64 protein-coding genes (1 of these 64 running past the window's edge) are annotated in these 57671 nt (G+C 33.3%); 54 read left to right on the forward strand and 10 right to left on the reverse strand.

What is annotated here, in order from left to right:
• On the reverse strand, nt 1-142 hold a 142-nt coding region (locus tag LS72_RS10665; protein ID WP_194145513.1), incomplete at its 3' end, for a hypothetical protein.
• A 126-nt stretch (nt 143-268) separates the two neighbouring features.
• Here LS72_RS10665 and LS72_RS00785 point away from each other — a divergent pair.
• The 8 genes from LS72_RS00785 to LS72_RS00810 all read left to right on the forward strand — a co-directional run bounded on the left by LS72_RS00785 (nt 269) and on the right by LS72_RS00810 (nt 4668).
• On the forward strand, nt 269-847 hold the full coding sequence (locus LS72_RS00785) for a hypothetical protein (RefSeq protein ID WP_034555638.1): 579 nt from the start codon (nt 269-271) through the stop codon (nt 845-847).
• Between the two features lie 18 nt (nt 848-865).
• On the forward strand, nt 866-1993 hold the full coding sequence (locus LS72_RS00790) for a Cj0814 family flagellar-dependent secreted protein (protein ID WP_138154875.1): 1128 nt from the start codon (nt 866-868) through the stop codon (nt 1991-1993).
• A 145-nt stretch (nt 1994-2138) separates the two neighbouring features.
• The gene (locus tag LS72_RS00795; RefSeq protein ID WP_034555295.1) at nt 2139-3173 is read left to right on the forward strand and encodes a hypothetical protein; all 1035 of its coding nucleotides are present in this window, start codon (nt 2139-2141) and stop codon (nt 3171-3173) included.
• A 104-nt stretch (nt 3174-3277) separates the two neighbouring features.
• Nucleotides 3278-3427 carry a hypothetical protein gene (locus LS72_RS10670; protein WP_194145514.1) on the forward strand — a complete coding sequence of 50 codons (150 nt, stop codon included), beginning with the start codon at nt 3278-3280 and terminating at the stop codon, nt 3425-3427.
• A 130-nt stretch (nt 3428-3557) separates the two neighbouring features.
• A complete protein-coding gene (locus LS72_RS00800; RefSeq protein ID WP_194145515.1) occupies nt 3558-3821 on the forward strand; it encodes a hypothetical protein in 264 nt (87 codons plus the stop codon).
• 33 nt (nt 3822-3854) lie between these two features.
• The gene (locus tag LS72_RS10675) at nt 3855-4010 is read left to right on the forward strand and encodes a hypothetical protein (protein WP_194145516.1); all 156 of its coding nucleotides are present in this window, start codon (nt 3855-3857) and stop codon (nt 4008-4010) included.
• A 19-nt stretch (nt 4011-4029) separates the two neighbouring features.
• Nucleotides 4030-4437: a hypothetical protein gene (locus LS72_RS00805; protein ID WP_034554134.1), complete on the forward strand. Its 408-nt coding sequence runs from the start codon at nt 4030-4032 to the stop codon at nt 4435-4437.
• 9 nt (nt 4438-4446) lie between these two features.
• Nucleotides 4447-4668 (forward strand): hypothetical protein, encoded by a 222-nt coding sequence (locus tag LS72_RS00810; protein ID WP_034554132.1) that lies wholly within the window; start codon nt 4447-4449, stop codon nt 4666-4668.
• A 29-nt stretch (nt 4669-4697) separates the two neighbouring features.
• Here LS72_RS00810 and LS72_RS00815 read toward each other — a convergent pair whose 3' ends face one another.
• On the reverse strand, nt 4698-5630 hold the full coding sequence (locus LS72_RS00815) for a glycosyltransferase family 2 protein (RefSeq protein WP_034554130.1): 933 nt from the start codon (nt 5628-5630) through the stop codon (nt 4698-4700).
• 333 nt (nt 5631-5963) lie between these two features.
• Here LS72_RS00815 and LS72_RS00820 point away from each other — a divergent pair, with 333 nt between their 5' ends.
• The 11 genes from LS72_RS00820 to hemC all read left to right on the forward strand — a co-directional run bounded on the left by LS72_RS00820 (nt 5964) and on the right by hemC (nt 17838).
• Nucleotides 5964-7217: a nucleotide sugar dehydrogenase gene (locus LS72_RS00820; protein ID WP_034554128.1), complete on the forward strand. Its 1254-nt coding sequence runs from the start codon at nt 5964-5966 to the stop codon at nt 7215-7217.
• Between the two features lie 54 nt (nt 7218-7271).
• Nucleotides 7272-8699 carry an Asp-tRNA(Asn)/Glu-tRNA(Gln) amidotransferase subunit GatB gene (gene gatB, locus LS72_RS00825; protein ID WP_034554127.1) on the forward strand — a complete coding sequence of 476 codons (1428 nt, stop codon included), beginning with the start codon at nt 7272-7274 and terminating at the stop codon, nt 8697-8699.
• Between the two features lie 69 nt (nt 8700-8768).
• Nucleotides 8769-10172: an alanine/glycine:cation symporter family protein gene (locus LS72_RS00830; protein WP_414458055.1), complete on the forward strand. Its 1404-nt coding sequence runs from the start codon at nt 8769-8771 to the stop codon at nt 10170-10172.
• A gap of 345 nt (nt 10173-10517) precedes the next feature.
• Nucleotides 10518-11819 carry a histidinol dehydrogenase gene (gene hisD / locus LS72_RS00835; RefSeq protein ID WP_034554138.1) on the forward strand — a complete coding sequence of 434 codons (1302 nt, stop codon included), beginning with the start codon at nt 10518-10520 and terminating at the stop codon, nt 11817-11819.
• Nucleotides 11820-11821: 2 nt separating this feature from the next.
• On the forward strand, nt 11822-12085 hold the full coding sequence (locus LS72_RS00840; RefSeq protein ID WP_034554124.1) for a DUF2018 family protein: 264 nt from the start codon (nt 11822-11824) through the stop codon (nt 12083-12085).
• The gene (locus LS72_RS00845) at nt 12078-12515 is read left to right on the forward strand and encodes a hypothetical protein (protein ID WP_034554123.1); all 438 of its coding nucleotides are present in this window, start codon (nt 12078-12080) and stop codon (nt 12513-12515) included. Before LS72_RS00840 ends, LS72_RS00845 begins: the two co-directional genes overlap by 8 nt.
• Nucleotides 12493-13413, forward strand: coding sequence for a polyprenyl synthetase family protein (locus LS72_RS00850; protein WP_034554122.1), 921 nt, complete (start codon nt 12493-12495; stop codon nt 13411-13413). Before LS72_RS00845 ends, LS72_RS00850 begins: the two co-directional genes overlap by 23 nt.
• A gap of 8 nt (nt 13414-13421) precedes the next feature.
• Complete coding sequence (gene hemA, locus LS72_RS00855) at nt 13422-14771, forward strand: glutamyl-tRNA reductase (RefSeq protein WP_034554121.1); 1350 nt, start codon at nt 13422-13424, stop codon at nt 14769-14771.
• Nucleotides 14768-16507, forward strand: a complete 1740-nt coding sequence (locus LS72_RS00860) for a proline--tRNA ligase (protein ID WP_034554118.1) — start codon at nt 14768-14770, stop codon at nt 16505-16507. Before hemA ends, LS72_RS00860 begins: the two co-directional genes overlap by 4 nt.
• Nucleotides 16507-16896: an FxsA family protein gene (locus LS72_RS00865; protein WP_138154879.1), complete on the forward strand. Its 390-nt coding sequence runs from the start codon at nt 16507-16509 to the stop codon at nt 16894-16896. The genes LS72_RS00860 and LS72_RS00865 overlap by 1 nt, the downstream gene beginning before the upstream one ends.
• 9 nt (nt 16897-16905) lie before the next feature.
• Nucleotides 16906-17838, forward strand: a complete 933-nt coding sequence (gene hemC / locus LS72_RS00870; RefSeq protein WP_034552943.1) for a hydroxymethylbilane synthase — start codon at nt 16906-16908, stop codon at nt 17836-17838.
• Here hemC and LS72_RS00875 read toward each other — a convergent pair.
• Nucleotides 17835-19091 carry a glutamate-5-semialdehyde dehydrogenase gene (locus LS72_RS00875; RefSeq protein ID WP_034552946.1) on the reverse strand — a complete coding sequence of 419 codons (1257 nt, stop codon included), beginning with the start codon at nt 19089-19091 and terminating at the stop codon, nt 17835-17837. The genes hemC and LS72_RS00875 overlap by 4 nt on opposite strands.
• A 25-nt stretch (nt 19092-19116) precedes the next feature.
• Nucleotides 19117-21222, reverse strand: coding sequence for an RNA degradosome polyphosphate kinase (locus LS72_RS00880; protein WP_034552947.1), 2106 nt, complete (start codon nt 21220-21222; stop codon nt 19117-19119).
• A gap of 136 nt (nt 21223-21358) precedes the next feature.
• Between LS72_RS00880 and purM the strand changes: the two genes are divergently transcribed.
• The 19 genes from purM (at nt 21359) to ruvX (ending at nt 40497) form a co-directional block, all read left to right on the forward strand.
• Entirely contained in the window at nt 21359-22351 is a 993-nt protein-coding gene (gene purM, locus LS72_RS00885; protein WP_034552950.1) for a phosphoribosylformylglycinamidine cyclo-ligase, read from the forward strand.
• Between the two features lie 47 nt (nt 22352-22398).
• Nucleotides 22399-23145 carry an SH3 domain-containing protein gene (locus LS72_RS00890; protein WP_138154882.1) on the forward strand — a complete coding sequence of 249 codons (747 nt, stop codon included), beginning with the start codon at nt 22399-22401 and terminating at the stop codon, nt 23143-23145.
• The gene (locus tag LS72_RS00895) at nt 23145-23927 is read left to right on the forward strand and encodes a shikimate dehydrogenase (protein ID WP_034552956.1); all 783 of its coding nucleotides are present in this window, start codon (nt 23145-23147) and stop codon (nt 23925-23927) included. Before LS72_RS00890 ends, LS72_RS00895 begins: the two co-directional genes overlap by 1 nt.
• Before the next feature lie 84 nt (nt 23928-24011).
• Entirely contained in the window at nt 24012-24560 is a 549-nt protein-coding gene (gene hpf, locus LS72_RS00900; protein ID WP_034552958.1) for a ribosome hibernation-promoting factor, HPF/YfiA family, read from the forward strand.
• Nucleotides 24538-25767, forward strand: coding sequence for a CCA tRNA nucleotidyltransferase (locus LS72_RS00905; protein ID WP_034552959.1), 1230 nt, complete (start codon nt 24538-24540; stop codon nt 25765-25767). The genes hpf and LS72_RS00905 overlap by 23 nt, the downstream gene beginning before the upstream one ends.
• Nucleotides 25768-25792: 25 nt before the next feature.
• Entirely contained in the window at nt 25793-28432 is a 2640-nt protein-coding gene (locus tag LS72_RS00910) for a phosphoenolpyruvate carboxylase (protein ID WP_034552961.1), read from the forward strand.
• 126 nt (nt 28433-28558) lie between these two features.
• Entirely contained in the window at nt 28559-29854 is a 1296-nt protein-coding gene (gene tig, locus LS72_RS00915) for a trigger factor (protein WP_034552964.1), read from the forward strand.
• On the forward strand, nt 29855-30445 hold the full coding sequence (gene clpP / locus LS72_RS00920) for an ATP-dependent Clp endopeptidase proteolytic subunit ClpP (RefSeq protein WP_034552965.1): 591 nt from the start codon (nt 29855-29857) through the stop codon (nt 30443-30445). It begins immediately after the preceding gene.
• 14 nt (nt 30446-30459) lie between these two features.
• Entirely contained in the window at nt 30460-31512 is a 1053-nt protein-coding gene (locus LS72_RS00925; protein WP_052087232.1) for a GGDEF domain-containing protein, read from the forward strand.
• Nucleotides 31512-32030: a peptide deformylase gene (gene def / locus LS72_RS00930; protein ID WP_034552967.1), complete on the forward strand. Its 519-nt coding sequence runs from the start codon at nt 31512-31514 to the stop codon at nt 32028-32030. Before LS72_RS00925 ends, def begins: the two co-directional genes overlap by 1 nt.
• Nucleotides 32021-33526 carry a YifB family Mg chelatase-like AAA ATPase gene (locus LS72_RS00935; RefSeq protein ID WP_034552968.1) on the forward strand — a complete coding sequence of 502 codons (1506 nt, stop codon included), beginning with the start codon at nt 32021-32023 and terminating at the stop codon, nt 33524-33526. The genes def and LS72_RS00935 overlap by 10 nt, the downstream gene beginning before the upstream one ends.
• Nucleotides 33527-33636: 110 nt before the next feature.
• A complete protein-coding gene (locus LS72_RS00940; protein ID WP_034552971.1) occupies nt 33637-33882 on the forward strand; it encodes a ComEA family DNA-binding protein in 246 nt (81 codons plus the stop codon).
• A gap of 69 nt (nt 33883-33951) precedes the next feature.
• Complete coding sequence (gene ilvC, locus LS72_RS00945; protein WP_034552974.1) at nt 33952-34977, forward strand: ketol-acid reductoisomerase; 1026 nt, start codon at nt 33952-33954, stop codon at nt 34975-34977.
• An 81-nt stretch (nt 34978-35058) separates the two neighbouring features.
• On the forward strand, nt 35059-35859 hold the full coding sequence (gene minD, locus LS72_RS00950; protein WP_034552976.1) for a septum site-determining protein MinD: 801 nt from the start codon (nt 35059-35061) through the stop codon (nt 35857-35859).
• Nucleotides 35856-36089, forward strand: coding sequence for a cell division topological specificity factor MinE (gene minE / locus LS72_RS00955; RefSeq protein ID WP_034552979.1), 234 nt, complete (start codon nt 35856-35858; stop codon nt 36087-36089). The genes minD and minE overlap by 4 nt, the downstream gene beginning before the upstream one ends.
• A 40-nt stretch (nt 36090-36129) precedes the next feature.
• The gene (locus LS72_RS11250) at nt 36130-37146 is read left to right on the forward strand and encodes a divergent polysaccharide deacetylase family protein (RefSeq protein ID WP_238700651.1); all 1017 of its coding nucleotides are present in this window, start codon (nt 36130-36132) and stop codon (nt 37144-37146) included.
• A gap of 62 nt (nt 37147-37208) precedes the next feature.
• Nucleotides 37209-39344, forward strand: a complete 2136-nt coding sequence (locus tag LS72_RS00965) for a WD40 repeat domain-containing protein (protein ID WP_034552987.1) — start codon at nt 37209-37211, stop codon at nt 39342-39344.
• Nucleotides 39341-40105: a DNA-processing protein DprA gene (locus LS72_RS00970; RefSeq protein ID WP_034552989.1), complete on the forward strand. Its 765-nt coding sequence runs from the start codon at nt 39341-39343 to the stop codon at nt 40103-40105. Before LS72_RS00965 ends, LS72_RS00970 begins: the two co-directional genes overlap by 4 nt.
• The gene (ruvX, locus tag LS72_RS00975) at nt 40102-40497 is read left to right on the forward strand and encodes a Holliday junction resolvase RuvX (RefSeq protein WP_138154885.1); all 396 of its coding nucleotides are present in this window, start codon (nt 40102-40104) and stop codon (nt 40495-40497) included. Before LS72_RS00970 ends, ruvX begins: the two co-directional genes overlap by 4 nt.
• On the opposite strand, the gene LS72_RS00980 is transcribed toward ruvX, so the two are convergent.
• Complete coding sequence (locus LS72_RS00980) at nt 40480-41877, reverse strand: chemotaxis protein CheX (protein ID WP_034553455.1); 1398 nt, start codon at nt 41875-41877, stop codon at nt 40480-40482. The genes ruvX and LS72_RS00980 overlap by 18 nt on opposite strands.
• Before the next feature lie 26 nt (nt 41878-41903).
• Nucleotides 41904-42797, reverse strand: coding sequence for an OmpA family protein (locus LS72_RS00985; protein WP_238700652.1), 894 nt, complete (start codon nt 42795-42797; stop codon nt 41904-41906).
• A gap of 193 nt (nt 42798-42990) precedes the next feature.
• On the opposite strand from LS72_RS00985, the gene LS72_RS00990 reads away from it, so the two are divergent.
• From LS72_RS00990 to LS72_RS01010, 5 genes are all read left to right on the forward strand, one after another.
• A complete protein-coding gene (locus LS72_RS00990; protein WP_194145518.1) occupies nt 42991-43749 on the forward strand; it encodes an NAD+ synthase in 759 nt (252 codons plus the stop codon).
• A gap of 9 nt (nt 43750-43758) precedes the next feature.
• Complete coding sequence (locus tag LS72_RS00995; RefSeq protein ID WP_034553449.1) at nt 43759-44889, forward strand: DegT/DnrJ/EryC1/StrS family aminotransferase; 1131 nt, start codon at nt 43759-43761, stop codon at nt 44887-44889.
• The gene (locus LS72_RS01000; protein ID WP_034553448.1) at nt 44886-45791 is read left to right on the forward strand and encodes a tetraacyldisaccharide 4'-kinase; all 906 of its coding nucleotides are present in this window, start codon (nt 44886-44888) and stop codon (nt 45789-45791) included. Before LS72_RS00995 ends, LS72_RS01000 begins: the two co-directional genes overlap by 4 nt.
• A 110-nt stretch (nt 45792-45901) precedes the next feature.
• Complete coding sequence (locus LS72_RS01005; protein ID WP_034553463.1) at nt 45902-46294, forward strand: hypothetical protein; 393 nt, start codon at nt 45902-45904, stop codon at nt 46292-46294.
• Between the two features lie 56 nt (nt 46295-46350).
• Nucleotides 46351-47634, forward strand: a complete 1284-nt coding sequence (locus tag LS72_RS01010; RefSeq protein ID WP_034553447.1) for an adenosylmethionine--8-amino-7-oxononanoate transaminase — start codon at nt 46351-46353, stop codon at nt 47632-47634.
• Here the strand turns inward: LS72_RS01010 and leuB are convergent.
• The 3 genes from leuB to LS72_RS01025 are packed head-to-tail and all read right to left on the reverse strand — an operon-like array spanning nt 47631 to nt 49419.
• A complete protein-coding gene (gene leuB, locus LS72_RS01015) occupies nt 47631-48698 on the reverse strand; it encodes a 3-isopropylmalate dehydrogenase (RefSeq protein WP_034553446.1) in 1068 nt (355 codons plus the stop codon). The two genes, LS72_RS01010 and leuB, sit on opposite strands and share 4 nt — an antisense overlap.
• Nucleotides 48699-48701: 3 nt before the next feature.
• Nucleotides 48702-49187, reverse strand: a complete 486-nt coding sequence (locus LS72_RS01020; RefSeq protein ID WP_034553445.1) for a 3-isopropylmalate dehydratase small subunit — start codon at nt 49185-49187, stop codon at nt 48702-48704.
• A 58-nt stretch (nt 49188-49245) separates the two neighbouring features.
• Nucleotides 49246-49419 (reverse strand): hypothetical protein, encoded by a 174-nt coding sequence (locus tag LS72_RS01025; RefSeq protein WP_238700653.1) that lies wholly within the window; start codon nt 49417-49419, stop codon nt 49246-49248.
• Nucleotides 49420-49545: 126 nt separating this feature from the next.
• On the opposite strand from LS72_RS01025, the gene LS72_RS11255 reads away from it, so the two are divergent.
• The 9 genes from LS72_RS11255 (at nt 49546) to hisF (ending at nt 55597) form a co-directional block, all read left to right on the forward strand.
• Nucleotides 49546-49947: a winged helix-turn-helix domain-containing protein gene (locus tag LS72_RS11255; protein WP_052087258.1), complete on the forward strand. Its 402-nt coding sequence runs from the start codon at nt 49546-49548 to the stop codon at nt 49945-49947.
• Complete coding sequence (locus LS72_RS11260) at nt 49931-50077, forward strand: TOBE domain-containing protein (RefSeq protein ID WP_084590137.1); 147 nt, start codon at nt 49931-49933, stop codon at nt 50075-50077. Before LS72_RS11255 ends, LS72_RS11260 begins: the two co-directional genes overlap by 17 nt.
• A gap of 78 nt (nt 50078-50155) precedes the next feature.
• Entirely contained in the window at nt 50156-50347 is a 192-nt protein-coding gene (locus LS72_RS11265) for a TOBE domain-containing protein (RefSeq protein ID WP_194145517.1), read from the forward strand.
• Nucleotides 50348-50356: 9 nt separating this feature from the next.
• Nucleotides 50357-51112, forward strand: a complete 756-nt coding sequence (gene modA, locus LS72_RS01045; protein WP_034553444.1) for a molybdate ABC transporter substrate-binding protein — start codon at nt 50357-50359, stop codon at nt 51110-51112.
• Entirely contained in the window at nt 51105-51497 is a 393-nt protein-coding gene (locus LS72_RS01050) for a hypothetical protein (protein WP_052087256.1), read from the forward strand. The genes modA and LS72_RS01050 overlap by 8 nt, the downstream gene beginning before the upstream one ends.
• A gap of 17 nt (nt 51498-51514) precedes the next feature.
• Entirely contained in the window at nt 51515-52186 is a 672-nt protein-coding gene (gene modB / locus LS72_RS01055; RefSeq protein WP_034553443.1) for a molybdate ABC transporter permease subunit, read from the forward strand.
• Entirely contained in the window at nt 52183-53049 is an 867-nt protein-coding gene (locus LS72_RS01060) for an ABC transporter ATP-binding protein (RefSeq protein ID WP_034553441.1), read from the forward strand. Before modB ends, LS72_RS01060 begins: the two co-directional genes overlap by 4 nt.
• A 173-nt stretch (nt 53050-53222) precedes the next feature.
• Nucleotides 53223-54809, forward strand: a complete 1587-nt coding sequence (locus LS72_RS01065; RefSeq protein WP_034553440.1) for a class I SAM-dependent methyltransferase — start codon at nt 53223-53225, stop codon at nt 54807-54809.
• The gene (gene hisF, locus LS72_RS01070) at nt 54809-55597 is read left to right on the forward strand and encodes an imidazole glycerol phosphate synthase subunit HisF (RefSeq protein ID WP_034553438.1); all 789 of its coding nucleotides are present in this window, start codon (nt 54809-54811) and stop codon (nt 55595-55597) included. The genes LS72_RS01065 and hisF overlap by 1 nt, the downstream gene beginning before the upstream one ends.
• Here hisF and LS72_RS01075 read toward each other — a convergent pair.
• Nucleotides 55587-56384 (reverse strand): pyridoxine 5'-phosphate synthase, encoded by a 798-nt coding sequence (locus tag LS72_RS01075; RefSeq protein WP_034553437.1) that lies wholly within the window; start codon nt 56382-56384, stop codon nt 55587-55589. The two genes, hisF and LS72_RS01075, sit on opposite strands and share 11 nt — an antisense overlap.
• A 63-nt stretch (nt 56385-56447) precedes the next feature.
• On the opposite strand from LS72_RS01075, the gene LS72_RS01080 reads away from it, so the two are divergent.
• Together LS72_RS01080 and LS72_RS01085 are read left to right on the forward strand one after the other, a co-directional pair.
• Nucleotides 56448-57272: a 3'-5' exonuclease gene (locus tag LS72_RS01080; RefSeq protein ID WP_034553435.1), complete on the forward strand. Its 825-nt coding sequence runs from the start codon at nt 56448-56450 to the stop codon at nt 57270-57272.
• A gap of 8 nt (nt 57273-57280) precedes the next feature.
• On the forward strand, nt 57281-57671 hold the beginning of the coding sequence (locus LS72_RS01085) for a PDC sensor domain-containing protein (RefSeq protein ID WP_034553434.1). Its footprint extends 515 nt past the window's final position; only the first 391 of its 906 coding nucleotides appear in the window; it begins with the start codon at nt 57281-57283; the stop codon falls past the right edge of the window.

The following is a 57671-nucleotide window of genomic DNA, read 5'->3' on the forward strand; positions in this document are numbered from 1 at the left end:
TGGCATTTCCTGTGCTAAGCAAAGAAAAGCTTGTAATACTCCTTAAACCAATTTGTTTTTTAAAGAGATTATCAATATTGAGTTCATCACTAGCTAAAAGAGTGCTTGTTAAAAACAATAGAGTAAGCAAAAGTTTTTTCATTCCAATCCTTTTAAAGATATTGACTAGAATTTTAAAGAATAAATCATTACAAAGTAAAATAAAACTTGACTTTAAAATAAAAATATACTATAGTGAAAACTCAAAATTTTCAAAAAAGAAGAAATTATGTTTAAAAGGGTTTTGAGTATCTTAGCTTTAGGTTCTTTACCTTTAAGCTTAGCATTAGCACAAGAAGATGTTTTAGCGTTAGTAAGTAAAGGCAAAGTTACTAGTGAGAGTGTAGGTGTTACTAGATTAAACATTGAAGAGAAAAAACAGGTAAAGGGGGGATATATCCTTAGCCCTGCTATAACTATCCAAAAATATGGGATAGGAATGAGTGGCTTCACACAAGTTGGTGTTATTGTTGGGCTATCACAACACGAATTAGATAATAAAGCAATTTGTGGATACAATTTTTCTAGCAATTGTGGAGGATATATGGATAAACAAAGATATAATGAATATATGTCTGTTGCTGATTATAACAACAATGAGCGTATTGTTGCAACATTAACAAAAACAACAACACCTAGTTTTTTTGGAACTCCTAGACTTAATTTTACAAAAGGTGGGATGGTTGTAGGTATATCATCAAGTGGTAGGCTTTATAAGGTTAGAAGTCTCTCTGCCTATCATAGTATCGTAAGTGAAGTCTATAATCTCAAAAAGAATGAATTAGCGATAAAAGCTATGGCAAGATGATAACAAGGAGACATAGCTATGATAGGTTCTTTAAACTCTAGCTTTTCTTTTAATAGTTATTCTTTAAACATTAGCAATAAACTTCGTATCAATAATACTAATGCAGATAATGCAGACAATACTAATATACAAAAAAATAACCAAAGCATAGAATCTAAAAAATCCTCCTTAGATTCTAAAGAAGTTTTAGGTTATAAAGTCGATAAAGAAGGGTATTTTACCAAAGAGTTTAATAAAGCAGCAGGAATACCAGAGGATTATAAGATGCATTCCTCAAGCTTAGAGAGTTTAGTGAGGGTAAGAGCTCCTTCCTTGTATTTTGCTGATATAGATATTGCCAAAACCATAGGTAATGCCTATAAGATTCTCTCCCAAGTGGTAGGAGAGGATACTTTAAAAGATAAAGATAGTTTTAGCCTTGAAGAAATAGCTAAATTTCCTCAAGGCTATGAATATCATCGACAGAGTTTGCAAGTTACTAAAATTTATCAAACTACTAAGGATTATATGAATTTTGCCAATAATGATACAAATTGGAGGCATTTACAAAAACAGGATAAGGAAGCTTCAACTCTCTTCTTTAATAGTTATGAGACAATGAGACAAGGTCTCCCTGCTACAGATATTTTTAATAATGCTAGCGGTGGTCAAGAAGAATCCTTCAATTTTAACCCTAATAGCAGTAAATACATTAATGAAGATGGCTCCATTACTAAAGGTGGGCTTTTAGTAGCTGTTGTTAATAAAGTGAGTTACACAATGGAAGGTACAACAACAATACAAGGTAAAGGAGAAGGGTTTGATAAAAGTTTAAGTAGGCAAGAGGCAGATGAGATTAGGAGGGATTTTGGTGTATCTATGCTTGTCCTCTATGCAACAGGGGAAGAAGGTAGTTGGTTGCTAGGAACTGATTTGGAGACTTTTAAGAAAAAACATTCAGAACTTATGAAGTCTTATCAAAGAAAATTAGATCAATGGCGAAAAGAGGATGAGGAATTTGAAAAAAACTACAAAAGCCCTATGCAAATAATGCTTGAAGAGCTAGATGAAGCAATGAAAAAGAATCTAAAACGCATACAAAAAAAGAAACAAGAAGAAAAGCAACAAGCCAAACAAATAATAAAAAAGCTAGACATAAATGCTTAAGTAGAGATACACTCTTTTTTTCATTCCTTAAAGATTTAGAATAATTAGAAAAGACCTGTTAAGGAATATTTTGCTTTCATACTTTTATGAAATACGCAACCAATATAAAAAAGTTTTAGAATCAAGATTTCGATAAGGATTAATGATGAAGATTCAATCTTATAGTAATTATCATTTGACTACACAAAGGGATTTAGAGAACTCTTTTAATCAAAAGAATAATTTATTGTCTAAAAATCAAGAAAAACCTATCCCAATAGATTCTGCGACAAATTCTTCAACCTCTTTATTTGATTGGAATGGAGCAGTTGCTAAAGCTATCGGTTATACGCCCAATCAAGATGGATTTTTCCACAATGACTTGAATGCAAAACTTGGAATCCCAAGTAGCATAAAAATTCCTTCTGATATTGTTGTAAGATATGATTTGTCCCAAGCATTGGGTTATTACAACAATATTAATATGCAAGCAAGTATTCAAAACAGCTACCAAGCATTTTCAAAACTATCTAATCAAGGTATAGAAGCCTTGATAAGCCAAGCTAAGCAAAAGCCAATGGGTGATAATCAATCGCTTTATGATTCTCTTTTGAAGATTCCTCAATTCATTGACAATAAGGGTGAATTAAATCAAAGTGGTAAATTCACAGCTTTTATGGTATTAAATGATGAATATATAGTCGGTGATTTAACGATAGCAGGAGAGATACAGAGGGCTGGAAGCAAATATGCAAACATCCTAGATGAGAATGATAATTTATTGGGGATGAATATCCTTGATAGGGGTAAAGCTGGGGCGTTATTAAGAAAGTCTATCAATGAAATAACTCCAGAAGAGTTTAGGGCACAATGGGAGGAATTGCGAAAAGAATATCAAGCCAAGAATGAGAGTCAGCTAAAGGGGATTGGAGTGGAAAATGTGGAGATAGAAAAAATCAACAATCCAGCGGAGCAAAAAGGAAAAAATCCTTTTAAGCCTATTGAAGGCAAAAGCCAAAATCAAACCTATCAAGATACAAATGTCTTTAATACTTTGCAATTCTTACAAAACCAACAAAAAGCGAATTTGCTCTCTTTTCTATTTCATCAAAGTCCCAATGTGGATTCTTCTTTCAACAGGTTAGATAACTTCATCATACAGAGTTTTCTTAAAACACAAAAGATGGACAGGGAAGTATAATAAATAACAAGTCTAAAGGAAATTTTAAGACTTTAAGAAAGCTTTTGCTTTTTTAATTAATATTCGGTTAAGATTAAATCCTAACAATTATATAAGGCAGATTAATGAAAAAGGTGTTTTTAACTGCAATATTAGCTTTAGGACTTATGAATGTAGTTAATGTGGAGGAAGTAGATGTATTAGCACTTGCTACTAAAGGTAAAGTGAGTGATAATGTTGTATGGGTTAAGGTTTTAAGCCTTAAAGAAGAATAAGAAGTATAGACCTTATACATTAGGTTGGCATGGTTATACATATATTACAATGCCAATCAGAAATAATTACAACGCAAACATAAATAACCAAAGTAACAGCCATATGTCTAATGTTTTATGAAATGGTATTTTGGCATTCGTGGGGGTTCTCAATGAGGTTAGATTATGCTTGATATGGGTAGTGGTAAATAACAACTATATAGACTTAAGTCAAACGGTTTCTAAGGCATTCTTTACTGCCCTCTCTATCAATCTTAATCCACAAGATTCTAATATTAATGCTAATCAAATCCAAGTAAGCGGGGTTAAGGTTAGAAAAGAGCAAGAATCTCTTCATCCAAACAATGTTATTTTAGAGATCCTCTCACTAATGCCTATGTCAATGTGGGTTTAAGTGATGAGAGCTTAACAAAGCTTAAAGGGGTTTTTGGAGAAGGTTCTTGAGGGCAATCAAGCCTTGCTTAAAGGCGAGGTAGAAGAGTTTGTAAGTAGTTGGTATGCGGATATTGCTTATAAAAGGGGCTATATCCAAGCAGATGAAAACAAAGATGGATTCTTAGATATCAAGAGAGAAAAATACTAATTCTTTCTCTAAGGGTCTTATGTATAGCTCCAATGGTAAGAATTTTTATATGGGCAATGATGAGTTTTATTTAAAGTTTTCTAGTATTAATTCCCAAGATATGACAAGGATTGATAAATACACCACTAGCTCTGTAGAAGAGGAGCTTAATAGAATGATTAAGTTAGATAAGGATGCTAATCTTTTATCTAGCGAGAGTTTTTCTAGTCTTTTGGAAAACCTTTTGAAAAAAATGGACAAAAAGCTTAAAAAACTTCTGGCAAAAGAACTTGCAAAAGCAGGGATTAATGCTAAATCTATTGACTTAACCGCTTCACCTGAAGAAATCCTCCAACAAATTATGGAGAATCCAAAAGGTGAGGAAGTTTTAAATAATATTCAAAAACAATTAGGGCAAGAACAAAAAGGTCATAGAGATTCTAATTAAGAAGTAAATGTGGAAAACAACCTTGATGTTCCTAATATACAAACCCAAGATGATACTGCTACCTTTGCAGCAATAGCAAAGCCTACTAAACTAGATCAGCAAACCTTAGCTTCTAATCTTTTTAATAATGCAAACTTTGAAGAAGATATTATTGCTATCGTGCAAGAAATAGCACAAAATGTAGATAGGCAATATGCTTCTGATACTTTTAGGAAAGGCATTAGATATTAATGCTTAAAACTTCTGTGTTATTCGTTTTATTATTTTTCAATCCTTTGGCGAATTTTTAATTTGGGTAGGAAGTGTGAGGGGAGAAGTAAATAAATACAGGCTTGTATCGCATAAAAATTAGGATAAATACTCAAGCTTTGTAAAATCTTTTTGATAGCCTTTTTTCTATTCCCTCCTTGATGATAAAGTAAAGCAGCAATTGTACAGAGCTTTGCTAGATGTTTAGGGCAACAAGCTTTGCGTTCTTTATAAAAGAGTAAAATATCTTGTTCGTAGTTTTTAACCATTTCTAGGGGTTGGTATTTGAGGTTTTGGGTCAGCGATTCTGCGTGGATTCTATAGAATTTTAAGGGGCGATGTAGGTAGTAACAGGGGCTTCCTTTGTGTAACCTAAGCCATAAAAGCCCAATATTACCACGTTTTAAATCCTCATTAAAACGTCTTGTGCCAAGCAGTTTTCGCTCAAAAAGTGTAATAAACTCTCCTTGTAATTGTCCGCATAAAATCTCTTGAAAGCTTACTTCTCTTGTTTCATCAATACCCTTACCAGAGAGATAACCATCATCACTTCTGGTGCAGTTTGCGATAATTATTCCATATTTTTTTTGGAATCTTAAATAGATCTCTACCATTTGTGTAATAGATTCTTTAAAGAGTAAATCATCATCATCTAAGAGCAAAACTAAATCCCCACTAGCATAGTCTAAGCCATTATTACGATTTCCTGCAGAACCTTTGGTGTGTGCATTAGAGACGACTTTTATAGAGGGGTTGTCTTTAGCATATTCAGAGGCAAAGGCAAAAGTATTATCACTAGAGTTATCATCGCTAATGATAATTTCTAAATTAGGATAATCTTGCTCTAAAATACTTTCAATAGCTTCTGTAAAAAAGTATTCACGATTAAAAGTTGTGAGGATAATACTAACTTTAGGGAGATTCCCATAAGTACTTAAGTCCATATTCTTGCTCCTTTATATCGGATTTTATAATGATTCTTTTTAAGTTTTAGTTATTTTCTCTATAATCTTAGTTTTTCTTGCATTCTTAATTGGTTGTATCCATTGTTGTGGGATAGGCTAAAAAGATGCTGATAAAAGTTTTCTTGTATCCTTGATAAAACACTCATTAAAGCCTATGAAAGTATAAATTCTTAAAGACCTTATAGCAGAGATAACCAATTTCCTAAATTTTAGCTAGGGATATTATAGACTAAAATCAATATGAGTTTTTTTAAGTTGTGTTAGAATCTTTTTTAAAAAATAAGTAAAACAGAATTTATAGAGGATATTGCAATGAAAACTTTAGCAATTATTGGGCTTGGGTATGTAGGACTACCTTTAGCGGTGGAATTTGGCAAAAAATATCCCGTGATAGGATTTGATATTGATAAGATAAGGATTGATGAGTTAAAAGGCGGGTATGATAGGACTTTAGAGGTAGAAAGGGAATCTTTAATTTCTGCAACAAAACTTAGTTTTACTGCATCACTAAAAAAATTAAAGGCAGCACAAATTTATATTATCACGGTTCCTACGCCCATTGATAAGTTTAATAAGCCTGACTTAACCCCCTTAAAAAAGGCTTCACAAAGTGTTGGGTCTGTGCTTAAAAAGGGGGATATTGTTATTTATGAAAGCACCGTTTATCCTGGTTGCACAGAGGAGGAATGTGTCCCTATTTTAGAGCAAACAAGTGGATTGCGGTTTAATCAAGATTTTTTTTGCGGGTATTCTCCTGAACGCATAAATCCAGGTGATAAAACGCATCGCTTGCCAAATATCAAAAAGGTAACAAGTGGTTCTACTCCTGAAGTTGCTGATGAAATTAATGCTTTATACGCAAGTATTATTACCGCTGGGACGCATAAAGTAACAAGTATTAAAGTAGCAGAAGCAGCTAAAGTTATAGAAAACTCTCAAAGGGATATTAATATTGCTTTTGTTAATGAGTTAGCTTTAATCTTTGATAGATTAGGGATTGATACTTTAGAAGTTTTAGAAGCTGCTAGCACCAAATGGAATTTTTTACCCTTTAAGCCTGGTCTTGTGGGAGGGCATTGCATTAGTATCGATCCTTATTATCTCACTTATAAAGCAGAATCTTTAGGTTACCACTCTCAAGTCATTCTCTCTGGCAGATACATTAATGATAATATGGGAGTTATTGTGGCTAATAAGCTAATTAAGCTTATGATTAAGCAAGGTTATAAGATTAATGATTCTAAAGTTGCAATTTTGGGGATTACTTTTAAAGAGGATTGTCCAGATATTCGTAATTCACGTGTTGTAGATATTATTAGAGAGTTACAAGATTTTGGTTGCTGTGTGGATATTTTTGATCCTCTTGCAGATAGTGCAGAAGTTAAAAAAGAGTATGCTCTAGAATTAAAGCAACCCAAAGACTTCTTATTACAAGACTACCTAGCTGTGGTAATAGCGGTGGCACATAATGCTTTTAGGACATTAGATTTTAGTGCTAAGGGAGATAGGGTTATTTATGATTTGAAAGGCATTTTACCCAAAGAGCAGGTTAGTGCGAGATTATAGTTAATTTAAAACAAAAATGTTAAAATTCATTTGATTTAGCTTTAAGGAATGTTTATGAGTGCTTTTGAAACTATTATTGGGCTTGAAGTGCATGTTCAGCTTAATACCAAAACAAAGATTTTTTGTTCTTGTCCTACAAGCTTTGGTGAAGAGCCAAACAAAAATGTTTGTCCTGTTTGTTTAGGGCTACCTGGTGCTTTGCCTGTGTTAAATCGTGAAGTTGTGAAAAAGGCTATTGCTTTTGGTAGAGCCATTAATGCCACCATTAATCAAAATTCTATTTTTGCAAGAAAAAATTATTTTTATCCTGATTTACCCAAAGCTTACCAAATTAGTCAATATGAGATTCCTATTGTGGGAGCGGGGAGTATTGAGATTGAAGTTAATGGTGAGAAAAAAGTTATTGGTGTAACAAGGGCACATATGGAAGAGGATGCTGGAAAGAATATCCACGAGGGGAATTGCTCTAAAGTTGATTTAAATCGTGCTTGCACCCCTTTGCTAGAGATTGTCAGTGAGCCTCATATGCGAAATAGCGATGAAGCCATTGCTTACCTTAAGAAATTGCATTCTATTGTCCGATTTTTAGGTATTAGTGATGCGAATATGCAAGAGGGAAGTTTCCGTTGTGACGCGAATGTTTCTATCCGCCCAAAGGGGGATTGTAAGCTTTATACACGTGTAGAGATTAAAAATCTCAATTCTTTTAAGTTTATCCAAAAGGCTATTGAATATGAAGTGGATCGTCAAATAGAGGCGTGGGAGGATAAAAAATACGAAAGTGAGGTCGTGCAAGAAACGAGACTTTTTGATACTATTAAAGGTATTACGAAATCTATGCGTGGTAAAGAAGAAGCTGCGGATTATCAGTATTTTCCAGATCCGGATTTATTACCGGTATTTATCGATGATGCGCTTATGCAAGAAGGCTCACAAATCCCAGAAATGCCTGATGAGAAAAGGGAGAGATATATAAGAGATTTTGGCATTAAATCTAGTGATGCTGCGGTGCTTACTAGTGAATTAGAAATGGCATTATATTTTGAATCTATGTTAGAGTATGGTGCGAGTGCAAAAGGGGCAGTTACTTGGCTTACTACAGAGCTTTTAGGGCGATTAAAAGGAGAGAATACTTTACAAAATTGTGGGATAGATTCTACAACCCTTAGTGTTTTAGTCCAACGTATTGATGCAGGGAAGATTAGTGGCAAAAGTGCTAAAGAGATTTTAGATAAATTAGTCGAAGATAAAGGTGGTGATATTGATGCCCTTATAGATTCTATGGGATTAGCACAAGTTAATGACGATAGTGCTTTATTGGTTGCTGTTGAAACTATCCTTGGTGCAAATGCGGATAAAGTTGCAGAATATAAAAATGGCAAAGATAAGCTTTTTGGGTTTTTTGTAGGGCAGGTTATGAAAGTTGTTAAAGGGGCTAATCCCGCACGCGTTAATGAGCTTTTAAAAGAAAAATTAAGCTAACACAATATAGAATGCAGAAACATTGATATTTAGAGCTTTTAAGCATTGCTAAAAAACTTCTTTAAAGGAATATTTATGGAACTATTAACAAATCTCATTAATGTAGCAAGCAATTTTCTTTATACCTATTTTTTGGTCTTTGCATTATTGCTCTGTGGTCTTTATTTTACTATTCGCACAGGCTTTATACAGCTTCGTTTTTTGCCTTTGGCTTTTTTTGTTTTACTAGAAAAAAGCCATAAAGAGCATATCTCTCCCTTTGGGGCATTGATGATTTCTACCGCATCACGTGTAGGTATTGGAAATATTGTAGGGGTTGCGGTGGCAATTAGCAGTGGTGGAGCTGGGGCATTATTTTGGATGTGGATAACCGCTATCTTAGGTGGGGCAAGTGCATTTATCGAAAGCACCTTAGCGCAAGTATATAAACAAAAAGATGGAGAGAATGGTTATAAAGGCGGTCCTGCCTATTATATTCAAAGTGCTTTAGGTTCTAGGATATTTGGGATTGTTTTTGCTATCTCATTAATCTTATGCTTTACCTATGGATTTAATGGATTGCAGGCTTATACTTTAACTTCTAGTTTTGAAATTTTTGTTGGGAGTGAGGCTTATAATAATGGGCAAACAACTATGTTTATAGGTGTGTTATTGGCTATTTTATGTGCGGTGTTTTTCTTTGGGAGCAATAAATCCTCTGCTAAAATCACTTCTATTCTTGTCCCTATTATGGCTTTTGGTTATTTAGTTGTTTCTTTAATAATTGTTAGTATGAATCTAGAAGCAATTCCTGGTATTTTCGCTGAAGTATTTGCTAAAGCCTTTGATTTTGAAGCTATTTTTGGAGGATTTGCAGGGAGTGCGATAGTTATAGGGATTAAACGAGGTTTGTATTCTAATGAAGCGGGTATGGGTAGTGCACCTAATGCAGCAGCTACCGCTCATACAAGCCATCCTGCTAAACAAGGAATGGTGCAAACACTTTCTGTTTTTATTGATACTTTAATTATTTGCTCTGCAAGTGCCATTGTCGTGTTATGTAGTAATGAAAACTTGAGTGGAGTTTCTGGAATGCCCCTTATGCAAAAGGTTATGCAAGGACATTTAGGGGATATTGGCTTATACTTTGTAAGTGTTGCTATTGTGCTTTTCGCTTTTACTTCACTTATTGGAAACTATTTTTATGCAGAAATCAATTTTAAGTTCATTACACATAATAAAATAGCCTTACAGATTTTTAGGATAACTGCCGTGGTGATGGTTTTTATTGGGGCGCAGCTTAGTCTTGGGTTAGCTTGGGATTTAGCTGATGTAATTATGGGAATTATGGCTTTAGTGAATATCATAGCGATTTTGTTATTAGGGAATATCGCTATTAAAGTGTTAAAAGATTATGAAAAACAAAGAAAAGAGGGTAAGAATCCAGTCTTTAAAGCAAAAGAGGTAGGGATTAAAAATACGCAATGTTGGTAGCGTTAATGCGGTAGAATGTGTGAGTGGAATTAGCTTAAAGAGAGATTTTATCTTTAAGTAAGCTTCAGCATAATGTTAAAGCAATTTTTATTCCTTCTTAAATGGGGCAATAAAGAAGCAATGTAAGCGTATAAAAAGGATTCATAGTAACCTTTACTTTAGAAGCTAAGGTATTTTCTAGGTTGTTAATGATTGCGTGTTAGTTTTGGAATATATTTAAAGAGAGAAAAGTTAAGGAAAGATTGTTAAAATATTCTAAAAGTCGTAAAACTAAATTGATTTTTCTAAAGAGTAAAATAAACATTAAAAAGTTAAAATAACCCTTTAAGGAGTAATATGAAAAGCATTCTTTTATTAAATACTCAACAAAGTGATTTTTCCTTGCAATTTGATAAGATTTTAAAACGGGCTAAATTAGATATTCAAGGAGTAGAAAAAATTGTAAAAGAGATGTTAGATTCTATACGACTTCAAGGGAATAAGGCTATTTTAGAACATATTTTAGCATTTGATAATTGGAATCCTAAAAACTTTGAGGATTTAAAAATCCCTGAAAATTCTATGCAACAAGCCTATGACAATCTTGATGATAAGCTTAGGTGTTCTTTGCAAGAAGCCTATAATCGTATTTTTGACTTTCACCAGAAGCAAAAGCCTAAAACTTGGCTTGATTTTGAGGAAAATGGGAGCATTTTAGGGCAGAAAATTACTCCTCTTGATAGGGTTGGCTTATATATCCCCGGAGGGAAAGCCGCTTATCCTAGCTCACTTTTGATGAATGCTATACCCGCTCTTGTTGCAGGAGTGAAAGAAATTGTTGTTTGCACACCTGCACCCTGTAATGAGATAAATTCTCTACTTCTAGCGGCTATGTATTTATGCGGCATTAAAGAAGCCTATAAAGTGGGTGGGGCTAGTGCCATAGGTATGATGGCATATGGGATTGATAATGCGATTAAAAAGGTAGATATGATAAGCGGACCAGGTAACATTTATGTCGCTACGGCAAAAAAATGTGTTTTTGGCGAAGTGAATATTGATATGATAGCAGGACCTAGTGAGATTGGTATTGTTGCAGATTCTAATGCTAGGGCGGATTATATAGCTTGGGATTTGCTCTCACAAGCAGAACACGATGAAATGGCGAGTTCTATTTTAGTTACTACAAGTCAAAAGTTAGCCTCTGAAGTCTCCCAAAGGATTAATGAATTTCTACTTAAGCTTCCTCGAGCAGAAATAACGGCAAAGTCTATCTATAACAGAGGGGCTATTATCCTCACGCAATCTTTAGAAGAATCCATACAATTAAGCAATGCTATTGCTCCTGAACATTTAGAATTGTTAGTAAGTAATCCCTTAGAAGTGCTTCCACAGATTAAAAATGCAGGGGCAATATTTATCGGAGAGAATACTCCTGAACCTATTGGTGATTATATCGCAGGACCTAATCACACCTTACCAACAGGAGGTAGTGCAAAGTTTTTCTCCCCACTTTCAACGGAGCATTTTATGAAAAAGAGTTCAATTATTGCTTTTTCTAAAAAGGCTATGGATGAGTTAGGAGAGAAGTGTGGGATTCTAGCTTGTGCAGAAGGGCTAGATGCACATAAACATTCTGTTTTAATACGATTAAATAAAAAGGATTAATTATGGATATTTTTGAAGGAATACCGCAAGATAAGTGGATAGAAATTGTCTTTAATGCTTCACAGGGTTTAGCTAGTGCAGAACTTATAAGAATCTTAGAGCGATTGGCTAGTATGGAGATTTTACTTGAGAAACGTTTAGGAGAATCTTGGGAAGAAGAGTTAAATTATATCCTCTCCTCTGAAGAATCTTCAGAGGAGATTTATAGGCATACACAAAATTTAGCAATTGAGTCTATGGGAAATATTTTAACAAAAAATGAGTAGAATCTTATTTTTGTTGGGTAGTTTTATTTCTTTGCTTTTTGCTCCACCGCAGTGGAAGGCAGAGAAGTTTTTACGGCTTCAAAAAGATGAATTTTATTTATTGAATTTTAAAGTTAATGAAACACAAAAGACTTTATATTTTCGTTGGACCTTGTTAAAAAATAAGGGATTGGTAATGCATTTAAATTATGATTATTTTCCCCATCAATTTATACTTTACCAAGATTACCAAAGGAATTGTTATACTTTACCTTTGTTTAAAGCAGAGCAGAAATATTATACGCTTGAACCCTTTTTTATGCTGTGCTTTAAGGATTATCATAGGGGAGAGAAGATTGCTACTTTGAAATATTATATTTATGAAGGTGGCAGGGATTTTAATATTATTGATGAAAGGATAGTGCCAAATGGAGGCTTTGGAGCAAATTAAAGAAAGGATACAAAGCTTTTTAGAAGCATTAGATTCTCCTCTTACCTTGGAATTAAGTAAGCATTTACAAAGTGGGAAAATGCTAAGGAGTAAATTAGTATTAAATATCGCTGGAGTGAGTGAAGAGAGTATTTTACTTTGTGCGGTTGTTGAAATGATACAAAGTGCTTCTTTGTTGCACGATGATGTAATTGATAATTCGCTTATGCGTCGCTCTAAGCCCTCTATTAATGCTATTGCTGGAGATAAAAATGCGATTATGTTAGGCGATGTGTTTTATTCTAAGGCGTTTTGTGAGTTAGTTGCTTTTCATAAAGAATATCCCCAAATTCCACATATTATCGCAGATTCTGTTGTAAGATTGGCTTTAGGAGAAATAGAAGATGTTTATCTTTCGCAATCTTTCAATACGGATGAGAAAAAATATCTAGCAATGATAGAAAAAAAGACCGCAGCACTTATTGAATCTACTGCCTTTGCTGCAGCATTGCTTGCTAAAAAAAGTCCCCAAGATGCAAAGAAGTTTAGAAACTATGGGAGAAATTTAGGTATAGCTTTTCAGATTATTGATGATATTTTAGATATTACTGCTACACAAGAGAAATTAGGAAAGCCTATTTTAAATGATTTTAAAGAAGGAAAAACAACTTTACCTTATATTTATCTTTACCATTCCTTACAAGAGCAGGATAAAGAACGTTTAAAGAAGTCCTTTAAACAAGAAATATCTCAAGATGAGATGGTGTGGATTTTACAACAATTCCAACAAAGTGATGCGATTAAACGAAGCTTTAGACTAGCTAAAAACTTAGGAGAAGCAGGAATGCAAAGCATAAGCGATCAATCTTGCAATAAACTTATAGCTATAATGCAAGAGATGATAGATAGAGATTTTTAAGAGGAAAAATGGAATATTATATTTTAAGTTATACACATAAAAATACCGATCTTAGCTTAAGGGAGAAGCTTGTTTTTGAAATAAGGAATCAACACACCAAAGATTTTTTATTTGCTTTAGTAGAAAACAAATTTATTCAAGAAGCGGTTATTTTATCGACTTGTAATCGTATAGAATTTATTTTAAGTGTGAATAATATCCCAAAAACTGAAGAGTTTTTGTTAGCAAAATTAAGTGATTATTCAAAAATTACCTTAGAGGAATTGAAAAAAACCGCAGATTCTTATGAGAATATTTCAGCCATTCATCATCTCTTTAGCGTTGCGAGCTCTTTAGATAGTTTGGTAGTAGGGGAGACCCAAATTTCAGGACAACTTAAAAGTGCTTTTAGGTTTTCTTATGATTTAGGTTGTTGTGGGTTAGCCTTATCAAGGGCTATACATTTTGCTTTTCGTTGTGCAGCTAGTGTGCGTAATTCTACAGATATTTCTAAAAATTCTGTTTCTGTAGCCTCTGCTGCTGTGGCTAAAGCAAAAGTGATTTTAAAGGATTTAAAGCGCATACAGGCTTTGGTTATTGGAGCTGGAGAGATGAGCACATTATGTGTAAAACACCTTATAAATAATGGTGCGGAGATTATTTTAATCAATCGTGAAATTAAAAACGCATATTTCCTTTGCGAAGAGATAATGCATATAAATCCTCAAGCAAAGATTCGTGTAGAGAGTTTTAAGGAATTAGGGAATCTTATTAATAAAGTCCCTTTATTATTTACCGCTACAGGAGCACCTCATAGCATTATCACACAAGATATGGTAGAGGATTTTTCACAAAAACGTTTTTGGTTTGATTTAGCCGTTCCTAGAGATATTGATGGGATTATTCAAGAGGGTATAAGTGTTTTTTCTATTGATGATTTAGAGGATATTGTAAAAGAAAATCTTGTTTTGAGAGAAAAACAAGCAGACATTGCTTATGCGATTATAGGAAAATTTACCCAACAATTTTTTGCTTGGTTGCAAAGTCTTAATGTAGAGCCACTTATTAAGGCAATAAGGCAACAGGCAAAAGAATCTGCACAAAAGGAATTAGCTAGAGGAATTGCCAAAGGCTTTTTACCTAAAGAGTATGAAAAAAATATCGAGAAAACATTGCATAATGCCTTTAATACTTTTTTGCATAATTTTACGGTTGGTTTAAAAACTATTGCGAATACCCCCCAAGGAGATGGGGTCATTGAAGCGACTAGATTTCTTTTTAGTGGAGAGCAAAATCCTTTAATGGTTGAACAATATAAATGCGAATATACCGAAACTAAGCTTTTTGACGCTACTAATGATAAAAAGGAGAAAGAATGAAGTTTTCAAACTTTTTTGCACCAACCTTAAAAGAAAAACCTAAAGATGCTTTTTTAAAAAGCCACGAATATTTAATAAGGGGGGGATTTATCCAGCAAATTGGGAGCGGGATTTATAATTTTTTACCCTTAGGTGTTAGGGTGCTTGAAAAAATTAAAGCCATTATTCAAGAGGAGATGAATAAGACAGGGGCTTTAGAGGTATCATTAGGGTTTGTAACTGCTGCGAGCCTTTGGCAAAAAAGTGGTCGTTATGAACGATATGGAAAAGAATTATTACGTTTTAAAGATAGGAAAGAGAATGAATTTGTCTTAGGTCCAACGTATGAGGAGGTTATTACGGAGCTTATAAAATCTTATATAAAAAGTTATAAGCAATTACCTTTGCATCTTTACCAAATTAATCTTAAATTTCGTGATGAGATTCGTCCAAGGTTTGGGGTGATAAGGGGGAGAGAATTTCTTATGAAAGATGGTTATAGCTTTCATGGTTCTAAGGAGGATTTAAAAAGAGAATTTAATGTAATGGAGGAAACTTATACAAGGATTTTTACAAGATTAGGGTTAGAATTTCGTGTTGTTGAAGCAGATAGCGGAGCTATTGGAGGGAGTGGGAGCAAAGAATTTATGGTGTTAGCCCAAAGTGGTGAGGATACGATTTGTGTTTGTAATAAATGCCAATATGCCGCAAATTTAGAAGCAGCAAGGCGGATTAAGAAAACTGCTAAAACTCCCCCTCCACAAGCAGATTTTGCTAAATTCCATACCCCTAATACCACAACTATTGAGTCCTTAGCAGAGTTTTTTAAAGTAGATTCTTTTTGGACGATTAAAGCGGTTGTTAAAAAAGCCCTTTTTGAAAAAGGAGAGAGTGCTTTAGTGTTTTTCTTTATACGCGGTTGTGAGACTTTAAATGTTACCAAAGCACTTAATGCTATTGCAGGAGCTAATGATATTATAGAAGCGAGTGAGGAGGAGATAAGGAGTGTTGGTCTATGCCCGGGATATATTGGGGCTTATGCCCTAAGGAATATTACCCAAAGCCCTTATATTTACTTTGATAAGGAATTAGAGGATTGTAAGCATTTGATTATGGGTGCTAATGAGGAGGACTATCACTTTGTAGGGGTGGATTTATCCCTTTGTGAGGGCATAGAGTTTAGGGATTTAATAGAGGTTAAAGCAGGGGATTTATGTCCTAAGTGTGGAGAAGATAAGCAAGGGGAACTGTATTTAACACAAGGGATTGAAGTAGGGCATATTTTTCAATTAGGTGATAAATATTCTAGTGCCTTTGAAGCTTTTTTTTTAGATGAAAGTGGTAGGTCAAAGCCCTTTTTAATGGGTTGTTATGGGATTGGAGTATCAAGGCTTTTGGGTGCTATTATCGAACAGCATTATGATGAGAGGGGTATGCAGTGGAATAAAGCTATTGCACCTTTTACCTTAGATATTATTGTTTCGAATATAAAAGATACACAACAAATGGAATATGCTAGGAATCTTTATAGAGCTTTGCAAGAGAGGGGTATAGAGTGCATACTAGATGATAGGGAGGAGCGATATGGGGCAAAAATAGCAGATTTTGAATTAATCGGGATTCCTTATGCCCTTATTGTTGGCAAAGGTTTAAATGAGGGTAATATTGAGTTTATCCAAAGAAAAAACCTCCTTAAAGAAAAGCTTGATAGCAGAGATTGTGTAGTAGAAAAAATTTTAGAGAGGATAGGAAGTTAATGCCTTTAATACTTATTTTGTTGTATATTTTTTTGGAAATTTTATTAAGCTATGCCCTTATTGAATGGATAGGAGTTTTTGGGTTTTTCTTAGAGGTTGTTATTACCGCTCTTTTGGGGCTTGGATTGTTGGTGAATTTTAGAATCTTTTTTAAAGAGGTGTTAGGGAAGTTTTATTTAAGGGAGATTAGCCAAGAAGTGTTTTTTAGCTCCAATGTGTTTAGGATTTTAGGGGCTATTTTGTTAATTTTACCGGGTGCATTGAGTGATATTTTGGGAATTTTTATGCAATTTAGTATTACCCTTATGTTATTAAAGCCCTTCAGTAAGACTAAAGCCTCCTCTAAAGATTCAGAAATTATTGATGTAGAAGTGATTGAAAAAGATTAAGGCTTAAGTGTGGAGAGAATTGTTATTGGGACTAGGGGGAGTGTTTTAGCACTTTGGCAGGCAAATTATGTTAAAGAATCTCTTAGAAAGGCTTATCCTAATTGGCAAGTGGAGCTAAAAATTGTGAAAACTAAAGGGGATAAAATCCTTGATGTCCCTTTAGCTAAGATTGGGGGGAAGGGGCTTTTTACTAAAGAATTAGAAACGCTCTTGCTAGAAAATGTTATTGATATAGCAGTGCATAGCCTTAAAGATGTCCCCGTAGAGTTTATAGACGGCTTAGGTTTAGCTGCCATTACTAAACGCGAGGATGTGCGGGATAGTTTTTTAAGCTCTGCTTATAAAGATATAGAATCTTTGCCTAAAGGGGCTAGAGTTGGGACGACTTCTTTAAGGCGGACTATGCAGTTAAAAAGATTGCGGAGTGATTTAGATTGCATAAGTTTAAGGGGAAATGTCCAGACGCGTTTAAAGCGATTAGAAGACGGGGAATTTGATGCGATTATCTTAGCACAAGCAGGTGTTAATCGTCTTGAAATAAAAGGGGTTAAGTATGTTTTACCCCTAGAATTTATGATTCCTGCAATGGGACAGGCGGCACTTGGTGTCGAATGCAAAAGGGATAGTGAGATTTATGAAAAACTTGCCTTTTTAAATGATACAAATTCCCTCTTTGAAACGAGTTGTGAAAGGGAATTTGTGAAAACCCTAGAGGGGGGTTGTCAAGTCCCTATTGGAGTTAATGCTGTGTTTAAGCAAGGCTGCATTACCCTAAGGGCTATACTTGGATTGCCTAGTGGAGAGGAGATTTTAGAGGATAGTATAGAATCTAAAGTTGAGAGTGTAGAGGATTGTCAAAATTTAGGGAGAGCATTGGCTCTAAAATTCATCGCTTTAGGGGCCAAAGATATTTTAATAAGGGCTCAAAATTGGGAGTTTTAGCGCACTTGCCCATTTCCTCTTATTTTGTATTTATAGGTAGTTAAACTCTCTACCCCCATAGGTCCTCTTGCGTGGATTCTAGCTGTTGATATACCCACTTCTGCTCCATAACCAAATTCCTCTCCATCACTAAATCTTGTCGAGGCATTCACATATATGCAAGCACTATCTATTTGGTTTAAAAACTCTTCAGCAAGGCTATAATCCTCACATAAAATCGCATCACTATGTCCGCTTCCATAGGTTTGGATGTGTAAGAGGGCTTCTTGGAAACTTTGCACGATTTTAAGGTTTAAGATATTGTCGTTATATTCTCTATGATAAGCTTCAGTAGGGACTAACTCACATTCTATAGTGTGATGTTTTAAGATATTACAAGATTCTTCACAACCCTTAAGCAAAGTTCCTCTGTCTCTAAGTGCTAATGCTACTTTGGGTAAAAAGTCTTTAGCAAATGCCTTATCTATAAGCAGTGTTTCACAGGCATTACAAGTGCTAGGGCGAGAGGTTTTAGCATTGAGGATAATGGCAATAGATTCTTCAATTTTGCAGCTATGGTGTGCATAAATATGGCAGACTCCTTTATCGTGCTTAATAACAGGGATTTTAGAATGCTCACTTACAAAGCTAATCAATCCCTCCCCGCCTCTAGGAATGATTAAATCGATAAAATCTTTGGCATAGAGTAATTCTTTTAAGTCTTCTCTCTTTTGCATACTTGGAAGCAAAGTAATAGATTCTAAAGGGAGATGGTGTTGGCTTAGGATTTTATGAAAGATTTGTATAATGCTCTCATTAGAGTTTTGTGCTTCTTTGCCTCCTTTGAGGATACAGACATTTCCACTTTTGAAACATAATCCAGCTGTATCACTTGTTACATTGGGTCTTGATTCATAAATAATAGCAATAACGCCCAAAGGTATGCTAACTTTTTGAATATCAAGCCCTTTAGCATTACTAAAACCACTTAAGATTCTGTGCAAGGGGTCTTGAAAGTCTGCTATTTTTCTTAGGGATTGTGCCATATTCCTAATCTTGGTTTCATCAAGGCTTAGACGCTCTATCATCGCATTGTTTAGATTCATAGTTTGAGCGTTGTTTAAATCTTTCAGATTAGCCTCTAAAAGACTTTGTATATTTGCCTCTAAACCTAAGGCACAATCTCTTAAAAATTGTTGTCTTTGTTGGTGGGGGAGTTTTGCTAGGATATTGGTAGCTATTTTTGCTTTATAGAGTGTTTGGCTAAGATTCATCAAAATTCCTTTTAAGTTTAAGTTTCTAACTCTTTTTAAACATTTGTCTTGAAAGTTTTTTGGCTTTGACTTCTTCTTCCTCCCGTTTTAAAGAGATATAAGTAGAGTTGGTATAATCTTCTAAAATCTTTTGGCTATTGATGGCTTTCTCTCCAGCATTGGGGGAGAGTTTTTTGTATTCACCATTGCTTTGAAGTTCGTGAGATTTAGCATTATCTTCACTTTGGATTTTTAAAATCCCAAAGAGCTTATCCGCTAAATCTTGTTGAAAAATAGGGGTCATTAATTCTACCCTTCTTTCTAGGTTTCTTGGCATTAAGTCCGCACTTGCAAAGTAAATTTGTGGTTTTGAGTGTTTAAAATAATAGATTCTTGCGTGTTCTAGATATTTTCCTACAATAGAGATTACGCGGATATTTTCACTTACACCTTTGATATTTGGTTTTAAACAACAAATTCCACGAATAATTAAATCTATTTTAACTCCAACATTAGAGGCTTGATAAAGGGCTAAAATTACATCCGTATCGACAATGGAATTAGCCTTTAAGATAATTCTCCCCTCATTCCCCTTTTTAGCTTCATTGTGGATAAGTTCTAAAATCTTAGATTTTATTTGCATAGGGGCGGCAAAGAGAGTTTGAAGTTTGGATTTATGCGAGAAACCAGAGAGATTGTGAAAGAATTTTGTGGCATCTTGGGTAAATTCCTTTTTAGAAGTCATATAGCTAATATCGGTATAAATTTTTGCGGTGCTTGGATTATAATTTCCTGTGCTTAAATGCACATATTCGCGTAATTCTCTCCCGATACTTTTAATCACTAAGGCAATTTTTGCATGCACTTTTAATCCGGGCACTCCATAGATAACATGAGCTCCAGCAGATTCTAAGGCTTTTGCCCAATTAAGATTATTTTCTTCATCAAATCTTGCTTTAAGCTCTACAAGAGCTGTAACTTGCTTACCATTTTCAGCTGCTTCAATAAGTGATTTAACAATAGGGGAGTTTTTGCCAACACGGTACAAAGTCATACGAATGGAAAAAACATCCGGGTCTTTTGCAGCACTTTGGATGAAATTTACAATGGGTTCAAAGCTTTCATAAGGTTGAAAAGAAAGAATATCCCTTGTATCTAACACAGAAAAAATATTCGCTTTAGAATCTAGGGGGGGTAAGATTTTAGCGGTATAGTTTGGAAAAGTGAGATTAGCAAAGTTTTTATTCCCTACAATTTCCCATAGGATATTAGAATTCATCGGTAATTGGTATTCATAAATATCTTCTGCTGAGACTTTAATATATTGGGCAATAAAACCTTTTAATTCTTCATCCGCACTTTTGCTAATTTCAAGTCGGATAATCTCTCCCTTTCTGCGAGACTTTAATCCCTCTGTCATTAGCACCATAAAATCATCGGCTTCCTCCTCCTCTATCTCCATATCGGCATTTCTTGTTACCCTAAAGGCACCCCAATTAATAGCTTTAAATCCCGGAAATAACTCACTAGTAAATTCTGCTACAACACTATCTGTATAGATATAAGTATCATCAAGATTGATAAAGCCAGGGAGCATTCTTGAAATTCTTGTCATACCAAATTTAATTTCATTGGGATTATCAAGGTTTTGGAGTTTGAGTGCTAAGACATAGGTAAGATTGTTAAGGTGAGGAAAAGGATGCGTAGCATCTACAGCAATTGGTACAACAATGGGATATAGGTGGTTTAAGAAATATTCTTGAAGCTTTTGTTTTTGCTCTTTATTGACTTCATCATAGGTTTTAATCGATAAACCGATATTTTGGAGTCCTTTTTTAATTTCTTGGTAACAAGATTCTAGGCATTCTTGTTCTTTTTGGAGATAGTTTCTGATCTCCTCTAATTGTTCTTTGGGGGTTAATCTATCCGACCCGCTTTCTATAATCCCCTCACTATAAAGTCGTTTTAATCCCGCAACTCTTACCATATAAAATTCATCAAGGTTGGTTCTATAGATAGCAAGGAATTTTAGACGCTCTAATAAAGGATTATTTTTATCTTGTGCTTCACTTAAAACGCGTGTATTAAACCGAAGCCAAGATAATTCGCGGTTAATAAAATTTATCGCCTTATTAAGGGTGTTTTGAGACATATTTGCCTCCTAATACATAATTTCGATAAATTATATAGTAGCTAGCATTAAATTTTGTTAATTATAGGCGAAATTCTCAAGCTTTAAGTTGTAATTTTGTATCATTTGCTTAGATATTTTGCATTAGAGGGATATTATGGAGAAGCTAAGTTATAAAGATAGCGGTGTAGATATAGCAGAGGGAAATGCTCTAGTAGAGGATTTAAAAGATCTGGTGCAATCTACCTTTGATGCAAATGTTTTAGGAGGAATTGGTTCTTTTAGTGGAGCTTATAAGATTCCTAATGGTTATAAAGAGCCTGTAATTTTAGCCGCTACTGATGGTGTTGGGACGAAATTGCGTCTAGCCATTGATTGGGGGATTTTAGAGAATGTGGGTATAGATTTAGTCGCAATGTGTGTTAATGATTTGATTTGTAATTTTGCTACCCCGCTTTTTTTCTTAGATTATTATGCAACTGGAAAGCTCAATAAAACTAAAGCCTTAGAAGTTATTAAGGGGATTACCAAAGGTTGTTTAGAGGCAGAATGTGCATTAATAGGCGGAGAAAGTGCAGAGATGCCCGGAATGTATCAAAAAGAGGATTTTGATTTAGCTGGATTTGCCGTAGGTATTGCAGAAAAAGAAAGGGTAGAGAGAGAAAACTCTATAAAAGCTGGTGATATTTTAGTGGCACTTCCAAGTAGTGGAATACATTCTAATGGTTATTCACTTGTTCGGAAGATTATTGCAGAGCATCACATAAACTTAGAATCTAACTTTAATGGAAAAACTCTTATAGAGGAGCTTTTAACCCCAACAAAAATTTATGTAAAAACTTTTAAAGCTATTGAGCATAAAATTAAGGCTTTAGCCCATATTACAGGAGGGGGATTAATAGAAAATATCCCTAGAATCTTGCCCTATGATGTTGATGCTATTATTGAAGAGCAAAAGATACAAACACTCCCTATTTTTGAATGGCTCACAAAATATGTAGCGGATTCTGATAAATATCAGACTTTTAATATGGGGGTTGGTATGGTTTTGGTTTGTGATTGTAAGGAGGCTAATGCCCTTACTAAAATATGTAATGGTTATATCTTAGGTGAGATAAAACAAGGTAACAAAAGGGTAAAATTTGCTTAATAAGAGTTTTTTAGCTACAATGTTAGCTTAATTTGCTAAAAGGGTTTATGGATATGTTTGAAGGGATAAAACGTTTTTTTAAGATCTATCCTTTACCTATTTTTGTATTATTGTTGGCTTTTGCCATTTATTATTCTATTTTTGAAATTATTAAAAGACAAGATAGCAAAATGCAGCCTCTTACTGAAGCAGAGTCTATGTTATCTCAAGAAGATAATTTAGACGCCTTAGCACAACAGCTGCAAAAAGAGATTGCGCCTTTGTTTGATAATAATCAAACTGATAATAATGCAGAGATTGAAATTAATAATGAAATACCTAATGAATTAGAGGATCCTAAGAAATATATTACCTCCAAAGTGCCTTTTCTTAATATAAGAGAGGAACCTAATACAACTTCTGCTATAATAGGCAAATTCACCCCGCAACTTAAAGCGATTATTTTAGAGGATAATGGGAAGTGGGTATTAATTGGTGAGGCTGTTACACAAATGACCTTGGGCTGGGTTTTAAAAGCCTATACAAGATCCTATTTTTCAGAGAGTTTTATTTCACAAGTTCAGCCAAATTCTTCAGAAAATACCCAAAAAAATCAAGCTAGGCCTATTTACTATACTTCTAAAGTTCCTCGTTTAAATATTCGCCAAAAACCTTCTATAAATTCTCCTATTATGGGTAAGCTTACCCCTCAAGATAGTGTAGAGATTGTTGAGGAAGCCAATGGATGGGCTAGAATTAAGGATAAAAATGCTCTTGAGGGTTGGACTCTTCGTAGATCTCTAATAGAACAATAATGCAATTTGCTGTTGTTGGAAACCCTATTAATCATTCCCTTTCACCCCTTTTGCATAATTACGCCTTTGAAGTATTGGGTATTAATGCTTTCTATGGACGCTATTGTTTAGATAAAGAAAAAGATTTTAGATTTTTACAGACCTTAGGCTTAAAGGGTGCAAATATTACTATTCCCTTTAAAGAAATAGCTTTTAGCTCTTGTGATGAAACCTTTGGAATTGCGAAAAAAATACAAGCGGTGAATACTATTGTTTTTTGTAATAATAAGATTTTTGGATATAACACTGATGCGATGGGCTTTTATGAATGTATTGCCTCTTTTAAATTTAAAAATACCCTTATTTTAGGTGCTGGGGGGAGTGCTAAGGCATTGGCTTGCATTTTGCAAGAAAAAAATATTGATACAACGATTTTAAATCGCTCTAGTGAGCGTTTAACATCTTTTAGAGGGTTTGAAACTTATACTTTTGATTCTTTTAAACCTAAAAAAGCCTATGATCTTATTATTAATGCTACACCCTCTGGATTAGAAAATTCTTTTCCGATTCACAAGGAGCAACTTATAGAGATTTTAAAACAAGCACAATTAGCCTTTGATTTGGTTTATGGCAGAGAAACTCCTTTTTTGCAATTAGCACAATCTTTAAAAATACTCATTCAAGATGGTAAAGATATGTTGGTTTATCAAGCAATTTTAGCTTTTGAGATTTTTATGCAATCCCAAGGAGTAGTCTTTGATAAAAATCTTTTAAGAGAGGCGATGAAAAACTTTGAGTTGTAACTTTTTAAATAATCTTAAAACCTGTTTTTAAAGATATTGTTTTAACTCCATTGTGATACAATATAAGAAAACAAGGAGATTTTTATGAATATAGTGATAACTTCAAGACATTTTGAACTTACAGATTCCATTAAAGAATATATTATCCATCTAGGTGAGGGGTTAAAAAAATATCATTTAGATATTTTGAGTTTTCGTGTGGTAGTTTCTTTTCAAGAAAAAAAGGGAAAAGAGAAAAAGAAAAAGTCTTTTTTGATTGATATGGCTTTATCTGTGGCAAAGGCTAATATGATTGTTATTAGCCAAAAAGATAAAGATTTGTATGTCGCTGCGGATTTAGCATTTGCAAGAATGCATAAAATTTTGCGTCGTTATCATGACAAAATTAATCAAAAGCATACAACTCCTACTGAAGAATTAATGGCAATGGATATTTTACGCGATGAAGCTTTAACTTTAAAAGGGGAGGATGAGATTGTTCCAATGGATTTGTATTTGCATAAACCTATGGATATTGATGAGGCATTAGAGTGTTTAAAGAGTAGCTCTCAACAATTTTTTGTTTTTAATGATAAAGATTCTAAAATGCGGGTGATTTATAAAAGAATCGATGGAAAATACGGGCTTTACTAAAAAAATTTATCTTGTAGGTGGAGCGGTTAGGGACGGGCTTTTAGGGTTGCCTATAAAAGATAAAGATTATGTAGCAGTTGGTTATACCCAAGATGATTTTTTGCATTTACGCAAAGTTGGCAAAAACTTTCCTGTTTATTTAGTAGATAAATATACACAAATAGCTTTAGCAAGGAGAGAAAGTAAAGTTGCTAAAGGTTATAATGGTTTTTGTTATGAGATAGAAAATATTACCCTTTATGAGGATTTAAAAAGACGTGATTTGACTATTAATGCTATGGCATTAGATGAAAGTAGTGGAGAGATTATCGACCCTTTTAAGGGGAGAGAGGATTTAGCCAATAAAGTCTTAAAGCATACCTCCTTGAGCTTTTGTGAAGATCCTTTGCGTGTGATAAGGATTGCGAGATTTAGAGCAAAGTTTGGGGAACTATGGCAAATTCACCCTCGCACTAAAGCTCTCATTGCTACAATGAAGGAGAGTTTAGCGGAGCTAGAGCCTAATAGGCTCTACCAAGAAATAGCGATTCTTTTACATTATGAAAAATCTTATTTATTTTTTCAAACCTTGTTAGATCTTGGTGTTTTAGATAGGGTTTTTCCCTTTATTTACTCACTTAATTCCCTAAAGATAGGGTTTGATAATATAGAAATTTCTGTTTTTGATTATATAATGAAAGTTTTAGAGGTTTTAAAAGCAGGGGGTGAATTGCTTAAACTAAGCACGCTTTATTATTATTTGTTTTTAGAGTTTCTTGCTAATCCTTCTTTATCCCCTAGGCAAAGGGAGGAATCTTTTGAAAAGCACTTAGATATACAAATCCCCAAAACACTTAAAAAATCAATGTTTCTTTTAATGAATAATCACCAAAAAATAAAAACACTATGGCATAGTGATGATTTGGAGATATTAAATGTCTTAGAAAGCTTTAAAAGGAATAAGAATCTTTTGCAATGCCAAATAAGGTTTTTTTACGCACAAGAGAGCGTTTATTGCCTTTATTCTAAGCAATCTTTGCAGTTACCTGTTAAAAGGATATGGAAAATTTTTTATGCCATTGGTAATTATTCCCCTGTAAGTTGGATAGAAAATACGATACCAAAACCCAGTAGAAAAATGATACAAGAGCATATTTTGCAAGAAAAACTTAAGATTATTAGGGCTTTTAAAGCAAAAAATGCCTTTCTTTGTAAGAAAGCGTTATAATGATAAAAAATAAAAGGTGGTCATAATGGAGCAAAAAAAGGATACAGATTTTATTTTTAATTTAATGATGGAATTTTTAGATGAGGTTTCAGCAAATACTAAGGAGTTTTTCATAGTTTTTAAAGAAGAATCTTCTCATCTTTATGAAAAAGATTTATTGCAAAATTTGCCATCAGAGGAAATCCCTAATCTTATTAAAGCTTTTACTTTATACCATTTACTCCTTAATATTATTGACGAGAAAAATCACTTAAAAAAGAACCCAAAAGTTAATTTACAAAAAACCATCCAAGAGCTTAAAGTAGAAGGCTATGATGAAGAGGATATTAAAGCAGTCTTAAAAAGGATGAAGTTTTATCCCGTCTTTACAGCTCACCCAACTGAATCTTTGCGTAGGACATTTTTAGAGAGTTATCACCAAATGTGTGATGATTTGCATTTATGGATTGATTGTGGTAACCAAGAGGCAAAAGAGCATTTGAAATACCGCTTAAGTTGTTTATGGTATAGCCATATTGTGCGTAGAGAGAAAATAGAGGTATTATTTGAATTAGATAATTTATTATATTTTATGGAAAGCTCCATCTTACAGAGTGGGACAGAGGTTTTAGAGGAAGTGCAAGAAGTTTTGGGGGAGGATTTGAAAAAATCTCCTATTAGGCTTGGTAGTTGGATTGGAGGTGATAGGGATGGGAATCCTTATGTGAATAATTCTGTAATGTTAGCGGTTATGAAACAACAGCATAAAACCATTATTGAGCATTATTTAAAGATTATTGATAAATTAAGTCGAGAGCTATCCCACGCAAGAGAATATATTTGCCCCACAGAGGAATTATTAGAGAGTTTAGAGGAAGAAAAAGAATGTTTAGATGATATGGCAAGAAAACTTTTTTTGCAAGAGCCTATAAGGGCAAAACTTACTTGTATGAGAGTGAAATTACAAAATAGGATTATTGCTTTAAATCTACCGCAAATAGCTTTAGAGGAGAACGAGATTTATAAATATCAAACCCCTAAAGAGTTTATAAAAGATATTGAAATGCTTATAGAATCTTTAGATAATCGTAGTAGAAAATATTTAAAGCGATTAAAGAATTTAGTGCTTTTAGCAGGGTTTCATTTAATGCAGCTAGATTTTAGAGAACATCGCGATGTCTTTTGGAGGGCTTTAGCCGAAATTTTTTCTATTTTGGGCTATACACAAGAGGATTTATTGCTTCTACCTCCTAATAAACAAAGGGAGGTTTTAGATTTTGCACTCAATCAACCATCACCAGATCTTAATAAAATCTATGATAAGCTTAGCAGCCAAACCCAAGAGATATTATTGGTTTTTTGGAATTTTCAATGGGCAAAAACAAGGATTAGTGATAATATTATTAATTCGTGCATTATTTCAATGTGTAAGAGTGCGAATGATTTTTTATGTGTTTTTTGGTATGCCAAACAATCAGGGCTTTGGAGAGAGGGAAAAAAGAATAGAATCTCTATTTCACCACTTTTTGAAACTATTTCAGACTTAGAAAATGCTCCTAAAATCTTAAGAGAGCTTTGTAGGAATACGCAATATCTTCAATATTTGCAATCAAGAAAAAATTATCAAGAGATTATGATTGGGTATTCTGATTCTAGTAAAGATGGGGGGATTTTTGCCAGTAATTATTCTTTATATAAAGCAATTTCTAACCTCATAGCCTTAGGGGAGGAATTAAACATTAAGTTCCGATTGTTTCACGGTAGAGGAGGCAGTGTTAGTCGTGGTGGAGGTGCATTAAGTGATGCCCTAATGGCATCCCCTAATAATAGCGTGGCAGGATTTTTAAAGACAACAGAGCAAGGTGAAGTTATTAGCGTTAAATACCTTAACCCTAAAAAAGCGGCTTTTAATTTTTCTAGTATTTTAGCTGCTTTATTGAAAAAATCTGTTTATGATAAATTTGGTGGGGTGCATTTAGCCCCTAAAAAAGACTATGATTCTTTAATGCGAAAGGTTAGTGAAGAATCCTTTAAAGCGTATCGGGTATTAGTTTATCAAACAGAGGGTTTTATGGAGTATTTTAAGAGTGCTACTCCTATAGAGTTTATCCAGCAACTCAATATTGGCTCACGCCCTAGTAAGCGAAAAGATACGCATAGAGTAGAGGATTTACGCGCTATTCCTTGGGTTTTTGCTTGGACACAAAATAGAACTATTATCCCTGCTTGGTATGGGCTTGGTAGTGGATTGCAAAAAGCAAATGAGACTTACGATAAGGAAATATTTCGGCAATGTTATCAGGAGGATTTGTTTTTTAAAACCACCATCGATAATATTTCGCAAGCATTTTTAAAAGTAGATTTAGAAATTGCGAAATTTTATAATGAGTTTGTAGAGGAACAAGAGATTAGGGATAGAATCTGGCAGATGATTAAGAGAGAATATACTTTAAGCTTAGAATGGCTTTTATTTATAAGACAAGAGGAGTGCTTATTAGCTAGTGAGAAGATGATTCAAGAATCTATTCTTTTGCGTAAGCCTTTCTTGACAAGCCTTAGTTTTTTGCAGCTCTATCTCATTAAACAATATAAAAACGCACATTATCCCCAACAAAAAGAGAGGATTGTTGAGCAGATTGTAACAACCATAGTAGGTATAGCACAGGGTATTAGAAATACAGGTTGATAGAGTTCATATGATGTTTTGTTGAGTAAGATAATAAATTTTTAGGGTTTAAATTTTAAGAAAATATTTGTTATAATGAAAAAATTATTAAATTGTTTATTTTATGTTTTTGGAGTATGAAGCACAATGAGCTTAAAGGTAAATAGAATTGATAGTGCAAATGCAATTGCAGAAGCAGTTATTTCTCAAGAGAAATTAGATAAAAAGCTACAAGAGGTTATAAAATCTGCAGGAAAGAATCTTAAAATTGATGGTTTTAGAAAAGGGCATGTTCCAACTGCAACCATTAAAGCACGTTATGGAAAGCAACTTGAAGAAGATACACAAAAAGAATGTATCCAAGATATTTTAAGAGAAGTTTTAGAAACATTAAAGGTGCAGCCTAATTTATTAGTAGGTGATCCAAAAATTACTAAATTTAATCCAACAAAAGAAGGATTAGAGATTGAGCTTAAGATTGGGTTAAACCCCCCTATCCCTCTTGAAAACTTAGAACAATGTATCCCATCTGTGAATATCCCAGAGATTAGCGATAAAGATATTGATGCAAGAATAGAAGAAATTGCTACGGCTAGAGCCCCCCTAATTAGCATTGAAGATAGTCGTAGGAAGCTAAAAGATGGAGAATATGCCAAAATAGACTTTGAGGGGTTTATAGATAATAGCCCTTTTGAAGGAGGGAAAGCAGAAAATTATCTTCTAAAAATCGGCAGCAAGTCTTTTATAGAAGGATTTGAAGAGCAGCTCATTGGTATGAAAAAGGGAGAAGAAAAGGCTATTGAAGTAACTTTTCCAGAAAATTATCAAGCTAAGAATTTAGCGGGTAAATTAGCAACTTTTAAAGTTAAGCTTAATGAAATACAAACACAAGGCAAAATTGAAGTAGATGATAACTTCGCAAAAACTTTATTGCCCGATGAAAAAGAGGCAAATGTAGAGATGTTGAAAGAAAAGGTTAAAGCCCAATTGCAAGATGAAAAGAAACGTGAAATATATAATAAAGAGTTAAAAATGAGCTTGGTAGAGAATCTTGATAAGATGATTATTTTTGACTTACCCCAAACTATCGTAGAACAAGAGATGGATTTATTGCTTAGGAATATTTTTGCTTCCTTGCCTAAAGAGGAACAAGAAAAATTAGCTAAAGATGAGCAAATGCTTAAAGCTAAAAGAGAGGAACAAAGGGAAAATGCACAAAAGAGCGTTAAAATTACTTTTATTATAGATGCTATTGCTAAAAGAGATAAAATTAATATACCTGATAATGAGGTTGTTAATACTATTTATTATGAGGCTATAGCAATGAGGCAGAATCCTCAAGAAATCTTAGAGTATTATAAAAATAATAATCTTCTTCCTGCTGTGAAAATGGCTATGTTAGAGGATAGAATTTTAACGAATTTATTGGATAAGAAGGTGTAAATGAGCTATTATGTTCCTATTGTTATAGAAAAGACTGGTCGTGGAGAACGAAGTTATGATATTTATTCACGATTATTAAAAGATAGGATTGTTATGTTAAGTGGTGAAATAAATGATGGCTTGGCTTCATCTATTGTTGCACAATTATTGTTTTTAGAGGCAGAAGATCCTGAAAAAGATATTTATTTGTATATTAATTCTCCAGGTGGTGTTATTACAAGTGGATTTAGTATTTATGATACAATGAGTTATATTAAACCTGATATTTGCACCATCTGCATTGGGCAAGCAGCTAGTATGGGGGCTTTTTTATTGAGTTGTGGGGAGAAGGGTAAGAGATATTCTCTACCAAATTCTAGGATTATGATTCATCAACCATTAGGTGGTGCTAGAGGGCAGGCTACAGATATTGAAATCCAAGCAAAGGAAATTTTACGTTTAAAGGGGATATTGAATAGTATTTTAGCTGATAATACTAATCAACCTTTAGATAAGATTGCTAAGGATACTGATAGAGATTTTTTTATGAGTGCTAAGGAAGCAAAAGATTATGGTTTGATTGATGCGGTATTAGTTAAAAGTTTGAAATAATAAAGGCAATTATGATGAGTGGAGAGCTAGCAAAAATGACTGAAGCACAGGAAACTGATATAGATGAAAATCAACAAATTGATGATTCTGTAAGTGAAGATATAGAAGATCCTTCTGTTACAGATATTCAAAGATTTAGTAAAGAAGTTTTTGATGCTATGAATTCAAATGAGGTGGCTCCTTTACCAGAGAATTATAAGATTTATTTTGAAAAACTTTTAAATGACAAACCTAAAGAGTTTAGAGATGATCTTTTGGCTTCTTTTGGTCCAAGAGATGAGAGTTTGATTGAAGCACAAGCAGAGCTTGAGCTTAAAGTTTCTGAAAACTATAATACTATAACAAAGCTTTTGCAGGCAGTTATAGAAGTGCATAAAAATTTTAGTGTATTGTATCGTATTGTCCAAAATCATAAAAAAGAAATTGCTGCAGTTAATAATGCCAATACCTTTCAAAATATCATTTTAGTTTTTGAACAAGAATTACTAAAATTACACCAAACCTTAAAAAAACAAATGGATGAGGTTAGAAATTTTTATGAAACCTGTGCTGACAATGTGCAAGATATTGTTGCTTGCTCTATCTTAGATTCTCGATATAAAGTCTTTACTAGAAAATATATGGAGTCTAAAGTTCTTAAAATGCTTGGTGCTGTTAGAGATACCAAGCATACGCATTTCTTTATTATTTTTAAAGTTTCAAAGAAGCTTGAGAAGATTACTGCAGATAAGAGAAAATTCATAGCTATTAACAAGACTATTGTAAAAATTTTGCAAAATCTTGTTAATAAAAGTGATATCATTGCCTATATTGGAGAAGGTGTTTTTGGGGTGTTGTTGTATTATATTGATAAAGAGAGTGCAAAACGTTTTGCTAATAGAATCTGTAATAATGTTAGTTCTACCAATATCTATTTTGATGGTAAAGAAGTTATTTTGGCAGTCAATAGTGGAATCTTAGAGATTAATAAAAACACAAAACACCAAGAGTTTATTAAAAATGCTATTGAAGCGTTAAGAAAAGCCGCTAATAGCGATTCTTCATTTGTTGTCTTTGAGGGTAAATAATGTTAGAGGTTATCACTTATCCAAGTCCTCTTTTGCGTCAAATCTCAAAACCTATTGAAAAATTTGATGAGGATTTGCATAAATTTCTAGATGGAATGTATGAAGTGATGCTTCAGAAAAATGGAGTTGGAATTTCAGCAATTCAAGTCGCAAAACCTATTAGAGCTTTGCTTATTTGTTTGCCTAATGAAGAGGGGAAACAGGTTAAAGAGGATTTAATAGAGGTTATTAATCCAGAGATTTTAGAAAAAAGTGGTGAAATATTTTTTAGTGAGGGTTGTTTAAGTGTCCCGGATTTTTATGCAGATGTTAAACGTTTTCAGAAAGTAAAGGTTGCCTACCAAGATAGATTTGGGAATCCTAAAGAGATTGAAGCACAAGATTATTTAGCAGTCGTGTTTCAGCACGAAATTGATCATTTAAATGGAGTTTTATTTATTGATAAGCTCTCTATCTTAAAGCGTAAAAAGTTTGAGAAAGCTTTTAAGCAAAATAAGAATTGTAAGGCATGGGTTTAAATATCCTATATTGTGCCGCATTAGAAGGATTAGAGGCTAAAGAAGTTGAGGCAGAGATAAGCTTCACTAAGGCTCTACCTGCTTTTCAAATTACAGGTTTAGCAGGAAATGCTATACAAGAATCTAAACAAAGGGTGCAATCTTCACTTCTAGCTAATGGCTTTAAATTCCCTCCTTTAAAAATTGTTGTTAATCTCTCTCCTTCAGATTTACCAAAGCAAGGGAGTTTTTATGATTTACCTATAGCCCTTTTGATTGCTTTGCATGGACATATCAGTGAGCAAGATGATAAGAGAACTTGGTTTGCTTTTGGGGAGATTGGGCTAGATGGGAGGGTAAAAGATACTCCAGCTATCTATCCGCTACTTTTTTCTTTGCTTAGTAAAGATAAGAATCGGCAATCCTTTTTTCTGCTTCCAAAAAGTGCGGAAAACTTTTATTCTAAAATACCCCATTTAAAAGCTTATTACATTGATACACTCCAAGAAGGCATTGAGGTTTTAAAAAATCCTCCTATTTTAAGTCAAAGCTATGAAGACTTACCTTTCTTATCAGAGGAGATTTTAGGAGAGAAGTATTATTTTAGTACAGATTTTCCACTAGATTTTAAAGATATTATTGGTCAAGAGAGGGCAAAAAGGGCTGCTATGATAGCAGCTTGTGGATTCCATAATATACTTTTTGAAGGGAGTGCTGGGAGTGGCAAAAGTATGATAGCTTCCCGAATCCCCTATATTTTACCCCCTCTTAAAGGACAAGAAATTTTAGAAATGGCTTCACATACACTCCAGCTCTCTCCTTTTAGGGTATTTAGGAATCCTCACAATAGTGCAACAAAAGCAGCGATATTAGGAAGTGCAGTAGCTCAAAATGTGAAACCAGGAGAAATTGCTTTAGCGCATTTGGGGATATTATTTTTTGATGAATTGCCGCATTTTCCTAAAACAATTTTAGAATCTTTACGTGAGCCCTTGCAGAATCATTATTTTACAATTTCAAGACTCCACGCAAAAATTACTTATCCTGCAGATTTTTTGTTTGTAGGGGCTATGAATCCTTGTCCTTGCGGAAATCTCCTAAGTATTTCTAAAGAATGTCGTTGTAACCAAAAAGAAATTAATGCTTATAAGAATAAAATCTCTGAACCTTTTTGGGATAGGTTGGATTTGTTTGTGCAAATGCAAGAGGGCATACAGGAAAAGAACATTATTGCTTCTAAGCAAATGCAAAAGCAAGTTTTGGAGGCTTTTAAATTTCAAAAACGAAGAGGGCAGGATTGTTTTAATGCAAGATTAGAAGGGGAGAAATTAGAGGAATTTTGCTTTTTGGGAAATGAAGTTAAAGAAACTTTGGAGTTAGCGATTGAACGTTTTGGTATTTCTTTGCGTCAAAAGCATAAAATTCTTTGTGTGGCAAGGAGTATTGCGGATTTAGTGCAATCTAAATATATAGCAAAAGAGCATTTGCTTGAATCTTTGAGTTTTCGTAAAATATAGTGTTACTAAAAGTTACAAATGAATATTTCATTAAAAATATTTAGCAGATTTGGGGGAATAGAAATGCTTTTTGCTACAATTAAGGGATAGATTTAATTTAAGGAGAGAAAATGAAATTATTGGCAATATTCTTTTTAATGGTTTCGTTTTTGTTTGGTGGAGTAGATTTAAACACTGCTAGTAAAGAAGAGTTGATGAAAATTAATGGTATAGGTGAGGCAAAGGCTCAAGCTATTATTGATTATCGGGAAAAGCAACCTTTTGTGTCTGTGGATGAGTTAGAAAAAGTTAAAGGCTTTGGTAAGAAAAATGTAGAAAAAATACGAGACCAAATAAGTGTTGAAAATAAAGAATAATAGTTTCAATAAAATAGCTTAAGTTTAATTAGAATATAATCCATTTCAATATTTTTTAAAAGGTATAAAATGGCACTTAGAGTTTATTATGATAAAGATTGTGATTTAGGATTAATTCAAAGGAAAAAAGTTGCTATTATAGGATTTGGGAGTCAAGGGCACGCACACGCAGAGAATTTAAGAGATTCTGGTGTTGAAGTTGCTATTGGGCTTTATAAAGGGGGTAAGAGTTGGGCAAAAGCAGAAGCTAAGAATTTCAAGGTATTAGAGGTTAGTGAAGCGACAAAATGGGCAGATTTGATTATGATATTAATCCCTGATGAACTCCAAGCTGATGTTTTTAAAGTAGATATTAAACCTTATTTGGTTGAAGGCAAGATTATTGCTTTTGGGCATGGATTTAATATCCATTTTGGACAAATTAAAGCTCCTAAAGGCGTAGGAGTTATTATGATTGCACCAAAAGCACCTGGTCATACGGTTAGGTCAGAGTTTATAAAAGGCGGAGGGATTCCTGATTTGATCGCTATAGAGCAAGATACTGATAGAAATGATGCAAAAGCTATTGCTTTAAGTTATGCAAGTGCCATTGGTGGTGGAAGAAGCGGAATTATCGAAACTACTTTTAAAGATGAAACAGAAACTGATCTTTTTGGGGAACAAGCTGTCTTATGCGGAGGTGTTTCTAGTCTTATTAAGGCAGGATTTGAAACATTAGTAGAGGCAGGGTATCCTGAAGAGATGGCATATTTTGAATGTTTGCACGAGTTAAAATTGATAGTGGATTTGATTTATCAAGGTGGTTTGAGCGATATGCGTTATTCTATTTCAAATACTGCTGAATATGGAGATATGATAAGTGGTCCTAGAGTTATTAATGAAGAATCTAAAAAAGCTATGAAAGAGATTTTAAAAGATATTCAACAAGGGAGTTTTGCTAAAGATTTTATTTTAGAGCGTAAAGCGGGATATGCTAGAATGAACGCAGAGAGAAAAAATCTTGCTAATCATCCTATTGAAAAAGTTGGGCAGAATTTAAGGAGTATGATGCCTTGGATTGCCTCTGGTAAGCTTATTGATAAACAAAAAAACTAGAATATTGATTAGGAAGTTATTATCCTAAACCTTGATTTATAAACTTGTAGATTCTTAACTAAAATAATTAAAAGGTATGCTTTGAGTGGGATAGTTATTACAATTACTTCAGGAAAAGGTGGGGTTGGGAAATCAACTACAACAGCAAACTTGGCAGTTGGATTAGCACTTTTGGGTAAAAAAGTAGTTGCGGTTGATTTTGATATTGGATTGCGGAATCTTGATATGATTTTGGGCTTAGAAAACCGCATTGTTTATGATGTTGTCAATGTCATGGAGGGGGAGTGTAATCTTTCTCAAGCTCTTATTAATGATAAGAGAACGAAGAATCTCTATTTTCTCCCCGCCTCCCAAAGTAAAGATAAAAATATCTTAGATAAAGATAAAGTCGTTTATCTTATTGAAAAATTAAAAAATGAATTTGACTATGTTTTACTTGATTCCCCTGCTGGTATTGAAGGGGGATTTGAACATGCTATGTTTTTAGCAGATGAGGCTTTAGTTATTTCTACTCCAGAAGTTTCTAGTGTTAGAGACGCTGATAGAGTAATTGGCATTATTGATGCTAAGAGCAAAAAGGCCGCATTTGGGGAAGAGGTTAAAAAATCTGTTATTATTAATCGACTTAAACCAGAAATGGTAGAAAAAGGTGAAATGTTAAGTATAGAAGATGTTTTAAATATTTTAGCCCTTCCTTTAATTGGAGTCGTTCCAGAAGATGATAAAATCATTTCTTCAACGAATTTAGGAGAGCCAATTATTTATTCAAATAATCTAACAGCACAAGCATATAAAAATATAGCAAAAAGACTTTTAGGTGAAGAAGTGCCTTTTTTAGAACTAAGATCTAAAAAAGGATTTTTTGGAAGGTTATTTTCATGAGTTTTATGAAATTTTTTGGAAATAAAAAAACTTCTTCACAAGAAGCAAAAGATAGATTGACCTTAATTTTAGCTCACGAACGCGTTGTAAATATTCCTTATATAGATGCGATGAAACAAGAAATTTTAGAGGTCATTAAAAAATATACTAAAGCTCAAAAGATTGATATTAAAACGGATTCTAATCAGAATTTTACTACTTTGGAAGTTGAGATTCTTTTTGATAAATAAAAAAAGCAAATTTTTAGTTTTTGTTGCTTTAATCTTCTTGTTGTTGGTATCAATAGTTATTTTAGGTTTTTTGCTTAAGAATTATCAAGAACATTCTAACCCTATCCTTGCAGAAGTCCCACAAGATAATCTTGCTAAGTCTTTAATAAGTGATATTAAAGAAGTTAATAAAGATTTGTTGTATCAAAATGTAGAGATTTTAACGAAAAATTTAGATTTATTAGAATCCAATCAAGATTTAAGCGATAATATTTTTACGCAAGAAAATCCTTTAGGGCATACGCCTAAAATTACAAATAGCCTAAAAGAAGAATCCTCAAAAAGTGTTGTTAAAGAGTCTTTAAATCCTAAGGATTTAATAGGAGATTGTAAGCGGATAAGACCTCAACTTGCTATTATTATTGATGATATAGCTTTTATGCGACAATACCATAAGGTTATGCAATTGCCTTTTAAAGTTACACCTTCCATATTCCCTAAGGGTAAAATTTCTCCTAATACTCCAAATATAGCAAAAATTGCACCTTTTTATATGATACATTTGCCGCTTGAAGCATTAAATTTTCACCAAAATGGACATCATTTACTTCTTAGTACAGATACTAAGGAGACCATTGAAGGAAAAATTAAAACTCTCAAAAAAGACTTTCCTAATTTAACTTATGTTAATAATCATATAGGCAGTAAATTTACCCAAAATGAAAGGGCAATGAAATTTCTTTTGGAAGCATTAAACCAAGAGGGTATTACTTTTGTGGATTCAAGAACCATACCAAGTGTAACAAGAAAGTATTACCAATACCATCCTAAAGAATCTTTTAATACCTGTCAAAACATACCCTTTTTAGAAAGGGATGTTTTTTTAGATAATGAATTAGATGTTGAAAAAATTACTGCAAATTTAATGAAAGTGGTTAAAATTGCAAAAACTAAAGGATATGCTATTGCTATTGGGCATCCGCATAAAGAAACTTTATTGGCACTTCAAAATGCTTCTAGTTATTTAAAAGAAAGTGGTGTTGATTTAGTCTATATAAATGAACTCATTGTCCCATAAATAATAAAAATTTATAGTTAATTTATGTTAGAATTAGATTAGAAAATGAGAGGAATATTTTAATGATAAAACTAAAAGAAACTCATCAATTAACGGGTAGTATTCTTACGATAGAGCAGACAGGCAATTCTACCTTTTGTGTTGATAATACTTTTTTTATTACACAAATTAATGAGGACTTAAAGGTTGAAAAAACCCTTTGTTTTGCCAAAGACGCACAATCTTTTCATCGTTATTCCCACGCTTGTGGAATTTCTCGAGACTTTTATTTTTGTATTCCTATTAATGAAAATCATAAATCTTTTATTTTAGAATATGAAAATGAGAAAATAAAACATATAGCAACACTTGATGATCATGATGGAGATATAGAGACTTGCAAGTTTTCTGATAATGGCGAGTTTTTTGCTACAGGTGGGCAAGATGGTAGAGTATTTATTTATGATGGTAAGAGTTTTTTACCTATTGCTTCGCTTATGCCACGTTCAGATTATATTTCTGTGATTTCTTTCTCACATAATAATGAATTTATGGCTATTAGTGGGTATGATAAATTTACTTTAATCTTTGACTTTTTGCGTCATAAAGTTGCTTTTAATCTTCAAATGCCAGATGTTGTAGAAGCTTCTTGTTTCTTTGAAAAAAGTGAGAAATTATTATTAATATGTCGTAATGGAGATAGTATTATTTTTAGTCTTAAAGAAGGAAAAATACTCTCATCAAAAACCCCTTTTGCCTTTTGGCCTACAAGCATTGCCATAGATGAAGAAGAAAATTATGCACTCATTGGGACGCGTTCTGATACTTTATATGTGCTTTCTTTAAAAAACAATAGCAAAGTGATAGAAATTAAAAATGAACGTCCCGGTATTGCTTCCTTGAAGTTTTCTAATGGATTTTTATATATCGGCTGTGTTGATGGGGGATTATTGATTGTCGATTATAATGAGGGCAAGGAAGAGTTAAAAGAAAGTATTGATAGGAAAGCTTATAAAGGTGCTAGAGAAATCATTGATAAAAATATTTTTTTAAGCATTCATCCTTTAATGACTGCTTTTGATGAAGCTTGGCCAGAAATTTTAGATGAAGCCATTAATTTATTAAATCAAGATAAAGTAGATCAAGCCGTAGAGCTTGTGGAGCCTTTTGTGGTGGATGAAAGTAAAAAAAGCGACTTTGACTTTTATCTAGCTCAAAAAGATGGAGTGAAAGATTTTTTAGAGCATATTGATAATAAAAATTACAAAAAAGCTTATGAGATGTTAAAAACAGCTAAGTTTTTGGTTAAAACTAAAGCCTATGAAAAGCTTGAAAATATTTGGAATAAAGCTTTTTTTGAAGCAAAAAAGCTCCTTATTGAAAATGCACAATTAAATGAAAGATTAGCAAAACAGCATTTGCAACCCTTTGAATCTACTCCTAAAAAAGAGTTAATAGCCCAACTTTTACATAATGCTGACGCTTTTGTTAAAGCTGATAATTACATTAAAAGTCGTAACTTTAAAGAGTATTTTTCATTAACTTTTAAGTTTTCTTTCCTAAGAGAAACAGATTTATACAAGAAGGTATTATTACTAGGAGAGAAAATGTTTGATAATGCCGTTGATTTAGAAAAGAAACTACAGTATGATGAAGCTAAAAAGATTGCTGAAACTTTGCTGGTATTCCCTAATTTAAAACGTTTTGCTCAAGAAAAAATTGTTCTAATTCAACAAAAAGAAAGCTTTTTATTGGCCATTGAAAACAGAGAGATTAAAAAAGTCTATTCTATGGTTAATGATAATGAACAATTGCGTTCTATGAAGCAATTTAAAGAATTCACTAAAATTTTCTTGACTGTTTATGAGGCTGCTAGAGTTTATGCTTATGAAGGTAATGCAAAACAAGTAATGATAACTTTAGGGGAGTATATGGAGATTCCTTATTGGACAGATAAGATTGCTTCTTTAATGAAGATTGCCTATTTACAACAAATCAGCGATGCCACCTATGAAGCCGATGTTAATTGGGATATTACTATAAGACGTTATTATGATCGTTTTGGTAAGAGTATCGAGCTTATTAAGCTTTTAGAAGGTAAGCCTATGGAGGGATTTTTAGATAAATTTGAAGAAGAGGGGAATAGTGATGGTTACCGCTATCACCATTTTGTAGAAGATATTGTTATTTATATTATTCAAAAAGAACAAGATTATTGAAAGAACTATTTGATGTTCCCTTAGAACTTCAGCATTTAAATTTGCAAAAAATTTACTATGTGGGTAACTTATCCTTGCTTAATAAGCGTAAAGTTACAATACTTGGATCAAGGAATCCAAATATTTATGCACAGCATTTTACACAAGAAATTGCCAAAAAAATTTCCTATTATGGGATAGTTATTGTAAGTGGTGGGGCATTGGGTATAGATATTATCGCTCATTCTTTTTCTTTACCGCTAACTATTATGATTGCACCAAGTTCTTTAGATATTATCTATCCTAAGACGAACTCCCAAATCATCCAAAGGATGTATAAAGAATCTTTGGTTTTAAGCCAATTTTCACCTTCTTATCATCCTAAACCTTATTCTTTTTTAGAACGTAATAAACTGGTAGTGAGTTTAGGGGAATGCATAATACTTCCACAAGCAAATTTAAAAAGTGGTTCAATGCAGAGTGTTAAATATGCACTTTCTCTAAAGAAAAAAATCTATGTTATCCCCCACCGCTTAGGTGAAAGTGAAGGAACCCAATACCTTGCTAAAGAGGGTTTAGCAGAGATTATTTGGAATATTGATGAATTTTTGGAGAAACTTTTTGGCAAGAGAGTGAATAATCAGTCTAAAGATGAGGTTTTAGAGTTTTGTAAGCATAATCCATTTTTTGATGAAGCCTTGTTGAAATTTGGTGCTAAAATTTTTGAATACGAATTAGAGGGTAAAATAAGGAGAAATAATGGTAGGATTGAAGTAGTATGAAAAATATTTTAGCTATTGATGTAGGACTTAAACGCATAGGTTTAGCAAAATATGTGCAAAATATCCCTTTACCCATTACTCCAATTTTAAGAAAAAATCGGAATCAAGCTGCAAAGGCTTTACAAGATTTTGTGATAAGCAATAAGATTGATATTCTTGTGGTTGGGATTCCCAAAGAGAGTAATTCTGATATGGAAATGAGAATCAAACATTTTATAGGATTATTAAATCTCCCACAAGAAATTGAAATTTGCTTTATAGACGAATCTTTTAGTTCAGTAGAAGCATTAGAGAAAGCAAGAGGAAACAAGAGATTTAAAAGCAAAGATGGAAAGTTAGATAGCCTTGCTGCCCTAATGATTTTAGAACGTTATTTAATAGGTAAGGAATAAATTTAAAGGTTTATCATTAAGGGATAGATTAATTTGTATGCCTTGTTTATCTGCAAGTAAGTTAGCCATTTCTTCCTCGCTAGCGTAAGATTTTGGTAAAGATATACCAATAGAGATATTGTGTTCTGCTAGAATTGCTTTAGAGCGTCCAGCTATGATATTAGCAAATTCTGAAATTACATCCAAAAGCTCTTCATTACTTTGAGATTCTTCTCCAAATAACATAGTAGAAGCCTCTTTTACAATTTCAACACCAAAACATAAAGCAAGGGTTCCACTTATATCCCCTTCAAAGCTAATAGTTGCACCCATAATATTTTTTTCACCTGTTTGTGTATAGGTTTTTATTTTGTAATCTAATCTTTTAACTTCTCCACCTGTGAGTGAAGAGAGTGTTTCAAGGCTTGCGTTGATAAAAATAGGAAGTTGTGCCATTAAATGTTTAGTTAGTCCTTTTTTCTTTTGTTCAGCTATTTGGTATTGTTTGGCTAATTCTTGAATCTTTGGATTTTTTTTGCATTCTTCCACAGAATCAAAGAAAGATATTTGAGCACGTTTATAAGAATCGAGTTTATCCTTATCGGTAAAACAAATCTTTAACCCACAAATTGCAATATGGGCATCAAACTTTTTACCATTAAGGGCTAAGGACATAATAAAATCTAAGAGTGTATTATCAAAATTAAGTGTTTCGCTCGCATCAAAAATGAAAACTTTATAACCCTCTTTAAGCCTTGCATTATGACGTTGGGTATTAAAAGATAAGGCAATATTTTTATCTACTTTTTTGTAGAGTGTATAAGTTACTATTCCATTATTGATTGAAATAGGAATAAAGTTAGCTGCAACATCAAAATAGACATCATAGAGATAGAAAGCCTTATCTGAAAATTCCTTTTTCTTTTCTGAAAACTCTTGTGGAGTATTTATAGAGAGAACTTCATAGCCTTTAGCTTTTAATTCTTGAGAGACTAAAGTTTGAATCATTCCATCTGTTTCATAGTAGATGATTGTTTGATTGAGTGAGGGCATTTTTAGTCCCAATAATAAGTCTGCCATAGATCTTGTTTTAAAAAGTGGAAGACTTTTATTGGGTAATAGAGATTTTAATTTGATATATTGTTTGGAGTTGTAGCCGATAAAGGCTACTGCAATGCTAATCTTATTTTGCATAGCAAGCAATGCTTTTGCTACCAACATAAGAGAGCTTTCATCAAAAGTTTGAATGTTTTCAAGAGAAAAATAAATAGCTTTTAATGAAAGACTACGAATGGTAGCACTACTGGAGACTAAAACTTCGCAAATTTGCTTGGCTTGTTTCATTTCTAGTTCTATATCAGGGATATAGATAGCGACATTATTATCTATTATTGGTTTCATATTAAATCTTAATTTCTAATTTAAAGTTAATGATAAACTTCTGCTTCAACTCTTCTATTTTGTTGCCTACCTTCTCTAGTCTCATTAGTAGCAATTGGATTGTCTTCCCCATGCCCTTTTGCATCTAATCTTTCAGCAGAAATACCTTGCTCTACAATTTTATCTTTGACTGCTTTAGCTCTTCTTTCAGAAAGTTTTTGGTTATACTCTTTACTACCAAGATTATCGGTATATCCATTAATGATAGCATTTTTATCGGGGTTTTCCCTCATATAATTTACGAAATCCATAATTTCTGCATTATAGTGAGGGGAAATTTCTGAAGAATCAAAAGGGAATTGCATAGAAAAGGTATGTATATGCGATAAAGTAGGTGCTTGTATGATTGGCTGTTCTATTACTACTTCTTCTTCTTCAATTATTACTTCTTCTTGTTGTGCGAAAGTTCCAAATGGAATACTAAAGCCTAACATTGCTACGATATCGCTTCTACCATCAAAGTTTATTAAATGTCTAAACTCTGTTTTTAAGTGTAAATAGTCAAAAGTTTCCCATCTTAATCCTGCACCATATTGACCAAAAGGAGCACTATCTAGACTTTGCTTTGTGCTAGATAAATCTTCATAGCCGATACCACCTAGGACATAAGGAGATATATTTTGCCACGATTCAAACTCTTTCACAACATTTAAATAGTAGCGGTTGATTGATGTATCGTTATTTGGAATGCTATATTTTGCGTTTTTAATATTATCATAGCCAACTTCTAAAAGTGCAGTTGGTGCTACTCTTCCAGCAAATTTAATGCCATAGGTAAGGTCAATATCATTTTTGTATCTTTGATTATCAACATGCCAACTTCCACCAATTTGCGGTATAACCTCTAATAGATTATTTGCCGCAAATAGCGAACCACACAATACTAATGATAACGGAACTATTTTGTTTAACATATACTTACTCCTTGTCTTTAAAATTATTACAGAATTTAAGATTAAAACTACAATTTTTTGATTGCTAGGTATTGTAGCATAAAAATGTTAGTAATTAAACATTTTTTAGATACAATTTACTTAAGCCTTGCAAGGAAGTCTTAACATTTTTGGGATATTTATTATGAAAGATTATGTTGGTATTGTTGAAAAGCTAATAGATTTTTTAAAAAGACAATCAAAAAAGAAAGGTTTTCAATCTGCAGTATTTGGATTAAGTGGAGGGATTGATTCTGCAGTGGTGGCTATTTTATGCCAAAAAGCTTTTTTTGAACATTCCCATGCTCTTTTAATGCCCTCTATACAATCCTCTAAACAAAGTCTTGAGGATGCTTTAATGTTGTGTAAGCTTTTTAATATTTCTTATACGATTTTGCCTTTAGAAAAAATGCAGCAGGGATTCTTAGTGACTTTAGGAGGATTGAGCGATAATCCTTTAAGAATGGGTAATTTATGCGCTAGATTGCGTATGATTTGTCTTTATGATTATGCTTTTACCCACCACTCACTAGTTATTGGAACCAGCAATAAAAGCGAGAGAATGCTAGGGTATGGGACAATCTTTGGGGATTTAGCTTGTGGAGTAAATCCTATTGGGAATCTTTATAAAACAGACATTTATGAAATCGCAAAGGTTTTAGAAATACCACAGAAGATTTTAGATAAAGCCCCAAGTGCAGACCTTTATGAAGGACAGAGTGATGAAAAGGAGCTTGGCTTTTCTTATGAGGTTTTAGATAGGATTATGATATTTTTAGAAAGTGGTTATTCTCAAGAAGAAATACTTGATGAAGGCTTATCAAAAGAGGCTTTGGAGTTAGTTTTAAATAGGATGCAGGCAATGGAATTTAAACGCAAAATGCCAGAGTTAGCTTTGTAGAGGTAAATGATGAAAAAAATTCCTTATTTTATTCCTGATATTACGGAAGTTGAAAAGAAAGCTATTGCTAAAGTGCTTGAAAATCCTAGCCATAATATCGTTTATGAGTTTGAAGAAGAATTTAAAAAATATATTGGAGTAAAATATGCTATTTCTGCCCTTAGTGGTTCGGCAGCTTTTCATCTTTGCCTTTTTGCTATGGATATAAAACGGGGTGATAAGATTATCTGTTCGGTTAATTGCCACCCTATGTTTCCAGAGATGATAAGGCATTTTGATGCTGAACCTATTTTTGTGGATATATATGAAGATACTTTTGAAATATCTTTTGACAAAGCCCGAGAGATTATCGAAAAAAATGCGAGCAAAAAATTACGTGCTATTGTCATAAGCCATATTGCAGGACAAGTTTGTGAAATGGAGTGTTTTTATCAATTAGCCCAAAAATATAATATTAAAGTTATAGAAGATGCTACAATGGCATTAGGACTAACCTATAATGGAATAAAAATAGGGAACCATAAAAGCTATGCGACAATTTTTAGTATTGTTTTAGATTCATTTAATCCTGTCGCCCAAGCGGGAGTTTTAACAACAGGCGATGAGGAATTAGCTAAGGCTGCTATTTTGTTGCGTTACCATGGAATTGTAAGTGAGAGGGTTACTAGTATGCGTCCTCAATATTTGTATGATGTAGTAGGAATTGGGAATAAATACAATATTAGCTATCTTGATACTGCTCTTTGTATGGGTCAGTTGCAAAGGATAGATTTTATAATAAAAAGACGACAAGAAATTGCTAAGTATTATATACAAAGTCTTAAAAATGCCCCGCATCTCTCTATGCCCGTAGTTAAAAGAGAGCATATTTTCTTGCATTTTATTATCAAAATTGACAAAAATCGGGATCATTTTGCAAAAGAATTAAAAGATTGTGGAATTGAAACAGCTTTGCATTTTGTGCCTTTACATTTATTAACTTATTATAAGAGCAAATATGGATTGAGGATTAATGATTTTCCTATTTCTTTAAAGAATTATCAACAAATTTTGAGTTTGCCTATTTATAGTGCAATGAGTGGAAAAGATGTGGATTATGTATGTAGGCAAGTAATAAGACTTGCAAATGGTCGTGTATGAGAGGTATTGAGCGTTATTTTTATGCTCCAAGCCTTTGGCAGAAGGCATTAGCAATAGTGCTTTTGCCTATTAGTGCATTGTATTGTGTTATAGCAACCCTTAAAAGAGTATTTTCAAGGTATGAGGATTTTGGAATCCCGATTATCAGTGTGGGGAATCTTGTTATAGGTGGAAGTGGAAAAAGCCCTTTTATACTTGAAGTTGCTAGAGAGTATTCTAAGGTTTGTATTATTTTACGAGGATATGGACGCAAAAGTAAGGGGCTTAAAGTGGTGAGTGTAAATGGGGAGATATTTGAAGATTCTACAAATGTAGGGGATGAAGCTATTATGATGGCTAAGGCTTTGAAAAATGCTTCAGTCATAGTTTGTGAAAATAGAAAAAAAGGAATTTTAGAGGCTAAGAAAAGGGGAGTAAGCATTATTTTTTTAGATGATGGATTCCGATTTAATTTTAAAAAATTAAATATTTTGCTTCAACCCAAGCTAGAACCTTACTTTGATTTTTGTATCCCAAGTGGAGGATATAGAGAAAGAAAGAGTGCTTATAAAAAGGCAGATATTTTAATAAAAGAGGGGATAGATTATAAAAGAGAAGTAAAGCTTGTAAATCCTACTAAAAGAATGCTACTTTTAACCGCTATTGCTAATCCTTCACGGCTAGATGAATATTTGCCAGATGTTGTTGGCAAAATTACATTAAAAGATCATTCTTATTTTGATAAAGCAAAGATTTTAGAAGAATATGCAAGGCTTAAAGCTACTTCTTTGTTAGTAACACAAAAGGATGTTCCAAAGTTAGAAACTTTTGGGTTGCCACTTTCTGTTTTGCAGCTAGAAATAGTAATAATCCCAGAGGTTAAGCAAAGCATTAGAGAATATATTGCAAAGGCTTTATCTTGAAACAAATTTGGCGATATCTTCATATTTTCTTGATAAAAGGATTTTATAATTTTATGCATAAAGATAGAGGGAGATATTCCAAAATCTTAAATAAATATAAGGAGTTTAAAATGAAACTTAAAAAAATACTTGGGGCTTTAAGCTTGGTAACCTTATTTTCAGGTGCAATGATGGCTGATAATGATTTTGATGTATATGGACAAATTTCAGCTGTGGATTCTATTAATAAAACTATTACTTTAGCAAGCCCGGGGGGCGGACAATTAGTCATTCAAGTTTTGCCCTATACAAAGATTAAAGGTGATGATTGTGGTGCTTTTGGGAATGATATTTATGGGACTTTTAAAGATTTAACAATGGGTAAGTTTATAAAGGCTGAAGTTGTGCATTATGGTGCTTATCCACCAGCACAAAATCCAGGAACCCAATCTCCAAATACAACAAATAACACACATTATACTGCTAAAGAGATTGAATGGGAATGTCGTCGCAAAGCCTACTAAAGAAGGCATTTAAAGTGATTTTATAAAATCACTTTAAAGTTTTTATAAAAATATCCATGAATATTTTTTTAAAAGATTTAGATTTATCCTATATTTGGCATCCTTGTACACAGATGTATGATCATAAAGAAAATATCCCCTTAATTCCCATTAAAAGAGCAGAAGGTATGGTTTTGTATGATTTTGAGGATAGGGGATATTTGGATTGTATTTCAAGTTGGTGGGTGAATCTTTTTGGGCATTGCAATGCTTATATTAACCAAAAACTTAAAGAGCAAGTAGAGAGTTTAGAGCATATCATTTTTGCAGGTTTTACCCATAAGCCTATTATTGATTTATCCAAGCGTTTAATGGACATTTTAGATTCTAAATTTTCTAAATGTTTTTATGCAGATAATGGCTCTAGTGCGGTTGAAATAGCCTTAAAAATGGCATTTCACGCAAATATGCTAAAAAAAGAAAAAAAGACGAAATTTTTATGCCTACACAATGCTTATCACGGAGAAACAATGGGTGCTTTAAGTGTTGGAGATTTAGGGATTTATAAGGAAGTCTATGAGCCTATTTTATTGCAGAGTTTAAGGGTTAAAGCTCCTTATGGAAACGATTATGAGGAATCTTTAGAAGATTTAGAGAGATTGTTAAAATCCCATAAAGGAGAAATTGCCGCTTTTATTTTAGAGCCACTCATACAATGTGCGGGCAATATGAATATATATGATAAAGCTTTTGTCAAAGAGGCTACCAAACTCGTGCAAAGTTATGGAATCTATGTTATTTTTGATGAAATTGCGGTAGGATTTGGGAGAAGCGGAAGTATGTTTGCTTATCAGCAATGTGGAGTTGTGCCGGATTTTTTATGTTTAAGTAAGGGCATTACGGGTGGGTATTTACCCTTATCTGTTGTGGTTACACACCAAGAAATTTATAATCTTTTTTACGCACCCTATTATGAAAATAAAGCTTTTTTGCATTCCCACTCTTACACAGGTAATGCTCTAGCGTGTGCTTGTGCTAATGCGGTTTTAGATATTTTTGAACAAAATAATATCTTAGAATCTAATAAGATTCTATCAAAGTTTATTTGGGAGAAAATGCAGGTCTTAAAGACCTTTGCGTGTGTGAAGAATCTACGATATTGTGGAATGGTATTTGCCTTTGATTTGGTAGGATTTGAAGGTGTAAGGAAAGGTTTAGAGGTTTTTAATGCTGGGCTAAAAAAGGGTTTGTTACTCCGTCCTTTAGGTAATACGATTTATTTAATGCCTCCTTATATTATTACACAAGAACAAGTAGTGTATATTATAAAATCCCTCCAAGAGATTTTAGGGGAGTTTTAATCAAGGATTTTTTGTGCGATAATGCTTCCTAGCTCTTGTGTGTTACAAATCTTTTTAGCCCCAAAACTCGCGATGTCTTTTGTGCGATAACCCTCTTTAAGAGTGGCCTGTATAGCATAATCCACACAATCTGCTGCTTTTTCTTGTTGGAGGGAATAACGCAACATCATACTAGCACTAGCAATGGTCGCAATAGGGTTTGCAATGCCTAAGCCCGCAATATCTGGTGCAGATCCGTGTATGGGTTCATAAATCGCACTCTTTCCCCCAATAGAAGCAGAGGGTAAAAGCCCAATAGAGCCACTTATCATACTCGCTTCATCACTTAAAATATCGCCAAATAGGTTTTCTGTTAAGATAACATCAAAGGCTCTGGGGTCTTTAATTAATTGCATTGCCGCATTATCCACATACATATGGCTTAGATGGACTTCTGGGTATTCTTGTGCGACTTCATTGACAACCTCCCGCCATAGTTGTGAAACATCTAAAACATTTGCTTTATCCACAGAGCAAAGCTTTTTATTGCGTTTTTGTGCAGCTTCAAAGGCGATATGGGCTATCCTTTTAATCTCATCAACACTATAAACCATTGTATTATAGGCTCTATTTTTTTCTCTACCCTTAGGGGTGCCAAAATAGATTCCCCCAATTAATTCACGCACCACTAAAATATCTACACCCTTGATAATTTCTTTTTTAAGCGGACTAGATTCTAAAAGTTCATCATAAACTTTAGTAGGACGAAAATTTGCAAAAACTTCTAGGGATTTTCTAAGTCGTAATAATCCACTCTCTGGACGCAACTCTCTTGGTAGGTTGTCCCATTTATCCCCTCCAATAGCACCAAAGAGTATGGCATCTGCTCCCAAACAACCCTCAATAGTTTCATCAGGGAGAGGATTTTTAGTTAAATCATAAGCAATGCCCCCCATTAAGTAATTTTCAAAAGTGAGAGTAAAACTAAATTTTTTAGCAACAACTTCTAAGACTTTGATGGCTTCATTGATAATTTCAGGACCAATCCCATCACCCTTAATAACCGCTATTTTATAATTTTTCATTATTTAATCCCTTTTTTGGTTTTTTGCATAAGGGATAAGACCTCCACTCTTTAGGAGTTCTAACATAAAAGGTGGGATAGGCGTAAAGGTATATTGTGTTTTTTGGGTAAGGTTTTTGATGATTCCATCTTGTAAATTAATCTCTAAGCTATCCCCCTCATTAATAGAATCCACTTCTTTAATCTCTAAAATAGGCAAACCTGTATTAAAGGCATTGCGATAAAAAATCCTTGCATAACTCTTAGCGATAACTGCACTAATACCCGCAGCCTTTATGGCTACAGGGGCGTGTTCTCTGCTAGAACCACAGCCAAAATTTTCTCCTCCTACAATAATATCTCCTTTATTAATCTCTTTAATAAAACCTGATCTTGTGTCCTCCATAAGATGAGAGGCTAGAATAGACTCATCACTAGTATTTAAGTATCTTGCTGCGATAATGAGATCTGTATCAATATTATCGCCAAATTTCCAGACTTTTCCTTGCATATTTTCTCCTTAATCTCCTTGGTAAATAAGTAGTTTTTCCCCATCCCAAAACCAATCTTTAACTATAAAGGAATTTTTTACAAGATTGTGGAACTTTTAGAAAACACACCCTTTGGGGTTCTATTTCTTTAGAATGTAAAATGTATTCTATGCTTAAAGTTAAGTTTTCTAAGCTAGAAATCTTTACATCTTCTGCTAAAATTTGTTGAGTCTCTTGTGATAAGATTGTCATAAAATATCCTTATTTGGATTATACTGCTAATTATAGCACTATTTGCGGAGTTTTTATCTTGACAAATCGATATATATTTAAATATAATTTGCTCCTAATCCTCAAAAATAAGGGGTTTTATTAGTTATGGAAATTCAAGGCAGAATCTGGATTAAAGAAAAAGGAAAAAATTTCTTAGGATATGGTAAGGTTGAATTGTTGGAGAGGATAGCAAAAAGCGGTTCCATTTCAAAAGCGGCAAAAGAAATGCGAATGAGTTATAAAGCAGCTTGGGATTGTGTTGATGCGATGAATAAACTCTCTAAAGAGCCTTTAGTTCTTACTATTAAAGGTGGTAAAAATGGTGGTGGGGCTAAAATTACACAAAAAGGGCGAGAGATGATTGAAGTCTTCCACCAAATGAGGGAGTTTCACGAGCAATTATTAGGATTTTTGGAGAGGAATTTTTATGCTTGGGAAGAGTTTTTAGAGCAAAGGGATAAAATCTTAAGTCTTATTCAAAGGAGTAGTAATGAAAACGAGTGCTAGGAATCAGCTTTATGGTGAGATTGTTTCCATTAAAGAAGGTCAAGTCAATGCAGAGGTTATTTTAAAGTTGAAAGAAAACACAATGATTGTTAGTGCTATCACTTTACATTCTTTAAAAGAGCTTGGTTGAAAAGTTGGAATGCAATGCTATGTACTGATTAAATCTAATTGGGTTGTAGTTTTTAAAGAAGAGTCTAAGCAGTTATCTTTGCGAAATATCTTAGTAGGGGTGGTAAAGTCTATAAAAGGAGGCAGTGTTAATGCTGAAATAGAAATTGATAGTAATGGGGTGCCTTTATGTGCTCTTATTACAGAAGAATCAAGAGAGAATCTAGATTTGGAAGTTGGGGAGAAAGTTTGGTTTGGATTTAAGGCAAATAATGTGATTTTAGGAATTTAAGGAGAGAAAATGTGGAAGTTTTTTAGCAAAATAGTTTTAGTAGGGATATTAGTTTTTAATGGTGCTTATGCGGAGGAAATTAGAGTTTTAGGTGCAGCGTCTTTAAAATATGTTTTAGAATCTATCAAAGAGGATTTTTTAAAGTCTAGAAAAGGGGATAAAATTGATATATCTTATCTCTCAAGCGGTAAGGCTTATGCGCAAATTAAAAATGGTGCTCCTGTGCATTTATTTGTTTCTGCAGATGTTAGTTATCCCGCAAAGCTATATGAGGATAAATTAGCTTCACAAAAAGAGGAAATTTATGCTAAAGGCAAACTCGTATTATGGAGTAATGATAAGGATTTTAAAATCACAAAGTTTGAAGATATTTTAAACCAAAAAATTACCCATATTGCTATCCCTAATCCCAAATTAGCTCCTTATGGTAGGGCAAGCATAGAAGCACTAGAGGCTACAAAAATGCTTGGGAGTGTGGAGGGCAAATTTGTAACTGGAGAGAGTATCGGGGCTGCTACTACTTATGTGGAATCTAAAAACGCTGAAGTAGGATTTACTGCTTTATCTATGCTAGGTGATAATGGAATTAATACTAATACTATGAGTTTTGTAGCCATTGATGAGAATCTTTATAAGCCTATCAATCAAGCCCTTATTGTCCCTAAATTTGGTGAAAATTCTAAACTTGCTTTGGAGTTTAAAAATTATATTTTAAGTGAAGAGGCAAAAAAGAGATTCTTAGAATTTGGGTATAGTGTTGAATAAAATTTTTGGGGTATTAAAGGCTTTTGTTTCACAAGGAGGAATTTCGCGATTAGAAGTAGAAGCTGAAGAATTTGTTTTTTTTGTTTTGCTTTTAGAAGATTGCACTTCTTTAAAAAATTATTTAAATAAAGATATTTGCATAGGTTTTAAAGAAAGTAATGTTGTAGTTGCTAGTAGAATAGAAGGGGTTAGTAATACTTTTGAGGCAAAGATTCTCTCTTTTGAAAATGATCATTTATTTATGCGTTTATCCTTAGAATGTAAAGCTGCAGAAAATGGTGATATTAAGGTATTAAGCTCTTATGAATGTGGAAAGAATCTTATAAGGAGCGAAAAGGTATTTTGGCATATCTTAGAGAGTGAAATTATGGTTTTGGCAAGATAATAGAGTTTAAGAATATGATGGAGTTTAGTAGTTTTTTATCCACGATGTTTTTGACTTTTAAAGTCGCTACTATTACTACATTTTTACTTTTAATCTTTGCTATTCCTTTAGCGTATTTTTTAGCATTTTCTCAAAGTAAGATAACCTCTGTTTTAGAAGCAATAGTCTCTATGCCTTTAGTGCTTCCCCCAAGTGTGCTAGGGTTTTATCTATTACTTGCCTTTAGCCCACAAAATGCCTTTGGTGGTTTTTTATTAGAACATTTTAATCTTAAACTAGTTTTTAGTTTTGAAGGGTTGATTTTAGCCTCTGTAATTTTTAGCCTACCTTTTATGGTTAATCCCATTCAAGCGGGTTTTGCAAGTTTGCCAAAATCACTTTTTGAAGCAGCATTGACTTTAGGAAAAAGTCGTTTAAGCATACTCTTAAGGGTGTTATTGCCTAATATTTCGCATTCTATTTGGATGGGGGTAGTCATAGCTTTTGCCCATACTATCGGGGAATTTGGTGTGGTGATGATGATAGGGGGGAATATACAAGGTCAAACTAGGGTTGCTAGTATTGCTATTTATGATGAGGTAGAATCCCTTAATTATGCTTTAGCTAATCAATACGCCTTAACGCTTTTTATCATAACTTTTTGTATTTTGCTCCTTACTTTTTATCTCAAGAAAAGAAAATCTTTATGATAACCCTAAAAATCCAAAAGAAACTGCATAGCACAGAGGGAAATCTATCTTTAGAAATAGATACGCAATTAGAGGAAAATCAACTCATTACCTTTTTTGGCAAAAGTGGTGCAGGAAAAACTACGATTTTAAGGATTTTAGCTGGTCTTGTCAATCCTGATTGTGGATTTATTGAAGTGGGTGGAAAGGTGTGGTTTGATTCTAAGATTAATATTCCTCCACAAAGGAGAGAAATAGGTTTTGTTTTTCAAGATTATGCACTCTTTCCTAATATGAGTGTAGAGGAGAATCTTTATTTTGCTCTGCCTAAGGGGGAGGATAAAAGGATTGTTGAAACTCTTTTAGAAATGGTAGAGTTGGGCACTTTAAGGAAAGTCAAGCCTAATGCTTTAAGTGGAGGACAGCAACAACGGGTAGCTTTAGCTAGAGCTTTAGTGAGAAAGCCTAAAGTTCTACTTTTGGATGAGCCTTTCTCCGCTTTAGATTTAGTAACTGCACAGAATCTTCAAACAGAGCTTTTGGGGATTCATCGGCATTTTGGATTAAGCACTTTTTTAGTTAGCCATAACTTTAGTGAAGTATTTTCTCTCTCTAATTATGTCTTGTATCTAAGTAATGGAAGAGTTGATAAAGAAGGTCCTCCCGAGCAGGTTTTTTTAAATGAGATTCCTAGTGGCAAGTTTTTACAAAATGGTGTGGTATTAGACATAGTGGAGAGCGGTTTAGTTTTTGTTATCTCTGTGTTAGCAGGGAATAATATTGTAAAAATTACAGTATCTAGTGAGGAGATTGAGGGGTTAAAAATTGGGGATTTGGTAATGTTAAGCTCTAAAGCGTGGAATCCTGTTTTGGTGAAACTTTAATAAGTTTTAAATGTGAGATTTATAGATGAATAACAAAATAAAATTATTTAAAGGAATGATGTTTAAGTAAAGCATAATAAGTAAAGAATAAATAGACGTATTATTTAAGGAAATATTAAAAAATAGCAAACTAAAGTTATTGTATAATAAAGCAAAAATTTAAGGACTAAGTAATGCAAAATTGGAATGAAGGTTACTTTTCAGATTTTTCTTATACTAAAGGTTATTATAGTGCTATAAATCCACTGCTAATGAATTTTCATCTAGCTTTAGCAGGTATTAAAAGTAATACCATAGATGAGAGGGCAGAGGATATATCCCCCCCTCCAGAGTTTAATTACTTAGAACTTGGTTTTGGTATGGGGATTAGTGTTAATATTCACGCTGCTACGAGCAGGGGATGTTATAGTGCCGTAGATTTTAATCCTGAGCATATGGCTTATGCAAATACCTATGCTAAATCAGATAATATTACTTTGTATAATGAAAGTTTCAAAGAGTGTTTGGCTAGATTAGAGAAAGAAAAAATAACCTTTGATTATATTTGCTTTCACGGGATTTTTTCTTGGATTTCTAAGGAAAACAGAGATATTATTTTAGAGATTGTTTATAAGTTTCTAAAAGTTGGTGGGGTTGTTTATAATAGCTATAATTGCTTCCCCCAACAAGTTTTTGCTCTCTCTATTAAAGAGATTTTATCATTACACCACCAATTAAACCGTAGTATTGATGTCAATGCTAGTGATCGTCTTTTAAGGAGTATAGAGTTTCTTTCTAAATTTACAAAGATTAATCCGCTTTTTATGAGAAATCCTGATGTTAGTAATTTTATATCAAGAATTTCAGATATGAAAAATTCAGACATTACTTATCTAGCACACGAATATTTAAATGCAGAATGGAATGTCTTTTATTTTTATGAGATTGCTAAAATGATGGAGAATGTGAAATGTTCTTATGTTGTGAATACAGATCCCTTAGATCATTTAGATGGTTGTAATTTAAGCGAGGAGGCAAGAGAGTTTCTAAGCGGCATAGCCGATCCTATCTTTAGAGAGCAGCTTAAGGATTATTGTGTCAATCGTAATTTTAGAGGTGATATTTTTGTCAAAGGAATATATAGGTTTGGGCAAAATGTTTCTATGCAAAGAATTTTAAATACAAGGTTTGTTTTAATAACGCCTATAACAGCTTTTAAGAGTGATATGGATGTAGTGCTTGGGACTTTGTCTTTAGATAAAGATTTATATAAAAGAGTTTTAGAATATCTGCAATCCCAATCTTATAGACCAAAGTCTAGTTCAGAGATTATGCAAGAGTGTGATATGGATTTTTCAAGTTTAGTGACATCAGTGCTAGTTTTAATTAAGCAAGGTATGCTTTTCCCTACACAAAACATAGATGAAACAATCAAGAATCGTGCAAGAGCCTATAATGAGATTTTATTTAACCAACAACTTCACGATGAAACAAATGTTTATGTAGCTGCTCCTCTTATTAATTCTTGCATTGGGGTGGGCATTATAGAGCAATTGATTATGAAAACCTATATAGAAAATGTTAAAGACAAGGATAAGGATAAAGATAAACATAAGCTTGCATTAAAAACCTTTGAACTCTTTAAGAAGTATGGTAAGAAAGTTGTAGAAAATGGCGTTGTTATTGAGAAAGATTCGGAAAATATCAAAAAAATTGAAGCAGTAGTCAAAGAGTTTATGGAAAAACTTCCCCTTTACCAAGTCTTAGGAATTTTAGATTGATGTTTTCGCCCTTGACAAAACGCATTATACCTTGTTTGGATATTAAAGAAGGACGTGTAGTCAAGGGGGTAAATTTCTTAGGATTGCAAGATGCAGGAGATCCTGTAGAGGTAGCTAAAGGTTATAATGATGAGGGGGCTGATGAAATTGTTTTTTTAGATATTACCGCTACTAGTGATAATCGTAACATTACACTTGAGATAGTAAAAGCAGTTGCTAAAGAAATATTTATTCCCTTAAGTGTTGGTGGCGGAATCCGAAATTTAGAGGATATGTATAATCTTTTGAATGTGGGCTGTGATAAGGTAAGTTTAAATTCTTCTGCTCTTGCTAATCCTGATTTAATCACGCAAGGTGCAAAGAGATTTGGCTCTCAATGTATAATAGTAGCCATTGATGTAAAAAGAAATGCAAGTAACCCCGCAAAACTAGAGGTTTATACACACGGAGGACGAAAAAATACAGAGATTGGTTTATTGCAATGGGTAAAAGAAGTTTATAATCGCGGTGCTGGAGAGATTTTGCTAACAAGTATGGATTGTGATGGGACAAAGAGTGGTTATGATTTAGAGGTTTTGAGGGAAGTTTCTAGCCTTGTAGATATACCCCTTATTGCAAGTGGTGGTGCAGGGAGTAAGGAGCATATCCTTGAGGCTTTTAGAAATGGTGCAGATGCTACTTTGGCGGCTTCTATTTTTCATTACCAAGAAATAAGCATTATAGAGTTAAAGGAATTTTTGAGAGATGAAGGAATTCCTGTGCGTTTTCCCTCTATAGTTAGTCTTTAGCCTCTTTATTTTGCATTAAGGTAAGCATATCTTTAATGGCTTGTTCTAATCCACTAAAAATAGCTCTAGCAATAATACTTTGTCCGATATTTAATTCAAAGATTTCTGGGATTTTTAGAATAGGTTTTAGATTATGATAGTTTAAGCCGTGTCCTGCAGCGACTTCTAATCCTAACCATTTAGCTTCTTTTGCGGCATTTTGTAAGTCTTGGATAGATTTTTCATAAAGCTCTTTTAAAGATGCTCTTGGAATCTCTAAACTTTTGAGGCTATGCTGGGTTCTAGGGAGGTTTGAAAAAAGCATTAAATGCAAATTCGCATAAGTGCCTGTGTGTAGTTCTATCATCTCTGCTCTAACTTCTTTAGCAGCACAAATTTGTGCAATATCAGTATCGATAAAAAGTGAAACTTCGGTGCCAATGCAATGAAAAGCTTGTATGATTTCTTGGATTCTTTGGAGGTTTGCTTGAATATCTAATCCCCCCTCTGTTGTTATTTCCTCTCTATTTTCAGGGACTAAGGTTATCCTTTGGGGTTTAAGATTTAAGAGAGATTCTATAATTTGGGGATTAATAGAGCATTCAATATTAACAGGTAAAAAAGAAGATTGTAGAATATTTTGAATATCTAAATCGTGAATATGCCGTCTATCTTCGCGTAAATGTATCGTGATTTGGTGTGCCCCTGCTCTTTTAGCGATGAAAATGGCCTCTAAAGGATCGGGGTCATTAATAGCTCTTGCTTCACGCAAAGTTGCTATATGATCAATATTTACTCCAAGTAGCATACTTTTCCTTTTTGGTAGATTTGTGTAAGATTTTAACTAAAATTACTTTAAAGGATGTTTGTTATGGTAATGGTTTTTGATTGCGAGACTATCCCAGATGTGGCATTGATTAAAAAAACTTTTCAAAGTGAGTTTCAAAGTAGGGATATAGTTACACAAGATGATTTAGAGATTAGTAAAGAAGCCCAAAAAATACAAAAGGAGTTAAGTGGTAGTGAGTTTTTACCCCTTTGTTATCATCAAGTTGTTTCTATTGCTGCGGTTTTTTGTGATGAATATGGAAACTTTAAGAAAGTGGGGAATTTTTCAAGTGTTGGGAATACTAAAGAGGAGCAAGAGAAGTCGCTTATTAAAGGGTTTTTGGAGTATTTAAATAAACATCAACCTAAGCTTGTAAGCTTTAATGGTAGGGGATTTGATATGCCAATGCTATTACTTAGGGCAATGAAGTATAAACTATCGGCTAATGCTTATTTTGAAGTAGAGAATCTGCAATTTAATAAGAGTAAATGGGAAAATTATCGCCAAAGGTATAGTGAGCGATTCCATACCGATTTATTGGATGTATTAGGGAATTATGGTGCTACTAGAGGATTGAAACTTGATGTTTTAGCAAATCTTGTAGGGTTTCCGGGTAAGTTTGATGTTTGTGGGGATATGGTGCTTGATTTATATTATAAAAAAGAATATGAAAAGATTAACACCTATTGTCAAAGTGATGTTTTAAATACCTATGGATTATACCTTAATTATGAGCTTTTATCCGGGAATTTAAGTGTGCAAGAGTATCAAAATATTTTATTGCATTGGAGAGATGCTCTCCCACAAGATAAAGCATATTATCGGATATTTTTTGATACAATCACGCAGCAAATTGAAAGTTTATAAGGAAAAGTATGTTATCAAAAGAGATTTTGCATTTCAATGAAATAAGATATGAGATTAGAGCGTATTTATGTTTTTTATTCCAACGCAATATTAAGAATTATCTCCCTTATATTGAGCTTAATAAAATTATTGAGGGATTGCATAAAATTGAAAAAGAAGTCGGTATTTTTGAGCTACTTTATATTTTAGATTCTGCTGGAAATTTAGTTATTGATGGCATTACAAGCAATACAAGTTTGAAATGTAAAAAAGGAGAGAATCACAATGATAGGGCTTATTTTTATCGTGCTATTAAAGAGAAGAAATGTATTTTAACCGACCCTTACCCCTCTGTGGCGAGTGGGACTTTAGTTGTAACAGCAGCCTATCCTTTATATAATGATAGGGGTGAGCTTATAT

The organism is Helicobacter apodemus (assembly GCF_000765745.2).
Classification (GTDB): domain Bacteria; phylum Campylobacterota; class Campylobacteria; order Campylobacterales; family Helicobacteraceae; genus Helicobacter_D; species Helicobacter_D apodemus.

What these genes read in the sequence shown, in the direction of transcription:
- LS72_RS00785 (WP_034555638.1), top strand. Translation starts at nt 269, where the DNA reads ATGTTTAAAAGGGTTTTGAGTATCTTAGCTTTAGGTTCTTTACCTTTA.
- LS72_RS00790 (WP_138154875.1), top strand. Translation starts at nt 866, where the DNA reads ATGATAGGTTCTTTAAACTCTAGCTTTTCTTTTAATAGTTATTCTTTA.
- LS72_RS00795 (WP_034555295.1), top strand. Translation starts at nt 2,139, where the DNA reads ATGAAGATTCAATCTTATAGTAATTATCATTTGACTACACAAAGGGAT.
- LS72_RS10670 (WP_194145514.1), top strand. Translation starts at nt 3,278, where the DNA reads ATGAAAAAGGTGTTTTTAACTGCAATATTAGCTTTAGGACTTATGAAT.
- LS72_RS00805 (WP_034554134.1), top strand. Translation starts at nt 4,030, where the DNA reads ATGTATAGCTCCAATGGTAAGAATTTTTATATGGGCAATGATGAGTTT.
- LS72_RS00815 (WP_034554130.1), bottom strand. Translation starts at nt 5,630, where the DNA reads ATGGACTTAAGTACTTATGGGAATCTCCCTAAAGTTAGTATTATCCTC.
- LS72_RS00820 (WP_034554128.1), top strand. Translation starts at nt 5,964, where the DNA reads ATGAAAACTTTAGCAATTATTGGGCTTGGGTATGTAGGACTACCTTTA.
- gatB (WP_034554127.1), top strand. Translation starts at nt 7,272, where the DNA reads ATGAGTGCTTTTGAAACTATTATTGGGCTTGAAGTGCATGTTCAGCTT.
- LS72_RS00840 (WP_034554124.1), top strand. Translation starts at nt 11,822, where the DNA reads ATGGATATTTTTGAAGGAATACCGCAAGATAAGTGGATAGAAATTGTC.
- LS72_RS00845 (WP_034554123.1), top strand. Translation starts at nt 12,078, where the DNA reads ATGAGTAGAATCTTATTTTTGTTGGGTAGTTTTATTTCTTTGCTTTTT.
- LS72_RS00850 (WP_034554122.1), top strand. Translation starts at nt 12,493, where the DNA reads ATGGAGGCTTTGGAGCAAATTAAAGAAAGGATACAAAGCTTTTTAGAA.
- hemA (WP_034554121.1), top strand. Translation starts at nt 13,422, where the DNA reads ATGGAATATTATATTTTAAGTTATACACATAAAAATACCGATCTTAGC.
- LS72_RS00860 (WP_034554118.1), top strand. Translation starts at nt 14,768, where the DNA reads ATGAAGTTTTCAAACTTTTTTGCACCAACCTTAAAAGAAAAACCTAAA.
- LS72_RS00865 (WP_138154879.1), top strand. Translation starts at nt 16,507, where the DNA reads ATGCCTTTAATACTTATTTTGTTGTATATTTTTTTGGAAATTTTATTA.
- LS72_RS00875 (WP_034552946.1), bottom strand. Translation starts at nt 19,091, where the DNA reads ATGAATCTTAGCCAAACACTCTATAAAGCAAAAATAGCTACCAATATC.
- LS72_RS00880 (WP_034552947.1), bottom strand. Translation starts at nt 21,222, where the DNA reads ATGTCTCAAAACACCCTTAATAAGGCGATAAATTTTATTAACCGCGAA.
- purM (WP_034552950.1), top strand. Translation starts at nt 21,359, where the DNA reads ATGGAGAAGCTAAGTTATAAAGATAGCGGTGTAGATATAGCAGAGGGA.
- LS72_RS00890 (WP_138154882.1), top strand. Translation starts at nt 22,399, where the DNA reads ATGGATATGTTTGAAGGGATAAAACGTTTTTTTAAGATCTATCCTTTA.
- LS72_RS00895 (WP_034552956.1), top strand. Translation starts at nt 23,145, where the DNA reads ATGCAATTTGCTGTTGTTGGAAACCCTATTAATCATTCCCTTTCACCC.
- hpf (WP_034552958.1), top strand. Translation starts at nt 24,012, where the DNA reads ATGAATATAGTGATAACTTCAAGACATTTTGAACTTACAGATTCCATT.
- LS72_RS00905 (WP_034552959.1), top strand. Translation starts at nt 24,538, where the DNA reads ATGGAAAATACGGGCTTTACTAAAAAAATTTATCTTGTAGGTGGAGCG.
- LS72_RS00910 (WP_034552961.1), top strand. Translation starts at nt 25,793, where the DNA reads ATGGAGCAAAAAAAGGATACAGATTTTATTTTTAATTTAATGATGGAA.
- tig (WP_034552964.1), top strand. Translation starts at nt 28,559, where the DNA reads ATGAGCTTAAAGGTAAATAGAATTGATAGTGCAAATGCAATTGCAGAA.
- clpP (WP_034552965.1), top strand. Translation starts at nt 29,855, where the DNA reads ATGAGCTATTATGTTCCTATTGTTATAGAAAAGACTGGTCGTGGAGAA.
- LS72_RS00925 (WP_052087232.1), top strand. Translation starts at nt 30,460, where the DNA reads ATGAGTGGAGAGCTAGCAAAAATGACTGAAGCACAGGAAACTGATATA.
- def (WP_034552967.1), top strand. Translation starts at nt 31,512, where the DNA reads ATGTTAGAGGTTATCACTTATCCAAGTCCTCTTTTGCGTCAAATCTCA.
- LS72_RS00935 (WP_034552968.1), top strand. Translation starts at nt 32,021, where the DNA reads ATGGGTTTAAATATCCTATATTGTGCCGCATTAGAAGGATTAGAGGCT.
- LS72_RS00940 (WP_034552971.1), top strand. Translation starts at nt 33,637, where the DNA reads ATGAAATTATTGGCAATATTCTTTTTAATGGTTTCGTTTTTGTTTGGT.
- ilvC (WP_034552974.1), top strand. Translation starts at nt 33,952, where the DNA reads ATGGCACTTAGAGTTTATTATGATAAAGATTGTGATTTAGGATTAATT.
- minE (WP_034552979.1), top strand. Translation starts at nt 35,856, where the DNA reads ATGAGTTTTATGAAATTTTTTGGAAATAAAAAAACTTCTTCACAAGAA.
- LS72_RS00965 (WP_034552987.1), top strand. Translation starts at nt 37,209, where the DNA reads ATGATAAAACTAAAAGAAACTCATCAATTAACGGGTAGTATTCTTACG.
- ruvX (WP_138154885.1), top strand. Translation starts at nt 40,102, where the DNA reads ATGAAAAATATTTTAGCTATTGATGTAGGACTTAAACGCATAGGTTTA.
- LS72_RS00980 (WP_034553455.1), bottom strand. Translation starts at nt 41,877, where the DNA reads ATGAAACCAATAATAGATAATAATGTCGCTATCTATATCCCTGATATA.
- LS72_RS00995 (WP_034553449.1), top strand. Translation starts at nt 43,759, where the DNA reads ATGAAAAAAATTCCTTATTTTATTCCTGATATTACGGAAGTTGAAAAG.
- LS72_RS01000 (WP_034553448.1), top strand. Translation starts at nt 44,886, where the DNA reads ATGAGAGGTATTGAGCGTTATTTTTATGCTCCAAGCCTTTGGCAGAAG.
- LS72_RS01005 (WP_034553463.1), top strand. Translation starts at nt 45,902, where the DNA reads ATGAAACTTAAAAAAATACTTGGGGCTTTAAGCTTGGTAACCTTATTT.
- LS72_RS01010 (WP_034553447.1), top strand. Translation starts at nt 46,351, where the DNA reads ATGAATATTTTTTTAAAAGATTTAGATTTATCCTATATTTGGCATCCT.
- leuB (WP_034553446.1), bottom strand. Translation starts at nt 48,698, where the DNA reads ATGAAAAATTATAAAATAGCGGTTATTAAGGGTGATGGGATTGGTCCT.
- LS72_RS01020 (WP_034553445.1), bottom strand. Translation starts at nt 49,187, where the DNA reads ATGCAAGGAAAAGTCTGGAAATTTGGCGATAATATTGATACAGATCTC.
- LS72_RS01025 (WP_238700653.1), bottom strand. Translation starts at nt 49,419, where the DNA reads ATGACAATCTTATCACAAGAGACTCAACAAATTTTAGCAGAAGATGTA.
- LS72_RS11255 (WP_052087258.1), top strand. Translation starts at nt 49,546, where the DNA reads ATGGAAATTCAAGGCAGAATCTGGATTAAAGAAAAAGGAAAAAATTTC.
- LS72_RS11260 (WP_084590137.1), top strand. Translation starts at nt 49,931, where the DNA reads ATGAAAACGAGTGCTAGGAATCAGCTTTATGGTGAGATTGTTTCCATT.
- modA (WP_034553444.1), top strand. Translation starts at nt 50,357, where the DNA reads ATGTGGAAGTTTTTTAGCAAAATAGTTTTAGTAGGGATATTAGTTTTT.
- modB (WP_034553443.1), top strand. Translation starts at nt 51,515, where the DNA reads ATGGAGTTTAGTAGTTTTTTATCCACGATGTTTTTGACTTTTAAAGTC.
- LS72_RS01060 (WP_034553441.1), top strand. Translation starts at nt 52,183, where the DNA reads ATGATAACCCTAAAAATCCAAAAGAAACTGCATAGCACAGAGGGAAAT.
- LS72_RS01065 (WP_034553440.1), top strand. Translation starts at nt 53,223, where the DNA reads ATGCAAAATTGGAATGAAGGTTACTTTTCAGATTTTTCTTATACTAAA.
- hisF (WP_034553438.1), top strand. Translation starts at nt 54,809, where the DNA reads ATGTTTTCGCCCTTGACAAAACGCATTATACCTTGTTTGGATATTAAA.
- LS72_RS01075 (WP_034553437.1), bottom strand. Translation starts at nt 56,384, where the DNA reads ATGCTACTTGGAGTAAATATTGATCATATAGCAACTTTGCGTGAAGCA.
- LS72_RS01080 (WP_034553435.1), top strand. Translation starts at nt 56,448, where the DNA reads ATGGTAATGGTTTTTGATTGCGAGACTATCCCAGATGTGGCATTGATT.